Origin of the sequence: Actinokineospora pegani (assembly GCF_009745975.1) — a bacterium.
Classification (GTDB): Bacteria; Actinomycetota; Actinomycetes; order Mycobacteriales; family Pseudonocardiaceae; genus Actinokineospora; species Actinokineospora pegani.
The window spans coordinates 1-54,860 of sequence record NZ_WHOL01000065.1; the positions used below are offsets into that span (position 1 = coordinate 1).

Annotated in this window: 62 protein-coding genes and 1 tRNA gene; 37 read left to right on the forward strand and 26 right to left on the reverse strand. The window is 70.4% G+C overall.

What is annotated here, in order from left to right:
- Positions 1-730 precede the first annotated feature (730 nt).
- The gene (locus tag GCL84_RS09240) at positions 731-1,396 is read right to left on the reverse strand and encodes a hypothetical protein (protein ID WP_156754985.1); all 666 of its coding nucleotides are present in this window, start codon (positions 1,394-1,396) and stop codon (positions 731-733) included.
- Positions 1,397-1,496: 100 nt separating this feature from the next.
- On the reverse strand, positions 1,497-1,712 hold the full coding sequence (locus tag GCL84_RS09245; RefSeq protein WP_156754986.1) for a hypervirulence associated TUDOR domain-containing protein: 216 nt from the start codon (positions 1,710-1,712) through the stop codon (positions 1,497-1,499).
- A gap of 147 nt (positions 1,713-1,859) precedes the next feature.
- On the opposite strand from GCL84_RS09245, the gene GCL84_RS09250 reads away from it, so the two are divergent.
- The 3 genes from GCL84_RS09250 to darG all read left to right on the forward strand — a co-directional run bounded on the left by GCL84_RS09250 (position 1,860) and on the right by darG (position 6,328).
- Entirely contained in the window at positions 1,860-3,719 is a 1,860-nt protein-coding gene (locus GCL84_RS09250; RefSeq protein ID WP_156754987.1) for a S9 family peptidase, read from the forward strand.
- A gap of 832 nt (positions 3,720-4,551) precedes the next feature.
- Positions 4,552-5,199: a DUF4433 domain-containing protein gene (locus tag GCL84_RS30940; RefSeq protein WP_156754988.1), complete on the forward strand. Its 648-nt coding sequence runs from the start codon at positions 4,552-4,554 to the stop codon at positions 5,197-5,199.
- A complete protein-coding gene (darG, locus tag GCL84_RS09260) occupies positions 5,183-6,328 on the forward strand; it encodes a type II toxin-antitoxin system antitoxin DNA ADP-ribosyl glycohydrolase DarG (protein WP_197523124.1) in 1,146 nt (381 codons plus the stop codon). The genes GCL84_RS30940 and darG overlap by 17 nt, the downstream gene beginning before the upstream one ends.
- A 544-nt stretch (positions 6,329-6,872) precedes the next feature.
- Here the strand turns inward: darG and GCL84_RS09265 are convergent.
- Positions 6,873-7,718, reverse strand: coding sequence for a glycosyltransferase family 2 protein (locus GCL84_RS09265; RefSeq protein WP_235926110.1), 846 nt, complete (start codon positions 7,716-7,718; stop codon positions 6,873-6,875).
- Positions 7,706-8,530 carry a GntR family transcriptional regulator gene (locus tag GCL84_RS09270; protein ID WP_235926111.1) on the reverse strand — a complete coding sequence of 275 codons (825 nt, stop codon included), beginning with the start codon at positions 8,528-8,530 and terminating at the stop codon, positions 7,706-7,708. Before GCL84_RS09270 ends, GCL84_RS09265 begins: the two co-directional genes overlap by 13 nt.
- Positions 8,531-8,660: 130 nt before the next feature.
- Between GCL84_RS09270 and GCL84_RS09275 the strand changes: the two genes are divergently transcribed.
- From GCL84_RS09275 to GCL84_RS09360, 18 genes are all read left to right on the forward strand, one after another.
- A complete protein-coding gene (locus tag GCL84_RS09275; protein ID WP_197523125.1) occupies positions 8,661-9,020 on the forward strand; it encodes a hypothetical protein in 360 nt (119 codons plus the stop codon).
- Positions 9,021-9,238: 218 nt separating this feature from the next.
- Entirely contained in the window at positions 9,239-9,523 is a 285-nt protein-coding gene (locus GCL84_RS09280) for a hypothetical protein (protein ID WP_156754991.1), read from the forward strand.
- Positions 9,524-9,531: 8 nt separating this feature from the next.
- Positions 9,532-9,783: a hypothetical protein gene (locus tag GCL84_RS09285; protein ID WP_156754992.1), complete on the forward strand. Its 252-nt coding sequence runs from the start codon at positions 9,532-9,534 to the stop codon at positions 9,781-9,783.
- Positions 9,783-9,968 carry a hypothetical protein gene (locus tag GCL84_RS09290; protein ID WP_156754993.1) on the forward strand — a complete coding sequence of 62 codons (186 nt, stop codon included), beginning with the start codon at positions 9,783-9,785 and terminating at the stop codon, positions 9,966-9,968. Before GCL84_RS09285 ends, GCL84_RS09290 begins: the two co-directional genes overlap by 1 nt.
- A 126-nt stretch (positions 9,969-10,094) precedes the next feature.
- A complete protein-coding gene (locus GCL84_RS09295) occupies positions 10,095-11,489 on the forward strand; it encodes an FtsK/SpoIIIE domain-containing protein (RefSeq protein WP_156754994.1) in 1,395 nt (464 codons plus the stop codon).
- A complete protein-coding gene (locus GCL84_RS09300) occupies positions 11,489-11,662 on the forward strand; it encodes a hypothetical protein (protein WP_156754995.1) in 174 nt (57 codons plus the stop codon). The genes GCL84_RS09295 and GCL84_RS09300 overlap by 1 nt, the downstream gene beginning before the upstream one ends.
- Complete coding sequence (locus GCL84_RS09305; protein ID WP_456236894.1) at positions 11,662-12,477, forward strand: deazapurine DNA modification protein DpdA family protein; 816 nt, start codon at positions 11,662-11,664, stop codon at positions 12,475-12,477. Before GCL84_RS09300 ends, GCL84_RS09305 begins: the two co-directional genes overlap by 1 nt.
- The gene (locus GCL84_RS09310) at positions 12,474-12,713 is read left to right on the forward strand and encodes a hypothetical protein (protein ID WP_156754996.1); all 240 of its coding nucleotides are present in this window, start codon (positions 12,474-12,476) and stop codon (positions 12,711-12,713) included. The genes GCL84_RS09305 and GCL84_RS09310 overlap by 4 nt, the downstream gene beginning before the upstream one ends.
- A complete protein-coding gene (locus tag GCL84_RS09315; protein WP_156754997.1) occupies positions 12,713-13,039 on the forward strand; it encodes a hypothetical protein in 327 nt (108 codons plus the stop codon). Before GCL84_RS09310 ends, GCL84_RS09315 begins: the two co-directional genes overlap by 1 nt.
- Positions 13,040-13,105: 66 nt before the next feature.
- On the forward strand, positions 13,106-13,339 hold the full coding sequence (locus tag GCL84_RS09320; protein WP_156754998.1) for a hypothetical protein: 234 nt from the start codon (positions 13,106-13,108) through the stop codon (positions 13,337-13,339).
- Positions 13,336-13,686: a hypothetical protein gene (locus GCL84_RS09325; RefSeq protein ID WP_156754999.1), complete on the forward strand. Its 351-nt coding sequence runs from the start codon at positions 13,336-13,338 to the stop codon at positions 13,684-13,686. Before GCL84_RS09320 ends, GCL84_RS09325 begins: the two co-directional genes overlap by 4 nt.
- An 11-nt stretch (positions 13,687-13,697) precedes the next feature.
- Positions 13,698-13,985, forward strand: coding sequence for a hypothetical protein (locus GCL84_RS09330; RefSeq protein ID WP_156755000.1), 288 nt, complete (start codon positions 13,698-13,700; stop codon positions 13,983-13,985).
- Between the two features lie 33 nt (positions 13,986-14,018).
- A complete protein-coding gene (locus GCL84_RS09335) occupies positions 14,019-14,429 on the forward strand; it encodes a hypothetical protein (RefSeq protein ID WP_156755001.1) in 411 nt (136 codons plus the stop codon).
- Between the two features lie 17 nt (positions 14,430-14,446).
- A complete protein-coding gene (locus tag GCL84_RS09340; protein ID WP_156755002.1) occupies positions 14,447-15,283 on the forward strand; it encodes a hypothetical protein in 837 nt (278 codons plus the stop codon).
- An 87-nt stretch (positions 15,284-15,370) separates the two neighbouring features.
- On the forward strand, positions 15,371-16,699 hold the full coding sequence (locus GCL84_RS09345) for a replication initiator (RefSeq protein ID WP_156755003.1): 1,329 nt from the start codon (positions 15,371-15,373) through the stop codon (positions 16,697-16,699).
- A complete protein-coding gene (locus GCL84_RS09350; protein WP_156755004.1) occupies positions 16,696-16,971 on the forward strand; it encodes a hypothetical protein in 276 nt (91 codons plus the stop codon). The genes GCL84_RS09345 and GCL84_RS09350 overlap by 4 nt, the downstream gene beginning before the upstream one ends.
- A gap of 2 nt (positions 16,972-16,973) precedes the next feature.
- Positions 16,974-17,159 carry a helix-turn-helix domain-containing protein gene (locus GCL84_RS09355; protein ID WP_156755005.1) on the forward strand — a complete coding sequence of 62 codons (186 nt, stop codon included), beginning with the start codon at positions 16,974-16,976 and terminating at the stop codon, positions 17,157-17,159.
- Complete coding sequence (locus GCL84_RS09360) at positions 17,159-18,397, forward strand: tyrosine-type recombinase/integrase (RefSeq protein WP_156755006.1); 1,239 nt, start codon at positions 17,159-17,161, stop codon at positions 18,395-18,397. Before GCL84_RS09355 ends, GCL84_RS09360 begins: the two co-directional genes overlap by 1 nt.
- A 75-nt stretch (positions 18,398-18,472) precedes the next feature.
- Here GCL84_RS09360 and GCL84_RS09365 read toward each other — a convergent pair.
- Together GCL84_RS09365 and GCL84_RS09370 are read right to left on the reverse strand one after the other, a co-directional pair.
- Positions 18,473-18,546: transfer RNA gene (locus GCL84_RS09365), tRNA-Pro, on the reverse strand.
- Between the two features lie 16 nt (positions 18,547-18,562).
- Positions 18,563-19,540 (reverse strand): metallophosphoesterase, encoded by a 978-nt coding sequence (locus tag GCL84_RS09370; RefSeq protein ID WP_235926112.1) that lies wholly within the window; start codon positions 19,538-19,540, stop codon positions 18,563-18,565.
- 71 nt (positions 19,541-19,611) lie between these two features.
- Between GCL84_RS09370 and GCL84_RS09375 the strand changes: the two genes are divergently transcribed.
- Positions 19,612-20,082 (forward strand): GatB/YqeY domain-containing protein, encoded by a 471-nt coding sequence (locus tag GCL84_RS09375; protein WP_156755007.1) that lies wholly within the window; start codon positions 19,612-19,614, stop codon positions 20,080-20,082.
- A 146-nt stretch (positions 20,083-20,228) separates the two neighbouring features.
- On the opposite strand, the gene GCL84_RS09380 is transcribed toward GCL84_RS09375, so the two are convergent.
- Positions 20,229-22,736, reverse strand: coding sequence for a transglycosylase domain-containing protein (locus GCL84_RS09380; protein ID WP_156755008.1), 2,508 nt, complete (start codon positions 22,734-22,736; stop codon positions 20,229-20,231).
- Between the two features lie 232 nt (positions 22,737-22,968).
- Between GCL84_RS09380 and GCL84_RS09385 the strand changes: the two genes are divergently transcribed.
- The gene (locus GCL84_RS09385; RefSeq protein WP_156755009.1) at positions 22,969-23,280 is read left to right on the forward strand and encodes a WhiB family transcriptional regulator; all 312 of its coding nucleotides are present in this window, start codon (positions 22,969-22,971) and stop codon (positions 23,278-23,280) included.
- Positions 23,281-23,320: 40 nt separating this feature from the next.
- Here GCL84_RS09385 and GCL84_RS09390 read toward each other — a convergent pair whose 3' ends face one another.
- From GCL84_RS09390 to GCL84_RS09400, 3 genes are read right to left on the reverse strand one after another with little or no spacing between them, the layout of a single operon-like run.
- Entirely contained in the window at positions 23,321-24,448 is a 1,128-nt protein-coding gene (locus tag GCL84_RS09390) for an ArsA family ATPase (protein WP_156755010.1), read from the reverse strand.
- The gene (locus GCL84_RS09395; protein ID WP_156755011.1) at positions 24,445-25,449 is read right to left on the reverse strand and encodes an ArsA family ATPase; all 1,005 of its coding nucleotides are present in this window, start codon (positions 25,447-25,449) and stop codon (positions 24,445-24,447) included. The genes GCL84_RS09390 and GCL84_RS09395 overlap by 4 nt, the downstream gene beginning before the upstream one ends.
- Positions 25,450-25,486: 37 nt before the next feature.
- Entirely contained in the window at positions 25,487-25,735 is a 249-nt protein-coding gene (locus GCL84_RS09400; RefSeq protein WP_156755012.1) for a hypothetical protein, read from the reverse strand.
- 50 nt (positions 25,736-25,785) lie between these two features.
- Here GCL84_RS09400 and GCL84_RS09405 point away from each other — a divergent pair, with 50 nt between their 5' ends.
- From GCL84_RS09405 to GCL84_RS09420, 4 genes are read left to right on the forward strand one after another with little or no spacing between them, the layout of a single operon-like run.
- Positions 25,786-25,944: a DUF4177 domain-containing protein gene (locus tag GCL84_RS09405; RefSeq protein ID WP_156755013.1), complete on the forward strand. Its 159-nt coding sequence runs from the start codon at positions 25,786-25,788 to the stop codon at positions 25,942-25,944.
- Positions 25,944-26,399: a RidA family protein gene (locus tag GCL84_RS09410; RefSeq protein ID WP_156755014.1), complete on the forward strand. Its 456-nt coding sequence runs from the start codon at positions 25,944-25,946 to the stop codon at positions 26,397-26,399. Before GCL84_RS09405 ends, GCL84_RS09410 begins: the two co-directional genes overlap by 1 nt.
- Positions 26,396-27,013, forward strand: a complete 618-nt coding sequence (locus GCL84_RS09415; protein WP_156755015.1) for a hypothetical protein — start codon at positions 26,396-26,398, stop codon at positions 27,011-27,013. The genes GCL84_RS09410 and GCL84_RS09415 overlap by 4 nt, the downstream gene beginning before the upstream one ends.
- 27 nt (positions 27,014-27,040) lie before the next feature.
- Positions 27,041-28,081: a hypothetical protein gene (locus GCL84_RS09420; RefSeq protein ID WP_156755016.1), complete on the forward strand. Its 1,041-nt coding sequence runs from the start codon at positions 27,041-27,043 to the stop codon at positions 28,079-28,081.
- 54 nt (positions 28,082-28,135) lie between these two features.
- Here GCL84_RS09420 and GCL84_RS09425 read toward each other — a convergent pair whose 3' ends face one another.
- The gene (locus tag GCL84_RS09425; RefSeq protein WP_235926113.1) at positions 28,136-29,041 is read right to left on the reverse strand and encodes a Gfo/Idh/MocA family protein; all 906 of its coding nucleotides are present in this window, start codon (positions 29,039-29,041) and stop codon (positions 28,136-28,138) included.
- A gap of 126 nt (positions 29,042-29,167) precedes the next feature.
- On the opposite strand from GCL84_RS09425, the gene GCL84_RS09430 reads away from it, so the two are divergent.
- On the forward strand, positions 29,168-29,986 hold the full coding sequence (locus tag GCL84_RS09430; protein ID WP_156755018.1) for an NUDIX hydrolase: 819 nt from the start codon (positions 29,168-29,170) through the stop codon (positions 29,984-29,986).
- Positions 29,986-30,768 (forward strand): MBL fold metallo-hydrolase, encoded by a 783-nt coding sequence (locus GCL84_RS09435; protein WP_156755019.1) that lies wholly within the window; start codon positions 29,986-29,988, stop codon positions 30,766-30,768. The genes GCL84_RS09430 and GCL84_RS09435 overlap by 1 nt, the downstream gene beginning before the upstream one ends.
- Positions 30,769-30,805: 37 nt before the next feature.
- Here the strand turns inward: GCL84_RS09435 and GCL84_RS09440 are convergent, their stop codons facing one another.
- From GCL84_RS09440 to GCL84_RS09475, 8 genes are all read right to left on the reverse strand, one after another.
- Positions 30,806-31,654, reverse strand: coding sequence for an SAM-dependent methyltransferase (locus GCL84_RS09440; RefSeq protein ID WP_235926114.1), 849 nt, complete (start codon positions 31,652-31,654; stop codon positions 30,806-30,808).
- Entirely contained in the window at positions 31,630-32,259 is a 630-nt protein-coding gene (locus tag GCL84_RS09445; protein ID WP_156755020.1) for a cysteine hydrolase family protein, read from the reverse strand. Before GCL84_RS09445 ends, GCL84_RS09440 begins: the two co-directional genes overlap by 25 nt.
- Entirely contained in the window at positions 32,256-33,350 is a 1,095-nt protein-coding gene (locus GCL84_RS09450) for an isocitrate/isopropylmalate family dehydrogenase (protein ID WP_156755021.1), read from the reverse strand. The genes GCL84_RS09445 and GCL84_RS09450 overlap by 4 nt, the downstream gene beginning before the upstream one ends.
- A complete protein-coding gene (locus GCL84_RS09455) occupies positions 33,347-33,883 on the reverse strand; it encodes an EF-hand domain-containing protein (protein ID WP_156755022.1) in 537 nt (178 codons plus the stop codon). Before GCL84_RS09455 ends, GCL84_RS09450 begins: the two co-directional genes overlap by 4 nt.
- Positions 33,884-34,146: 263 nt before the next feature.
- Positions 34,147-35,250: a DNA polymerase III subunit beta gene (dnaN, locus tag GCL84_RS09460; RefSeq protein ID WP_156755023.1), complete on the reverse strand. Its 1,104-nt coding sequence runs from the start codon at positions 35,248-35,250 to the stop codon at positions 34,147-34,149.
- A 68-nt stretch (positions 35,251-35,318) separates the two neighbouring features.
- Entirely contained in the window at positions 35,319-36,554 is a 1,236-nt protein-coding gene (locus tag GCL84_RS09465) for an MFS transporter (protein ID WP_156755024.1), read from the reverse strand.
- 399 nt (positions 36,555-36,953) lie between these two features.
- A complete protein-coding gene (locus GCL84_RS09470) occupies positions 36,954-37,628 on the reverse strand; it encodes a Crp/Fnr family transcriptional regulator (protein ID WP_156755025.1) in 675 nt (224 codons plus the stop codon).
- A 155-nt stretch (positions 37,629-37,783) separates the two neighbouring features.
- A complete protein-coding gene (locus GCL84_RS09475; protein ID WP_156755026.1) occupies positions 37,784-38,041 on the reverse strand; it encodes a hypothetical protein in 258 nt (85 codons plus the stop codon).
- A 112-nt stretch (positions 38,042-38,153) separates the two neighbouring features.
- Between GCL84_RS09475 and nth the strand changes: the two genes are divergently transcribed.
- The 4 genes from nth to GCL84_RS09495 are packed head-to-tail and all read left to right on the forward strand — an operon-like array spanning position 38,154 to position 41,415.
- Complete coding sequence (nth, locus tag GCL84_RS09480) at positions 38,154-38,945, forward strand: endonuclease III (RefSeq protein WP_235926115.1); 792 nt, start codon at positions 38,154-38,156, stop codon at positions 38,943-38,945.
- Positions 38,942-39,541, forward strand: coding sequence for a TlpA family protein disulfide reductase (locus GCL84_RS09485; RefSeq protein WP_156755027.1), 600 nt, complete (start codon positions 38,942-38,944; stop codon positions 39,539-39,541). Before nth ends, GCL84_RS09485 begins: the two co-directional genes overlap by 4 nt.
- Positions 39,538-40,230 (forward strand): NUDIX hydrolase, encoded by a 693-nt coding sequence (locus tag GCL84_RS09490; protein ID WP_456236895.1) that lies wholly within the window; start codon positions 39,538-39,540, stop codon positions 40,228-40,230. The genes GCL84_RS09485 and GCL84_RS09490 overlap by 4 nt, the downstream gene beginning before the upstream one ends.
- On the forward strand, positions 40,231-41,415 hold the full coding sequence (locus GCL84_RS09495) for a MarP family serine protease (protein ID WP_156755029.1): 1,185 nt from the start codon (positions 40,231-40,233) through the stop codon (positions 41,413-41,415).
- An 18-nt stretch (positions 41,416-41,433) separates the two neighbouring features.
- Here GCL84_RS09495 and aspS read toward each other — a convergent pair whose 3' ends face one another.
- The 4 genes from aspS to nhaA form a co-directional block, all read right to left on the reverse strand.
- A complete protein-coding gene (gene aspS / locus GCL84_RS09500; RefSeq protein WP_197523127.1) occupies positions 41,434-42,681 on the reverse strand; it encodes an aspartate--tRNA(Asn) ligase in 1,248 nt (415 codons plus the stop codon).
- Between the two features lie 395 nt (positions 42,682-43,076).
- Complete coding sequence (locus GCL84_RS09505) at positions 43,077-43,997, reverse strand: alpha/beta fold hydrolase (RefSeq protein WP_235926116.1); 921 nt, start codon at positions 43,995-43,997, stop codon at positions 43,077-43,079.
- Between the two features lie 8 nt (positions 43,998-44,005).
- Positions 44,006-44,506: a phage holin family protein gene (locus GCL84_RS09510; RefSeq protein ID WP_156755031.1), complete on the reverse strand. Its 501-nt coding sequence runs from the start codon at positions 44,504-44,506 to the stop codon at positions 44,006-44,008.
- A 64-nt stretch (positions 44,507-44,570) separates the two neighbouring features.
- Entirely contained in the window at positions 44,571-45,719 is a 1,149-nt protein-coding gene (nhaA, locus tag GCL84_RS09515) for a Na+/H+ antiporter NhaA (protein WP_156755032.1), read from the reverse strand.
- Between the two features lie 109 nt (positions 45,720-45,828).
- Between nhaA and GCL84_RS09520 the strand changes: the two genes are divergently transcribed.
- On the forward strand, positions 45,829-46,569 hold the full coding sequence (locus GCL84_RS09520; RefSeq protein WP_235926117.1) for a lysophospholipid acyltransferase family protein: 741 nt from the start codon (positions 45,829-45,831) through the stop codon (positions 46,567-46,569).
- Between the two features lie 244 nt (positions 46,570-46,813).
- Here GCL84_RS09520 and acs read toward each other — a convergent pair whose 3' ends face one another.
- The gene (acs, locus tag GCL84_RS09525) at positions 46,814-48,793 is read right to left on the reverse strand and encodes an acetate--CoA ligase (RefSeq protein ID WP_156755034.1); all 1,980 of its coding nucleotides are present in this window, start codon (positions 48,791-48,793) and stop codon (positions 46,814-46,816) included.
- A 289-nt stretch (positions 48,794-49,082) separates the two neighbouring features.
- On the opposite strand from acs, the gene GCL84_RS09530 reads away from it, so the two are divergent.
- The 3 genes from GCL84_RS09530 to GCL84_RS09540 all read left to right on the forward strand — a co-directional run bounded on the left by GCL84_RS09530 (position 49,083) and on the right by GCL84_RS09540 (position 52,883).
- Positions 49,083-50,264 carry an MFS transporter gene (locus GCL84_RS09530; protein ID WP_197523128.1) on the forward strand — a complete coding sequence of 394 codons (1,182 nt, stop codon included), beginning with the start codon at positions 49,083-49,085 and terminating at the stop codon, positions 50,262-50,264.
- Between the two features lie 409 nt (positions 50,265-50,673).
- Positions 50,674-51,939 (forward strand): GGDEF domain-containing protein, encoded by a 1,266-nt coding sequence (locus GCL84_RS09535; RefSeq protein ID WP_197523129.1) that lies wholly within the window; start codon positions 50,674-50,676, stop codon positions 51,937-51,939.
- Between the two features lie 209 nt (positions 51,940-52,148).
- On the forward strand, positions 52,149-52,883 hold the full coding sequence (locus GCL84_RS09540) for a Fic family protein (protein WP_156755037.1): 735 nt from the start codon (positions 52,149-52,151) through the stop codon (positions 52,881-52,883).
- Here the strand turns inward: GCL84_RS09540 and GCL84_RS09545 are convergent.
- Both GCL84_RS09545 and GCL84_RS09550 read right to left on the reverse strand, forming a co-directional pair.
- Complete coding sequence (locus GCL84_RS09545; RefSeq protein ID WP_156755038.1) at positions 52,880-53,809, reverse strand: N-acetylmuramic acid 6-phosphate etherase; 930 nt, start codon at positions 53,807-53,809, stop codon at positions 52,880-52,882. The two genes, GCL84_RS09540 and GCL84_RS09545, sit on opposite strands and share 4 nt — an antisense overlap.
- 44 nt (positions 53,810-53,853) lie before the next feature.
- Positions 53,854-54,774 carry a MurR/RpiR family transcriptional regulator gene (locus GCL84_RS09550; protein WP_156755117.1) on the reverse strand — a complete coding sequence of 307 codons (921 nt, stop codon included), beginning with the start codon at positions 54,772-54,774 and terminating at the stop codon, positions 53,854-53,856.
- Between the last annotated feature and the right edge of the window lie 86 nt (positions 54,775-54,860).

Below are 54,860 nucleotides of genomic sequence, written 5' to 3' on the forward strand. Positions count from 1 at the left end.
CGGTGGTCTGGTGGTGGCAGCGGGCGTCGCCCTGTTGGCCCGCATCCCGTCGAGCAAGCGAACAACCTCTGACCCGGTGCCCTAAACCCTGACCATCCCCGCTCGTCGGGGCACACCGCTTGGCCGTCGCGCTGGCGGGGCGGTCCCACTGCGGGTTTCGCCGCTGCGGGTGCCGGTGGTCTGGTGGTGGCAGCGGGCGTCGCCCTGTTGGCCCGCATCCCGTCGAGCGAGCGAACGATCCCGGACCCGGGGCCTCAACCCTGACCACCCCGCTCGCCGGGGCACACCGCTCAGCCGCTGCGCCGGTGGTCTGCCAGCGCGAGTCCTCGCAAGCGGGCGGCCCCACCGCAGGTTTCGCCGCCGCGGGCGCCGGTGGCCTGGCGGTGGCAGCGGGCATCGCCCTGCTGGCCCGAACCCCGTCGTGCAGGCGAACGATCTCGGACCCGGTGCCTCAACCCTGACTACCCCGCTCGTCGGGCCACACCGCTCGGCCGCCGCGCTGGTGGTCTGCGTGCTCCCTGCCAGCGCGAGTTCGCGCAAGCGGGCAGTCCCACCGCGGGCGTCGCCCTGCTCGCCCGAACCCCGTCGTGCAGGCGAACGACCCCCGACCCGGGGCCCAACCCTGGCCACCCCCGCTCGCCGGGGCACACCGCTCAGCCGCCGCGCTGCTCCCTGCCAGCGCGAGTGCGCGCGAGCGGGGCGGCCCCGCGGAGCCGCCCCGCCCACCACGTCAGTCCGTGCGGCACCAGTGGGTCACGTAGGCCGAGGCCTGCGCCGCCAGCCAGGCGTCCAGCAGGTCCACGTTCACCGAGCGCGACAGCCGGTGCTGCTTCGCCCGCCGCACGTCCACCACCAACGGCACCGCGCCCGGCAGCAGGTCGAGCATGCACCGGTCGAGCACGCGCAAGGCGGCGTTCGCGGCGTCGCGGGCCAGCGGCGCCTCCTTGAGGTACAGCAGGACCGCGTGCTCCACCCCCGCCCGGTCGCGGAACCCCAGGTGCGGGCGCACCGCGACAGCGAGGCTGCCGAAACGCAGGACCGACTCGCCCACCGGGACCGGGGTCGCTCGTGCTGACTCCCACCAGCGGGAGAAGCCCGCTGCCACCTCGTCGAAGGCGCGGGCTTGGCCGTTCAACTCGGCCGACTCGGTCGCCGCGGCCAGCGGCGCGGCCGGGTCGGCCGCGGTGAGCGAGGCGGTGATGGCCTCGGTGATCGGGCGGTAGAACGCGTGCGCGTAGTGCTCGGCGTCGGCCTGGCGGGCGTGCTGGTCGACGACGATCCCATTGCGGCCGCGCCGGTCGGCGGCGGCGTACTCGGCGAACGACGGGGCGGGGACGGTGATCGTCCCCAGATCGGTGGCGTCCGGTTCTGCGCTGGCCAAGACAGTGCTGCCCATGCGGTCCTCCCTGGCTCGTCTTCCCAAGGTGAATTCTACCGCCGGGGTATGACACATGTGTTCGACTGAGCGGGTTGAAATCGCGATCAGGCCATATTTCTCAGCGCGCGGAGAGTTCGCTGTGCAATTTCAGGACGCGGTCGCCCCCGTCCTGTTCCAGCACGTACGCCGGGTTGTCCGGCGAACCCTTCCTGGTGATCTCCGTGCCCTTGATCTTCCTGGTCACGGGCTCCTCGTGCGACGAGACGACCTTGGCCTCGCCCTGGCCGGAGCCCCACTTCCAGGTCACCCACTGGCCCTTACGGTATTTGCTCATGGCAATTCCTCCCTGTCTTCGGGCCGCGAGTACCCCGAACAGCGCTGCGGCATTCCGCTGCTGGCGCGGACAGTCTTTGTGGGTGAGCCCCGCGACCACGACAGCGGCGGGCGACGGGGAGGCGCGCGGCCTGGCAGGATCGACGGTGTGACCAACGACAACCAGCCAGCAACCCACCCGGCCGCCGCGGTCCCGGACCGCCTTTTCGACGACGCCGCGGCCGAGGCCCGCTGGCGGGCGCGCTTCCACGCCGCCCGGGTCACCCTGCCCGACTGGGCCTGGCAGGCCCCCGACCGCACCGTGTACGCGTCCAACGCCAGCGGCGTCTGGGAGATCTACGCCTGGGACCGGTCCACCGACACCCACCGCCAGGTCACCGACCGCCCCAACGGCACCCTCAACGCCACCGTCGCCCCCGACGGCGACCACATCTGGTGGTTCAACGACACCGACGGCGACGAGTTCGGCACCTGGGTGCGCGAGCCCTTCGCGGGCCGCCCCGCCGACGAGCCGCCCGCCCCCGCCGTCCCCGGCGCCAAGGCCGGCTACCCCGCGGGCCTCGACATCGGCGACACCGTCGTCGCCGCGGGCGTGGCCGACGACGACGGCACCACGATCTACCTGTCCCGCGACGGCGCCGAGGCCGAGGTCGTCTACCGCAGCGAGCACGACGGCGGCGTCGCCGCGCTGTCGTTCGACGAGACCCTGCTGGCCATCTCCCACTCGGAGCACGGCGACAACCGCCACCCCGCCCTGCGCGTGCTCTCGGTCGCCGACGGCTCGGTCGTCGCGGAGAAGTGGGACGGCGAGGGCAAGGGCCTCGACGCCGTGGCCTTCAGCCCGGTCGAGGGCGACCAGCGCCTCCTGGTCGTGCACGAGCGCCGCGGCCGCGAGGAACTGCTCATCTGGGACGTCGCCGAGGACACCGAGACCGAGTTGACGTTCGACCTCCCCGGCGAGGTCTCCGCGGGCTGGTACACCAACGGCGCCGCCCTGCTGGTCGTGCACACCCACGAGGCCAGGAACACCCTGCACCGCTACGACATCGCGAGCGGTCAACTGTCAACTTTGGACACCCAGCCCGGCGTCATCGGCTCCGCCCACACCCGCCCGGACCACACCGTCGAGTACTCCTGGTCCAACGCCGCCTCCCCCGCCGCCGTCCGCGCACTGCACTCCGACGGCTCGGGCCGCGTCCTCCTCGAGGCCCCGGGGGAGAAGGCCCCGGAGTCGTCGCCACTGGTGGACGCCTTCGTCGAGTACGAGAACGGCCGCGTGCACGCCCTCGTCGCTCGTCCGGCGGATGCCCCTGACGGTCCACTCCCGACAGTCTTCGCCCTGCACGGCGGCCCGCACGCCGCGGACGAGGACCGCTTCTCGGCCTACCGCGCGCTCTGGCTCGACGCGGGATTCGCCGTGGTGCACGTGAACTACCGGGGCTCAACCGGCTACGGGTCGGCTTGGCGGGACGCGATCGAGGGCCGCCCCGGCCTGACCGAGCTGGAAGACGTCGCCGCGGTCCACGAGTGGGCGGTCTCCTCGGGCCTGGCCAACCCCGCGCAGTGCGTCGTCAACGGCGCTTCCTGGGGCGGATACCTGTCACTGCTGGCGTTGGGCACCCAGCCCGACCTGTGGGCGGCGGGCGTCGCCGGGGTGCCGGTAGCGGACTACTTCGCCGCCTACGAAGACGAGATGGAACCCCTGCGCGCCTTCGACCGCGCCCTGTTCGGCGGCAGCCCCGCAGAGGTGCCCGACCGGTACACCGCCTGCTCCCCCCTGACCTACGTGGACAAGGTCAAGGTCCCGGTCCTGGTACTGGCGGGCGAGAACGACCCCCGCTGCCCCATCCGCCAGATCGACAACTACCTGGACCGCCTGGCAGCCCAGGGAACCACCTACGAGATGTACCGCTACGACGCAGGCCACGGGTCGCTAGTGGTCGCCGAGACCATCAAGCAGTCAGTGATCGAAGTCCACTTCGCCCAGCGAGCGCTGGGCCTGCGCTGAGTCGTCCCTAAAGAAGGGCCTGCCCTTCGGAGCCGCGAATTGTTTAACTCCGGGGGAGTGGCGTCAAGGGCGCCGCGCGTCGGCTTCGCCGATGGCCTGCGGCCACCCTTGACCCCACTCCCCCAGAGCTAACTGCGGCCAGGACTGAGTCCAGGCCAAAAACTGACACCCCCACCCCCACCCCCACCCCCACCCCGCCCACAAGTCCTACGCACCAACTCCTGCGCTAGGCGAGTGCCGCTGGCGCCAGCCGTCCCGCCGCCCCAGCAAAGCCCGCAGGGCGAGCAACCAGCTCTCAACCCTGCTGGTATCCCCAAACCACTCGGCTCGCCAACGCAAGGAGCCAGCACCGTGGGGGTCCGGGGGGTCGCCCCCCGGGTACAACAAAAGGACGATCCCAGCTCGCGCTTTCCGCGAGCAGGGATCGCCCAATCGTTCGTCGGGGTGACAGGATTTGAACCTGCGACCTCTTCGTCCCGAACGCGGTTGCCTTGTAGTCAACCGTGCCACCTGGTCACTCTGAGCTGGCGGGTTTTCCGGTCTAGGACTACCTCTAGGTGATGTGTGCCAGACCGTTCGCTGACTTCATGCTGACGACGGACCCGCTCCGCGACTTGTCATGGATCGTGGTTGGCTTTGGTCTCTCAGCAAGACTAAGGCATGGGTCGACTTGGCTGCCCTGTGTCTCGCGCGGCAGCGGCTGCTACTCCGCGCGTGCTTGCGGACACCGCGCGCGGATGCGCTCAACTGGTCATAATTGTTATGGAGTTGTATCAATTAAGGGTTGACATCTGCTCATCTGGGTGGGAGGAGGGGCTTTCGGTCTCACCTCATGCAACACTGCGGCGGCACGGCTAACCATCACTCAAGAGGCGAGGCGCAGGTGGATCGGGGCGATGTTGAGGAGTTTCACTACATCACACCCGTGGAGAATCTGACATCCGTTCTCACCTACGGCTTGCAAAGTCATGAGCGAGCAAAGGCGTATCAACACGTCTCGGTAGCGAGCGAGTCGGTCCAGGGCTTGCGCGCACCCAAACACATCCCCGGCCAAGGAAGGACTATTCACGATTACGTGAACCTGTACTTTCATTGCCGGAATTCGATGATGTTCTTCCTGATGAGAAATGACAAGCGCAGGCTAGTTGTGGTTCGAGTTAGGCCATCCATTCTGGATCTTCCAGGCGCAATTATCGCTGATGGTAATGCAGCGTCACATGCAACAAGATTCATGCCAGTTGGAGCGGGTCTAAGGTCGCTCGACAAAGATCGTGTGTACGCGCGATCTTGGGATCATCCAGATTCTTTCGTTAAAACTGAACTGAAGCGACAAAGATCGGCAGAGTTGCTGGTCCCAGATCAGATTGCCGTGTCTTACATAACAGGTTATTATGTATACAAACAACAGCAAATCGACTACTGTTCCAATCTAGCGCCCAACTGGCCCTGCGAGGTGAATGCTGATGTCTTCTTCGAGTAATAAGCAGGCTAACGTTACCCTCGCAAAGGGTAATATTTTGAACTCGAAAGCTCATGCGATTGTGAACACAGTCAATTGCGTGGGTGTTATGGGCAAGGGGGTCGCGCTGCTCTTCAAGCGCAAGTACCCCGAGATGTTCAAAGATTACGTGAGAAAGTGCGACCGTAAAGAGGTTGCGCTAGGTGCTCCGTATCCTTACTTCGAGGAAGATCACGTTATTGTCAACTTTCCCACTAAGCAGCACTGGAGGTCAGTAAGTCGATTGCAGGATATTGAGGATGGATTAATCTATCTGCGAGATCATATCGCCTCGTGGGGCATTAAGTCCATAGCTCTTCCGCCTCTTGGGTGTGGGAATGGGCAGTTGGACTGGAATGTAGTTCGCCCAGTCCTCCTCAAGCACTTGGAATCCTTCCCCGTAAAGGTGGAACTCTACGTACCCCTTGACGTCGAGCTCGACGACGATCAGCTGAGTTTCGACAACCTTCCCAATGCTAATTCGACTGCAAAGACGTCGCCTAGAATTGCCCCATCAATGCTTGCGTTGGTCGAAATTCTGAACGTGGTGGAGCAAGATTCGTACCATTGGCCAGTGGGTCGCGTGATGTTTCAAAAATTGGCCTATTTTGCAACGGTGGCGGGTATACCGACTCATCTAACGTATAAAGCTGGAAGTTACGGCCCCTTCGCTGAAGAGCTCAATAAGTCTGTTGCTGTCTTGCAAAATAACGGATTGGTTCGCGAACAGCCGCGGGGAAAACGAATTGAAGTGTCAGTGGGGGACAGCTACAGGGCGTCGAGGGACGCATTGCTAGAGGATCTTGAGCCTGGCTGGCACGAAACGATATATCGCGTTGCTGACCTAGTTGCACGCTTCGATACGACTCAAGCCGAGGTTGCTGCAACAGTCCATTACTCGGCGAAGGCGCTCGCTAATCGGCACGCTCGAACCCCCTTTGCGCGAGAAGTAATTGATGCGGTTGAGAAATGGAAGATTCGCAGGCAGCCGCCACTACGTCGGGACGATATCGGCCGTTCAATTGTGAGCCTTGCGACACAGGGATGGATTTCCGTCGTGGCCGATGAGTCGGTCGAGCTTTACCTCGACGAGGTTAATGAGTTCTGCTAGGACATCCCACCGCAGAACTTGGTAGTGCCATTCTTCCCCTAGGAGGGGGCTTCCTGCCTCGCCGCCGTCTGGGCGTTTTCAATCAGTCTGGTTACCAGGGCGCAGCCCTCGACGGACACCGGCGGCCGACCGTGCCGGGCTCTGCGCCCTGGTAACCAGACTGATAGCCCGGGCTTAGACGGGGGCGAGGCAGGCAGCCACCGACGAACCGGCGGCCGAACGCCTGACCCTGCCTCGCTGCTGGCCTGCCCGCCTGGCGAAGGCAATCTTTTGTCGGTAGACCTGCCCGATCCGGTTCCCGCAGCTCCCCCCGCCCCGGTGCGGTGCTCGGCGGCTTGGTCCCTGTGACTTCCCCTCGTGCTGCTCTCCTGGTTGGCGGCCTGGTGCTCGTTGTGGCACGCCTCGCCGGTCGGTGCCCCCGCGGGGACCGGCCGCGTGCGGCCGCACGCCCCGCGGGGGATTGCGCCGACCGGGGAGAGCGCAGCGTGCCAGCGGGCCGCCGCAGGCGGGCCGCCTTGATGAAGAGAAGAAACTTTGAACACAACTATGGACGGCCCTTCCACCAGGCTGAACCTTCGGCGGAGTCCTTTGCGGCTGGCCCTACGGAGAGTGGGGGGACGTCAGCGCCACCGCCGGTGATGGACAGTCCTATTGCTCGGATTGCGCGGACGCGGTCCAGTGCGATCTGACGGCCATCTCGGCTGCGTTCTCGCCACTGCGCGCTTTTGTGGGTCTGTCGGTCATGGATTCGGTACAGCCAGGTGGTGGTTTTTTCGTTCATGCCTGCTGTGCATTCGGATAGCGCGCTGAACATGATTATGTCGTCATCGACAGGGCTTCCACCCCAGCCGCCGAATGCTCGAACCATTTGAGTGCGCATCAGAAGTCCCGCGCAATGAATTGGCCAGTTTCCGTCATGTTTAATGGCCCAGTCGTTCACGGCCCCGGGCTCTACTTTTCCAAATGGTAGGGCGCTTTCGTAGTTGCGACGTTCGCCGTTAGATAGGAGGTCGTCCGCTTGTCCGACCACCCAATGCGTATTCTCGTCTTCAAAATGGGGAAGCAGGGTCTCTAGCGCACCTGGGAGTAGGATGTCATCGTGATCGAGCATCTGGACCACGTCACCGGTTGCTCTGGTCAAGGCCAGGTTTCGCGTAGCAGCAATGCCGGTATGAGCTTTGTTGCTAGTGTACTTGGCAAAGGGGACATCTATGAGCATTCCCTCTACGCCTGGCTTTTCGCCGTCCTCTTGGACAAGCCATTCCACATCCCACCCCGATGGAAGTGTTTGCTGTTCGACACTCCTAATCGTTTCGTGGAAGTAGGCTGATAGAGGCGCGTATGCGGCAGTTATGATGGACAGTTTGCGGCGGATCATCAGCGTTCCCATCGTTCGAGTTGAGAATGGAACGTTAGCATAGTTCTGTCTGCGGGATACTGGGCATCAGATACTTCGACTACGCGATCTGTTGTGTCAATTGAAACTCGTCGCACCCAGATGATGGGGGTTCCGTCCGACAGGTTCCATGCTTGTGATTCAACTGTTGTCGGCATGGCGGCGGTCACATGGTCGATTACCCTGTCGACTTCCACCCCCACTGTGTATAGCTGATGCATCGTGCCGCCTGCCCAAGCTTTTTTTCGCGGGTCAGGATCGGCTATGTCGGGGTTTTGCTTGGTGAATTCTGCCAATAGCCAAGATGTCGACCATGCAGCGAGTGTGCCATTTTTCTTGTCTTTATGTGTAAATTCCCTCCTAAAAAGCTCGGAACCTTCCGGTATGCCGAAAGCGTCTGCTAGGCCAAGGTCTGCTGGAACAAATGAGTAAGACGCCTCGAAGTGCAGCTTATCCAACGAAGAATTGAGATCATCCTCGGCAAGTCCTCGGCTTCTACGCACTTCTTCGCTCGCAAGTACAAGATCCTTCTCGAACTGGTGACGGTCGTTGCTTCGCTCTACCCGTGCAGGAGCGGCGCGAACGAGGGGGGCTTTGCCTCGTCCGCCCGTTACGAGTCCTTGTGTCTTGAGCAACGCCACAGCGGACCGAGCTGTCGTGCTGGAGCAGTGGTAGGTGGTCATCAGCTCAACCATGGTCGGTATGGAGTCGCCTTCTCGCAGGTCACCAGACTCGATGCGGATGCGGATGTCGTCTGCGATCCGTAGCGCTACGGGTTGGCGGGCCTCGGTCCTCTGGGGGTTCATACCCCCATCGTAGTGCATGTTTGCGGGTTTGCGCGCAAACCACTTGCGTGGTGCCCAGCACCCGTGTAGCTTCGATCAGGACAGCAAGTTTGCGCGCAAACACGCAAACGCACTAACTTGGAGGATGGCCATGTTGCGGAACCTGCCGGTCCTGTTGGACGGGTACAAGCTGATGGTGACCGAGGACCCGATGCTGAAGGTGTACGAGAAGGACGGCAAGCAGGTGATGGCGACGGACAGCGAGGGTGCGTCGTTGTACACGGTCACGCTGTTCGTGAAGCCTCCGGCGGACTCTTCGGGTCGGATCGGCAAGGGCATGGAGGTCAAGGTGACCTTGGAGACCGACCCGGGCGAGGTGGCGGAGGGATCCCGTGTGGAGTTGGTGAACCCCCGGATCTCGCAGTGGGAGATCGAGGGTCGGGCCGGGGTTTCGTGGAGGGCGACCGGGGTCAAGCCCGCCAGCCCGCAGCGTGCCGTGTCGGCCGCGTAGCTGATCTTCCGGGGTGCTGGCACCCCGTTGTTTCACCGCCTTGGAGTCCCGGTTAACGAGAGTTCCGGTGTGATTCCTCGATAAGCATTGCTGTTTGAGAATTCCATAGTGAGCCGATCCATGTCTTTTTCCGGTCGCTGAGGCCGGACAGGTTCGGTTGCCCCTGGGTGCTTGACGGGGGCTTCCGTGCCTGGTCACGACAGTGAAAGGAGGTGGGTGTGGGTGTTCGTGTCTGCGAGGGGGTGATGTACGCGGATTCGGGGCAGACGGCGCGGGAGTCACCGGATGGGTGGTTGGTGTCGTTTCTGCCGGATCGCTACTTCTCGCGGAATGCGGCGGTGACGGCGTTGAACCTGGCCGAGCTGATCGCCTCGGGTGGGCACGGCGACCGAACCCGGTTGCGGCTGGCCGAGTCGTGGTTGGACGAGTTGGGACTTGGTTGGGAGGACGTGCGCTGCCTTCATCGGTGGCGTGGGTTCGTCGAGGACAACACTGAAAGGTAGGTGGGCTTGTGGCTGAGAAGAAGCCGGAGGCGCAGGAGAAGTACCTCGCGCTGGTGTCGGCGATGGACGCGGTTCAGGAGGGTCTGGACGGGTTGACCCGTCTGATCAAGAGCTACTCGCCGCCGCAGACGAACTGGCGGACGAAGTCCAAGCGGGAGTTGCAGGGGCTGCGCACCAACGCGCAGAACAAGTTGGATGACCTGCGGCAGATCGCGAAGAACTACGAGGCCGAGATGGTCGCGAAGGAGTGGAGGCTCTGATGTCGCACCAGGTGGAGAACACGCTGGCCGAGATGGACGCGGCGATGAACAAGCTCAAGGCCGCGTATGAGGACATCAAGATCCGACGGGAGTTCTTCGGCGTGCACCACAAGGTCCTGACGACGGCGGTGGCGCGGTTGACGGTCGAGGTGGCCGACAGCCAGGCGGGGTTCGAGTTCGGCTGATCGACCCTGGCGGGTCCGGGGACAACTGAACACGGTTAGACGGCATGGCGACCGGCCTCGTGCACCCCTTGGTGGTGTGTGGGGCCGGTCGCCGTTTCTCACCCCTTTCGGAAGGGAGGACGGCAGATGAGCAAGCAGAGCAAGCGTCACCCCGGGGCGGAGTTCCGGGCGGCGGCGTGGTTGGTGCGGCACCCGGGGTGGTCGGGGGTGCCGGTGGCGTTGTCGACGTCGGCGGCGACGTTGGGTGTGGACGGGACCGCAGGGGTCGGGGGCGCGGTGCTGGGCGCGGGTTTGGTGGCGTGCGGGGGTTGGTATCGGGGTCACCCGGACACGTGGGACCGGTTCGCGGCCCCGGTGTGGCGGGCGTGGCGGCGGCGCTGGTGGACCTATGTGGGGTGGCGGTGGCGGGACGCGGTCGAGGACTGCGGGTTGACCACCACCAACGCCCGGACCGGGCAGGTGCGACGTCCTCGGGTGATCCGGGTCCGCTCCTGGTCCCCGTCCACGGACGTGATCACGGTGCGGATGGTCCCCGGTCAGGCGCTCTCGACCTGGGAGCAGCGGTTGCCGGAGCTGACGGAGTCGCTGCGCGCGGTCCGGCTCGGGGTGTCGAAGGTCAAGCCGCGGGTCATCGCCCTGGTGGTGCAGCGCTCCGAGCCGTTCACCGACCTGATCCCGGCCCCGGCCATGGCCGCGATCGTCGGCGATGTCGACGTGTCGGCGGTCTACCTCGGCGAGACCGAGCACGGCCAAGACCTGACGGTGGACCTGTTGGGACAGCACGTGTTCATCGCGGGTGCCACCGGGGCGGGGAAGAACTCACTTGTCGCGTCGATGCTGCGGGTGATCGCCCCGTTGGTGCGGGACGGGTTGGTCCGGCTGTGGATTGCGGACCCCAAGAAAAGCGAGTTCGCCGCGCTGGAATCGATCGCGTACCGCTTCGCCACCGACACCGAGAAGGTCGACGAGGCCGGGGTGTACTCGATCGCGGACATGATCAAGCAGTTCCGGGCGGAGATGGAGGCCCGGCAGGCGGCGTTGGGAAAAGCCAAGAAGCGCAAGTTCACCATGTCGGCCGAGACCCCGTTGGACCTGCTGATCCTCGACGAGTTGGGCGCGATCACCGCCTACGGCGACATCGCCCGGGTGGTGCGCCGCGACCTGGCGGTGATCGCCACCCAGGGGCGTGCTTCGGGGCACCGCATGTGGGGGTTGGTGCAGGAGCCCTCCAAAGACGTTGTCCCGATCCGGGACCTGTTCACCTTCCGGGTCTGCCTGCGGGTCACCTCGGCCGCCCAGGTGGACATGGTCCTGGGGGAGAACGCCCGTGCCCGTGGGGCCCTGGCCGACGAGATCCCCAACATCGACGAGACCGCCGGGATCGGGTTCGTCATCGAGCCCCGTTCCCGCACCCCGGTTCGGGTCCGGGCCGCGTTCGTCTCCGACGCCGAGTTGACCGAGTTCGTCGAGTTCGTTTCCCACGGCCCCGACCTGGGGCCCTCACTGAGGGTGGTTGCCTGATGATCACGATTGTTCGCGTGGCTGTGGCCGCGCTGCTGCTGGTGCCGACCGCCGGGCAGATCGGCGGCGTGCCCGACGTGGGGGCGTGGGTGCTGTTCGCGGCCCTGGTGCTGACGGTCCTGTTCGGCACGACGCTGTTTCGCACCCGGACTGAGCGCGACGGCGGCGTGTGATGGCCGGGCTGGTGTTCTACACCGGGGTGCATCACCCGAATTGGTTGTGGGACTTGGAGTTTGACGCGTTCGTGTCCCACCGCCGCTTGGTGGGCCGGTCGTTGCGCGGTCTGCGCAAGGCCCGTCGCCGGTTCGCGATCGACTCGGGCGGGTTCACCGAGGTCAGCCAGTTCGGCGGGTGGCGCACCACCCCGGAGGACTACGTGACCTCGGTGCGTGCCTACACCGCCCGCCTGGGTCGCCCGGACTTCATCGCCCCGCAGGACTGGATGTGTGAGCCGTTCATCATCCGCCGCACCGGGCTGAGCGTGGCCGAGCACCAGCGCCGCACGGTGGCCAACTACCTGCGGTTGCGCGAGCTCGCACCGGACCTGCCGATCATCCCGGTCGTGCAGGGTTGGCAACTCGGCGACTACCTGCGCTGCGTGGACCTCTACGCCCGCGCCGGGGTCGACCTCGCTGACGCCCCCCTGGTGGGGTTGGGGTCGGTGTGCCGCCGCCAATCCACCGACGAGATAGCCCAGGTCGTCACCACCCTGGCCGCCGGGGGCCTGGGCCTGCACGGGTTCGGGGTCAAGACCGCCGGGCTCGCCCTCTACGGGGACCACCTGGTCTCGGCGGACTCCATGGCCTGGTCGTTCCGCGCCCGCCGCAGCCCCGCCCTACCCGGGTGCGTGACTCACCGCAACTGCGCCAACTGCCCGCGCTATGCCGCCCAGTGGCGCGACAACGTCCTGACCGGTCTGCGCCACCGCCAGACCCGCCCCTGGCAGATGTCCTTCCTGGACCTGCCCAACCAAGGAGTTGCCCGATGACCGCGATCCTGCCCGCCCCCGGGTCCCTGGGCTCCGCCCTGGACCTGGTCGACCTGCTCGACACCTGCGACACCTGCACCGGTACCGGCCTGGTGGCCGTCCCGCGCGGGGTCGAGGGCTGCACGGTGTGCCTCGGGGCTGGGCTGGCCCGTGTGTGCGGCGACTGCCTCGGCCCCGGCCACACCTGCGGCGGCTTGCCGTGCGACACCTGCGACGGTGCCGGGCAGGTGGCCTGATGCCGCAGGACAGCATCATCGTGGGCGGGCAGCGGGTGGCCGTCGAGTACGCGCACTCGCTGCTGTCCTACGCCGGGGCCGGGCGACTGTTCAGCGACCACCACACGGCCTGGGCCGAGACGGAGAGCGGGTTGCTGCGCCGCTACTTCGCGCACGCCTGCGAGGTGGCCCGACTGCTGCGCCAGACGGGGAACCTGGTTCTGGACCACTCCGGCCTGATGACCCGGCTGTCCGAGGACGGGGAGCGGGCACAGGTCGTGCCCGTCGCGCTGAGCCGGTCCGGGCGCGACCTGCTCGATGCCCTCGACGTCGACTCGCTGGGCTGACCGCCCCGGCACCAGCACTTCATCGCACATCCCTGATCAATTCTGACCATTGTGGAAGGTGACCTAATGTCGTTGTGGCGCATCGGTTTCAAGATCTGGTCAACCCTCAAGATCGCCAGGGTGGTGGTGTTCGGCGCGGTCGCCGCGCTGGTGGCCCTGCTGCTCACCGGCCCCGGCCCGGTGTTCTGGGTGGTGGTCGGCTCCACGGTCCTGGTCGGCGCGGGAGCCTGGTCGGTGCTCGCCGAGTTGGAACAGCGCGAGACCGGCGGCAAGCCCACCCCGGACAAGGCCCGCAAGTGAGCGTGTGGAGCCCGGTCGACACCGCCGAAAAGGACCTGGTGCTGAGGTTGCTCGACCTCGCCCATCACGACGGGGTGGTGCTGACCCATACCGACACCGTGTTCATGCGAGACGAACACCGGCGGTGCTGGCGGCGGGCCACCCCCGACGAGACCGACGCCGTGGTGGTCCTGCACGGCGGCCACGAGCTGTGGGCCGACGACAGCTACTTCCCGGTCAGCGACGAGGGCAGCGCCGAGTACCACCAGGCCACCCCGGTGTACCCGACTGTGTCGGGCCGCTACCTCGCCGAGCACCTGCGGGGATGCACCCCCGCCAACCAGACCGACCAGACCACGCTGTGGTGACAGGAGCCGACATGACCACCGAAACCGAGCTGATCCCGATCGGGGTCGGCATCACCCGCCGCGTGCTCGAATGCGCCGAGCGCGGTCGCCTCTACTGGGTAACCGCCGAAGCGTTGGAGGGCCCGGAGTTCGTCGACTACCCGCCGCTGCCCTCGGTCGAGCACTGGTGCGCGACCTACCTCGCCGAGACCGGCGAACTCGTCGCAGACGACCCCGGGTGGCTGTGCCCGGAAGGCGTCACCCCCTACCGGCTCTCCGAGACCGGCAAGACCCTGCTCGCCGACCTGCGCGGGCAGTAACCGCCCACCACCCCTCGTTGACGGGAGCACCCGATGCGACGGACCACCCCCACCAACATCCACCAGGTCGACCTGTTCGACCCCGACACCCCCGCACCACCCGCACCGGAGCCCACGCCCATCCCGCGCCGACGTCGACCACCCCGCACCCCGAACCCGAAGGCCGCGCAGGAAATCCTCGACTTCGCCACCACCGGCCGTCTGGGCGTCCTCGACGACAGCGACCGCATCGTGGCCATCAACCGCGACGACGACCGCGCCCGCGAAGTCCCCGACTCCGACACCGTCCACGCGCTGATCGCCTCCGGCTACCTCGAACCCGGCCCCAACCGCGACGTCGTCGACGCCCGATGGGGCATCACCCGAAAGCCCGTGACCCCGCTGCGGCTGACCAAGACCGGTCGGGCCCTGCTCGGCCGCTGGGCCGCGCTCAAACCCATTTGATCCCCCTGGGAGGAACCATGTCCACCAAGGACAGCAGGAAGGAGGGCAACACCGCTGCGGTGCGCCGCCTCGGTCACGACCTGGCCGAGGCCCGCCGCCTGGCACCGCTGATGGCTGACCCGCTGCTCAACGCCATCCGGGTCGAGCGGCTGCGCGCCAGCATCACCCGCTGGCTGTGGATGTTCCTGGTCTGCGGCCTCGGGTACACCACCCCCGGCGTCCAGGAGTTCCTCGCCGTGGGCCGGACCATGGCGGACCCGACCTGGTGGGCGGCGTGGCTGGTCGAACCGGCGTTCGGCGGCATCCTGGTCACCCTGCTGCGCTGGGAAGCCGAGATGCTCGCCCGGGGCGTGGAGATCACCGCCCGCGCCGCGACCATCCTCAAACGAACCCTGCTCACCGCCACGCTGTTCATGAACGTCTACCCCACCATCCATCGCCCCGAGGGCGAACCGTTCTCCCTCGGTTCGATGTTCGTGCACGCGGTGATCCCGCTGATCGTGTTCTTCCTGGCCGAGGTCATGCCCGTGGTCCAGCAGACCTGCGCCGCCGCCAAACACCCACCGGCAGCCCCGGCACCGGCCGTCGACCCCGTGGTCGAGGTGGGCATCGACGACACCCCCGCCGCCTCGACCGAGCCCCCGGCACCGGCACCACCGTTGATCGAGGCAGCCCCGCCCCCGTCGCCGACGACACCTGTTCCGAGGCTGCCTCCGGCTGTCCTGGCCACCATCCGCCAGCGCTTGGCCGCCGCCCGCGCCGAGGGCCGGGCACCCACCACAGCGGACGTGACCGGGGTGGTCGACCTCCCCGCCGACACCGCCGCCCGGCTCCTGGCCGACCTGGCCGCCTGAACCACCCACCGGGGTCGGCCACGCCCGCACACCGCGACGTGGCCGACCCCTGCCACACCCCGACCACTCCGAAGGGAGCTGACACCTGTGCTGACCCTGGAAGACCGCATCACCGACCGCATCCGCTCGGCGGGCTACCGCGACTGGCGGGCCAAGGTCGAGGCCATCGGCGGGTGCGCCAAGCCCGTGCACCTGACCGGGGGCTACCACCTGGTCGACACCACCACCAACCGCGTCATCCACCGCCACCGCGGCGATGTCCTCATGCCCTGCAACAACCGCCGCGAGTCGGTGTGCCCGACCTGCTCGTCCCGCTACGCCGCTGACGCCTTCCACCTCGTGCGCGCGGGCCTGTCCGGTGGCCACAAGGGCGTCCCCGCAGAAGTCACCACCCACCCGAGGGCGTTCGTCACCCTCACCGCCCCCAGCTTCGGACCGGTCCACAACCGGGTGCTGACCGCGTCGGGCAAGACCCGCCGCTGCCCGTGCGGAGAGACCCACCACGAAGCCGACACCCGACTCGGCGCACCGGTCGACCCCGAGGCATACGACTACACCGGGTCGGTGCTCTGGCAGGCCAACACCGGCAAGCTGTGGTCGGTCTTCACCCGCCGCCTGGTCCGCGCCGTGGCCGACCTGGCCGGGATCAGAGTCCGCGACTTCCGCGATCACGCCCGCGTCTCCTACGGCAAGGTCGCCGAGTACCAGCGTCGCGGCCTGGTTCACTTCCACGCCGTGGTCCGCATCGACGGCCCAGACGGCCCCGACAAGCGCCCACCCTCCTGGGCGACCCGCGACCTGCTCGACGCGGCCGTGCGCGTCGCCGCGTCCCTGACCGAGGTCAACACTGCCCGCCCTGACGGGGCCGTCCTGGTGCTGCGGTGGGGAAAGCAGGTCGACGTGCGCCCCGTCGTCGCCGAGGACGTCGAGGACACCGAAGGGCAGATCAGCGAGGCCAAGCTCGCCGGGTACGTGGCCAAGTACGCCACCAAGGGCACCGGCAAGTCCGAGGCCGCAGACCGCCCGATCCGCTCCCAACTCGACATCGACCTGCTACGGGTCACCCCGCACCACCGCCGCATCATCCAAACCGCCTGGGACCTGGGCGAGCTGGCCCAGTACGACGACCTCAAGCTGCGCCGCTGGGCACACATGCTCGCCTTCCGTGGCCACTTCCTCACCAAGTCCCGCGCCTACTCCACCACCTTCAAAGCCATCCGGGGCGACCGCCGCGAACACCGCCGCCGCGAGTCGCTGACCGCCGCAGACCTCGACCCCGACATCACCTTGCTGGTCGGGGACTGGACCTTCACCGGCACCGGCTACGCCAACGACGCCGAGAGCGAGCTCGCCGCAGGCATCGCCGAACGCACCCACCACGACCGCGCACGCAAGCACCGGAAGGACACACCATGACCGACACCCCCGTCGACCTCGACCGCGACGTGCCCCCGTGGGTCGACCTCACCGCCCTGGCCCAGATCCTCACCCACGCCTACAACGGGCTCCTTCTCTCCTCGGGCGGGGAGGGACCCAAGGCCCTCGACGGTGCCCACAAGACCGACCTGTCCCGAAGCCAGCAGGAGGCCCTCAACTTCGCCCGCGACAACGGCCACGTCCACGACGGCACCTACCACCGCCTCACCGGGACCGGCTACGCCCTGTTCAACGAGTTGAAGGAGTGGTGAGAATGTCCCAGATCGACACACGAGCGTTGACCTACACGGTCGACGAAGTGGCCGAGCTGTTGAAGATCTCCCGGGCGTCGGCATACGCGGCGGTCCGTAGTGGAGCGCTGCCGAGTGTTCGGCTGGGTCGGCGCTGGCTGGTGCCCCGGGCGCGGCTGGCGCAGTTCCTGAACGGGGAGGCGGCCTGATGGCGCACGTCTCCAAGACCCCGGCGGGCAAGTTCCGGGCCAACTGGCGCGACCCGTCCGGCACGCAGCGGGCGAAGACCTTCCCCACCAAGCGCGAGGCGATGGCGTTCCTGGTCCAAGTCGAGGCGTCCAAGGCGAAGGGCAACTACGTCTCGCCGGACGGTGGCCGGGTGCTGTTCTCCGACCATGCTGGGCTGTGGATGGCCGCGTGGAACACGGAAAAGACCACCGCCGCCCGCGACGGCTCCGTCATGCGGAACCACGTGCTGCCGCAGTGGGGGGCGTGGAAGCTTGGCGGGATTGACCAGATGCACGCGCAGCAGTGGATCACCGACATCAGCAGGGTTCGGAGCGCGGCGACGGTGTTCGAGTGCCACCGGCTGGCCTCGGCGGTCATGCGCTCGGCCATCGCGAATCGCCTTGTCGGCGTGAACCCGTTCGCGGGCCTGCGCTTGCCTCCGCGACGCAAGCGCGAGACCGAGCAGGTGATCAGCCGGGAGAGTCTCCGCCGGTACCTGCTGCCTGCGGTTCCCGACCGGTTTCGCGCCCTGGTGGCGGTCGCGGGCGGGGCAGGGCTGCGCTGGGGCGAGGCCATCGGGCTGTGCGAAGACGCGGTCAACCTCGACAAGGGGCAACTGTCGGTGGTCCGGACCGTGATCGAGGTCAGCGGCCACACCGAGTTCAAGCCCTACCCCAAGAGCGGGGCCGGGCGTCGCGTCGTCCCGCTGCCGGGCTGGGTGGTGGAACTGCTGCGCGAGCACATGGCCCAGCACGAGCGCGGCCCTGCCGGGCTCATCTTCACCAACGCCGCTGGTGGTGCGCTGCGCCGGACGCTGTTCCGGGCCCGGGTGTGGAAGCGGGCCCTCGTTCGTGCCGGGTTGCTCGGCGACCTGGTGCAGCTCGGCGAGATGGTGGAGGGGACTTGGGCCGACGAGACCGGCGGCGTGCACTCCGAGCTGTTCAAGCGCCGCGAACAGGCCATCGCCTACGTTGCCAAACACCAGGGCGGCGGGCTGCGCTTCCACGACCTGCGTCACTCCTACGCGACTTGGCTCGTAGACGACGGAGTGCCTGTCAACATGGTCCAGCGCGTCCTCGGACACGAGCGGCCGGAGACTACGCTGGCGCTCTACACCCGCCGCACCGACGACGCGGAGCGCATCCTCCGGGCGCTGACCGGCGGCGACCAGGACGACGACGAAGGCGACGACTCAGGGGCCGTGCTGACTCCCTGCTGACTGGGCGGCTTCGAAAGCGGTGAAGGCCAGGTCGATGACTCTCAAATGGAGTCGCTGACCTGGCCTTCTGCCGTGTCGGGGTGACAGGATTTGAACCTGCGACCTCTTCGTCCCGAACGAAGCGCGCTACCAAGCTGCGCCACACCCCGGTGGAACGAGGTAAGCCTACCTGACGCTGGCGCCGGGGTTGAAGCGGGTTCCCCTTGCGGCTTCGTTGGCGGGGTTTGTGCTGGTGGTCCGGGGTACGAGGGTCAGCAGGCTGGCTTCGGGGGGGCAGGCGAAGCGGACGGGGGCGTAGGGGCTGGTGCCCAGGCCCGCGGAGACGTGGAGCCAGGTGTGGGAGCCCCAGCGGGAGGTGCCCCGGGCTCGGGAGCGGTCCAGGTCGCAGTTGGTGACGATGGCGCCGTAGCCGGGGATGCGGAGTTGGCCGCCGTGGGTGTGGCCTGCCATGACCAGGTCGTAGCCGTCGTCGGCGAACTTGTCCAGGACTCGGGGTTCGGGGGAGTGGGTGACGCCGAGGCGGAGGGTGGCTTGGCGGTCGGGTTTGCCCTGGATCTCGTCGTAGCGGTCGCGCTTGAGGTGGGGGTCGTCCACGCCCGCGGCGGCGATGGTGCGGCCGTCGACGGTGAACAGGGTGCGGGTGTGGGTGAGGTCGTGCCAGCCGCGCTCGAGGAAGGCGGCGCGCAGGTCCCGCCAGGGCAGGGGGGTGCCGTGGATGCGCTTGTTCGAGGGGACCAGGTAGCGCGCCGGGTTCTTCGGCTTGGGGGCGAAGTAGTCGTTGCTGCCGAAGACGAACACGCCGGGGCGGTTGAGCAGGGGGCCCAGGGCGCGCACGACGGCGGGGACGGCCTGCTTGTGGGCGAGGTTGTCGCCGGTGTTGACCACCAGGTCGGGGTTGAGCTCGTCGAGGGCGGCGACCCAGCGCTGCTTGGACTGCTGCCCGGGGAGCATGTGCAGGTCGGAGATGTGCAGCACGCGCAGCGGGCGCGCGCCCTCGGCCAGCACCGGCAGGGTGGCCTGGCGCAGCGTCCAGCGCGTGCGCTCGTAGCCCGCCGCGTAGGCGAGGGTGGCGGCCCCGAGGGCGGCGGTGCCGACCGCGACCCGGCTGAGGTTCCTGACCGTGTTGCTCACGCTGTCACTCACACCCAAGAGGGTACGGGGCGCCCCCGTCGGCCCGGGCAAACCGTTTGGCCAGGACCGATAGGCTCGTGGCCATGGCTGAGCTGAAGAACCGGCTGCAGGCGGACCTCACCGCCGCGATGAAGGCCCGGGAGAAGACCAGGGTCGCGACCCTGCGCATGGCGCTGGCCGCGATCACCACCGCCGAGGTCGCGGGCACCGAGGCCGTGCAGCTCACCGACGACGAGGTGCTCAAGGTCCTGACCCGCGAGGTCAAGAAGCGCAAGGAGGCCTCGACGGCCTTCGCCGACGCGGGCCGCACCGAGCAGGCCCAGTTGGAGTTGGACGAGGCCGAGGTCCTGTCCGAGTACCTGCCTCAGCAACTCGACGAAGCCGTCCTGGCCGACCTGGTCGCCCAAGCCGTCGCCGAGGTGACCGAGCAGCTCGGCGAGGCCCCGGGGCCGCGCCAGATGGGCCAGGTCATGAAGGTCGCCAACACGAAGGTGGCGGGCCGTGCCGAGGGCGGCCGGGTGGCCGCCGCGGTGAAGGCCAAGCTGGCCGGATGACCTGCTCCGCGGACAGCGGCTCCCGGAACACGGCCTAGCGCTTCACGGCGGGGACAACCCCGGGCCCGTCCACCTTCATCCCGATGACATGGCGGTGGGGTGCCCCTTGCTCGCGAGGGGCACCCCACCGATCGTTCTCACGGGCCTTATGGTGCGGGCGGAGCGTTGCCCGGGTCGCCGGTGTTGCCGCCGCCACGGCCGCCTGGGCCTCGGCCGCCCTGGCCGGGGCCGGTTTGGCCGGGGGGCGGGGTGCCCTGGTCGTCCGCGGGCGGGGGCTGCTGGGGCTCGTCCGTCGACTGGTCGGAGGTCTGCGGTGGCGGGACGTAGCCGGTGCTGACCGAGATGGTGATGGTCTCGCTGGTCAGTGCGGCGCCGCGCGGGGTCTGGCTGATGACGGTGCCCTTCTTGACCGCGTTGTTGCGCTCCTTGACCACGACCTTGTAGCCGGCCTCCTGGAGGATCTGGGTGGCCTCCTCGCGGCTCTTGCCCATGACGTCGGGCACCCGGATCTCCTCGCCGCCGTCCATGTAGCGGGGGTCGGTCGGGGGCAGGGGGAGGGCGGGCTGGCCATCGAGCAGCGGGCTCATCGTCTTGAACCAGGTGCGGGCGGGCGTCTTGCCGCCGTAGATGCCGTTGCGGCCCACGTTGGCACACAGGCGGGGCGGGGTGCCGTCGCAGATGGGCTGGGTGCGGGGGCTGTCGTTGAAGGTCAGCACCGCCGCGGCGTACTGCGGGGTGGCGCCGAGGAAGCCCGCCGACTTGTACCCCTGGGTGGTGCCGGTCTTGCCCATCATCGGTCGGGCCCAGTTCGCGGCCGCGGCCGCGGCGCGCGCGGTGCCGGTGATGTCGTCCTTGGACAGGGCGGTGACCAGCGTGTTGGCCAGCGGCTCGGCGACGGCCTGCTCGCACGGGGCCTCGTTGAGATCGATCTTCTTGCCGTTGCGGTCGGTGACCTCGAGCAGCGGGGTCGGCGGGCACCAGACGCCGCCGCTCATCAGGGTGGCCCCGACGTTGGCCAGTTCCAGGGTGCTCACCGGGCCGGGGCCCAGGGTGAACGACGCCTTGCCCGGACTGTTGGCCGAGGGCTTGTAGTAGTCGCTCTGGCTGATCCGGTACAGGTCGTCCTTGGATTCGGGCTCGGGGTCGGTGCCCCCGGAGTTGGCGGCCATGGTGGTGCGCAGGCCGAGGCGGGAGGCCATGTCGACGACCGGGCCCATGCCGACCCGCTCCTCCAGGATGATGAAGGCGGTGTTCGGGGAGGTGGCGAGCGCGTCCTGCAGCGTCATCTTCGACGGGTAGTCGGCCGCGTTCTCCACGCAGTACTTCTTGACGCCGTTCGCGCCCGTCGGGCAGGAGGCGCCGCCGCCGCCGAACACGTTGGAGGTGTACTTCTCCGGCACGTCGATCTGGTTCATGATGCCGCCCCCCTTCTCCAGGTAGGCGGCAGAGGTGAACAGCTTGAAGATCGAGCCCGCGCCGAACTTGTTCGCGACCCGGCTGGGCAGGCCGTAGGTGGTCTGGCCCGCGCCCGCGTCGAGGCCGTAGTCGCGGTTGGCGACCAGGGCCACGACCTGGTGGCGCTCCTTGCCCGGCTGGACGATGGCCATCGTGTTCGCGATGCCCGGCTGGGTCTTGGGCACCTCGTCCATCGCCGCCTGCTTGGCCAACTGGGTGGCGCGGGCGTCGAAGCTGGTCTTGATCGTGTAGCCGCCGGTCTTGATCTGGTCCTCGGAGAAGCCGAGCCGCTCGAGGTACTCGAAGACGTACTGGCAGTAGAAGCCGTACTCCGGTCCGGCGCCGACGCAGTTGGCCGCGGGCTTGTTCGGGGTGGGCAGGATGCCCAGCGGCTCGGCCTTCGCGGCCTCGGCGGCCTCCAGGCTGACCTTCTGGTTCTCCACCATCTTGTCGATCACGACGTTGCGGCGTTCCAGGGTCTGCGCGGGCTTGCGCCACGGGTTGTAGAGCACCGGGTTGTTGACCGCGCCCGCGAGCAGGGCGGCCTGCGCGACGGTGAGCTTGTCGGCGGTGGTCCCGAAGTAGGCGTTGGACGCCGCGCCGATCCCGTAGACCTCGTAGGCGAACTCGACGACGTTGAGGTAGCCGGAGAGGATGTCCTCCTTGGACATCTTCTGCTCGAGCTGGACGGCGATGCGCGCCTCGCGCAGCTTGCGCGCGATCGTCTGCTCCTGGGCCTTGGACTGCTCGGTCTTGTTGTCCCGGTTGACCACGTTGATCAAGTAGTTCTTGACGTACTGCTGGGTCAGCGTGGACGCGCCCTGGGTGTCGCCACCGCTCTGGTTGGAGATCGCGGCGCGGATGGTCCCCTTCCAGTCCACGCCGTGGTGCTCGTAGAAGCGGCGGTCCTCGATCGAGACCAGCGCCGCCTTCATGGTCGGCGAGATCTGTTCCGCCGAAACGGGGATGCGGTACTGGTCATAAAGCGACGCGATGGGATTCCCGGCGCTGTCGGTGATCGTGGTGATCAACGGCGGTGGGGTCGCGACCAGGTCCGCGGACACGCTGTCGACGGTGTCGCTGGCCTTGCTCGACGCCACCCCCACCGCTCCGACCAGCGGGAACAGCATGCCCGCGACGAGGACACCCGCCAACAAGCACAGACCGAGCATCTTCAGCAAGCTGTCTCCGGCACGCACGTCCACCAGGGTACGCGTCACCCGGTCGGCGCACCGGGCGCAGGACTGGCGCATTGACTTTCTGTAACGGCTGGGTCTCCAGAGCTTCTCGATGGAACCGCGGGCCACTAATGTCCGTCAACGTCTCACGACAGCGTCGATCAGCCCCGTCGCTCCCGCGGCGGGAGATCGGCAGCCGGTACCGGGGGGTACCGGTTTCAAGGTCGCTGACGACGACAGGGGTGGGGGATACATGTACCTCGAACAGCAACAGGTCGATTGGCGGGTTCGCGCGACGTGCCGTGACGAGGACCCGGACGGGCTCTTCGTCCGCGGCGCCGAGCAGCGCAAGGCCAAGCTGGTGTGCATCGCGTGCCCGGTGCGGACCGAGTGCCTCGCCGAAGCGCTGGACAACCGCATCGAGTTCGGTGTGTGGGGCGGTATGACGGAGCGGGAGCGCCGCGCGCTGCTGCGCAGGCGCCCCGACGTCGACAACTGGCGCGTGCTGCTCGACGACGCCCGTCGCAGGCACTCCTACGACGACGAGGACGCCCGCGTCGGTTAGGCCGCCATCGGCCGACCTCGGCCCGCCCCACGGCGGCGGGTCAGGTCGCCGACCCGGCCAACCGCTCGCCGATCGCGCGCAGGCCGTGGATGTCGTGCACGTCGGTCGCCATGGCGGGCACGTGCGCCAACGCCACTGACGGGTGCGCCTTGGTGAACCTGTTGACCAGCCTGCGCTCCCGCTGCGCGAGGGCCACCCGGTCCGCGTGCAGCCGGAGCACGGCCGAGGCCAGTGGCGCCTTGCCCGCCGCCTCCAGGTTCTCGGCCGCGGCCAGCGCCTTGGCCGAGGGCAGGTGCGCCAGCACGGGGTGGGTGCGGTTGACCACGAGACCGGCCAGCGGCATGGACTCCGCCTCCAGCCGCTCGACGAAGTAGCTGGCCTCGCGCAGCGCGTCCGGCTCCGGCGCGGCGACCACGATGAACGCGGTGCCGCTGGAGCGCAGCAGCTCGTAGGTCTTGCGCGCCCGCTCCCGGAAACCGCCGAACATCCCGTCGAACGCCTGCACGAACGCCGAGGCGTCGGCCAGCAACTGCCCGCCGACGATGGTCGACACCGCCTTGGCGAACAGCCCGAAGGCCCCGCTGACCACCTTGCGCAGGCCCCAGCCGCCCGCCTTCACCGGCCCGGTCAGCAGTTTGATCATCCGACCGTCCAGCGCGGTGGACAGCCGCTGCGGCGCGTCGAGGAAGTCCAGCGCCGAGCGCGACGGCGGGGTGTCCACGATGATCAGGTCCCAGGTCCCCTCTGCGGCGAGCTGGCCGAGCTTCTCCATCGCCATGTACTCCTGCGTCCCGGAGAACGACGAGGAGATGGTCTTGTAGAAGGGGTTCGACAGCACCTCGTCGGCCCGGACCTCGCCCGCGTGCGCGATCACCATGTCGTCGAAGGTGCGGCGCATGTCCAGCATCATCGCGCTCAGCCCACCGGTCGGGGTGAAGCCGTCGACCGCCACCTGCTTCGGGGTGTTGCCCAGCTCCTCCAGCCCGAGCGCCTGCGCCAGCCGCCGCGCCGGGTCGATGGTCAGCACGACCGTCTTGCGGCCCCGCTCGGCCGCGCGCACGGCGATCGACGCCGCCGTCGTGGTCTTGCCCACACCGCCGGACCCGCAGCACACGAGCACGTGCGTCCGCGGGTCGTCGATCAGCGCGTCGACGTCCAGGACGCTCATCGGACCCCCTGCTCGACCATGGCCTCGGCCAGTTCGTACAGCGCGGCCGGGTCGACGCCGTCGACCAGGTCGGCCAGCTCGACGGCGGGCAGGTCAACCTCGGCGAGCTGCTCACGCGCCCGCTGCTCGGCCTGCACCCGCACCGCGTGCTCCACGGTCTCGGCGACCAGCCCCTCGACCACGTCGTCGGCCAGCGCCAGCCCGGCGGCGACCAGCCCGTCGCGCACCCGGCCCGCGTCCACGCGCCCGTCGGCCGCGGCGGTCACCGAGCGGGTGGGCAGCCGGTGCGGGCGGACCCGGTTGAGGATGATCGCGCCCGGCCGCAGGTCGGCCCCGTCGAGCTCCCCGACGGCCTCGACCGTCTCGCGCACCGGCATCTCCTCGAGCAGGGTGACCAGGTGCACGGCGGTGTCCCCGGAGTGCAGCAGCCGGACCACGCCGTCGCTCTGGCCCTTGATCGGCCCGACCTTGGCCAGGTCGGCCATCGCCTTGGTCACGTCGAGGAACTTCACGATCCGCCCGGTCGGCGGCGCGTCGACCACGACGGCGTCGTAGACGTGGCGGCCGGTGTCGTCGGTGCGCGTCACGCACTCCTTGATCTTGCCGGTGAGCAGCACGTCGCGCAGGCCGGGCGCGAGCGTGGTGGCGAACTCGATGGCGCCCATCTTGCGCAGCGTGCGCCCGGCGAAGCCCAGGTTGTAGAACATCGCGAGGTACTCCATCAGCGCCGCCTCGACGTCGACGTGCAGCGCCCGCACCTCGCCCCCGCCCGGGGTGGTGGCGACCTTCTCCTCGGAGTACGGCAGCGGCTGGGTGTCGAAGAGCTGGGCGATGCCCTGCCTGCCCTCCACCTCGACCAGCAGCACGCGTCTGCCCCCGGTGGACAGCGCCAGCGCCAGCGCGCCCGCGACGGTGCTCTTGCCGGTACCGCCCTTGCCGCTCACCACGTGCAGCCGGGCACGGGCGATCTGCTCGGTCCAGCCGACGACGGGTGTGGTCACCGTTTCAGCGTAATTGCCCCGAGCGCCCCACCGCCGCTCAACCCACCAGCACGAGCACCGCCGCCGCCGTCCCGACCACCGCGACAGCACCCCAGGCGACCGGTTCCGGCAGCACCGTCATGGCCAGCAGGCACAGCAGCGCGAGCACGGTGAAGGCCACCGCGCCCGCCATCGCGGTGGGCCCCGGCCGCCCTGTTCGGTCCCGCACTTTGGCCATGACCACCAGCAACAACACCAGTCCGGCCACGACCAGCAGGGCGGTCGCGAACAAGCGCCAGGGCTCCATAACAGGCCACCGTACCGAGCCGTAACGCGCTCGTGATCTAGGCTGCGACCATGACGACTTGGGAGTACGCCACCGTGCCGCTGCTCACGCACGCGACCAAGCAGATCCTCGACCAGTGGGGCGCCGACGGCTGGGAGCTGGTCACCGTCATGCCGGGGCCGACGGGCGAGCAGCTCGTGGCCTACCTCAAGCGTCCCAAGGGCGCCTGATGACCTGGCGCGACCGGATGGCCGAACTGGGGGTCGAGCTGCCGCCGGTGGCCGCCCCGGCAGGCTCGTACGTGCCCGCCGTGCGCACCGGCTCACTGGTGTTCACCTCGGGCCAGGTGCCGATCGTGGACGGCACGGTCGCCGCGACCGGCAAGGTCGGCGGCGAGGTCAGCCCCGAGGAGGCCCAGCGCCTGGCCCGGGTGTGCGCGCTCAACGCCCTGGCCGCGGTCGACTCCCTGGTCGGCCTGGACGCGGTCGTGCGCGTGGTCAAGGTGGTCGGCTTCGTGGCCTCCGCCGAGGGCTTCACCGGCCAGCCCGCCGTCCTCAACGGGGCGTCCGACCTGCTCGCCGAGGTGTTCGGCGAGGCGGGCAGGCACGCCAGGTCAGCGGTCGGGGTCGCCGAGCTGCCGCTCGGGGTCCCGGTCGAGGTCGAGATCGTCGTGGAGGTCCGATGAGCGGCACCAGTGGTGCGGCGCAGATCGCCGAGGCGCACGAGCTGCTGCTGCGGCTCGCGGGCAGGCTGGACGACCGGCACCTGTGGCGCTACCGGGACTGGCTCGCCGCCGGGGCGGTGGACGCGGTGGCCAGGGTGCTGCCGCTGACCCTGCTCCGCGAGCGGGTGTCGATCACACCGGACGAGTCGCGCCTGGTCGGAGCGGTCCTGCTGCCCGCTGGCGCGGACGCCGAGCGGCTCAACGCCATCCCGTGGGTAGACGAAATCTCCGAAACGGACTACACATTTTCCGCGGAGTCCCCTGACCGGGTGAACCTGGGGGATTCCACCGCGGTGGTGCTCGGGGCGATCCTCCGGGGACGGCCCGAGGTGGTGGCGGCGCGCACGACCTGGCGCCGGGTCCGGGGAGCGGGTTCAGCCGCCCGGGTCGTGCTGGTCACCACCACCGGGGACGCCGCCCGGCTCACCGGAGAGCTGCAGCGCGTGCTGCGGGCCCTGGGAACGGCGGAGCCGGTGGTCGAGGTGCTGCCCGCGGGCTTCGAGTCCACGGAGTACCACCGCGCCGCGCTGGCCGCCGCCGAGCCGCTGGTCGAGGGACACCTGGTCGCGAGCTAGCCGCCAGGAACGAGGAGGGGTTCGATCGTGACGCAGATCGCCGCAGGCAAGGGTGCCGCGTGGCCCGGGGTGGCCTTGCCGGTCCGGGTGCACGACCTGCTGCTGGGACTCGCGGGCAGGCTGGACGACGACGCGCTGGCAGACGCGCGCGAGCTGCTGGCCTCGGCCGAGGTGGACCGCGCGCTCGACCTGGTCGCGGGCTGCCTGGCCGCGGGCCCGGTCCCGGTCAGCCGCGGTGAGCACGACGAGCTGACCGAGCTGTTCCTGGCCGCGCACGCCGACACCGCGGTCATCCAGCGGGTCGCCATCGCCGAGCCGGACCTGGTCACCCGGCACCGCTTCGCCTCCGGCCCGGTGGGCGGGACGCCCCCGGAGACCGGGGTCGCCGACGCCGCCAACCGAGTGCTGGACGTGCTGCCCGACATCCGCGCGGTCTGGGCCGTGTGGCGGCTGACCCCCGCGGGCCCGTCGACCGGTCCGGTGCCGCACCTGATGGTGCTCATCGGCGTGGGCCAGTCCGGGTCCGCCCCGGCCACGGCCTACCGGGTCGGGCACGCGCTGCGCCGCGCGGGCATCACCGCCTCGGTCGAGGTGCTGCGCGACGGCGCCGAGCCGACCGACTACCACCAGACGGCGATGCGCTACGCCACCGAGGTCACCGCGGCGCGCACCAACACCGCCTCCGCCGCCGAACCGGAGCCGGTGGCCCCGTCGAGGGCCGAGCGCCGCGAGCCGGAGCTGACCGCGCCGACCATCCCGTCGCCGCCCACGATCCCCTCGGCCACCGAGCCGGAGCCCCCGTCGTGGTCGTCCACCCCGAGCGCCCCGGCCGAGGAGGCCAAGGCCGAGCCCAAGGGCTCGCCCACAGACGAGTCGCTCAACGACCAGGAGCTCGACCTGCTGCGCCAGTTGCAGGAGGAGCTCGCCCGCCGGGAGCAGACCGAGCCCGGCCAGTCCAGCGCCTGGCAGGGCGACCTGGGCAGCAGCACCCCGTTCGACTGGTCGGAGGCCAACAGCTCCACCATGGTCAACGGGATGCCCCTGCAACCGCCGGACACCCGCGCCTAGCACGACGACCCGCACACGGCCCCCGCTCCCACCAGGACCGGGGGCCGTCGTGCGTCAGCGCTCCTCGACGGCGAGCAGGATCGCCTCGAGGGTGCGCTGGATGTGCAGGCCGTGCCACACGTCCAGCGGGTGGTGGGTGTGCCCGGTGTGGACCAGGGCCAGGAAGTCGTCGAGCAGGCGCGCGTAGCACTCGGGCGCCTGGGTCGTCCGACCGACCAGTTCCCGCTGCCCGGCCTGGCCGAAGACGGACACGCTGGTCACCGTGGGCCGCATCGGCAGCCGCATGGACAGGGTCACGGTGCTGCTCGCCCCGCCCTCGTGCCCGAGCACCAGTTGCCACAGGTCCGGCTCACCCCGGTGCGCGGACAGCACCCGCGTCACCGGCCCCAGCGCGGCGTCGAGCAGGTCGAGCACGTGCGGGCCCACGTCCCCCAGCGCCCCGCCCGCCTGCCGCCACGGGGAGGACGAGTAGTCCCCGCCCAGCAGCGCCCCGGAGAGCCACTGCGCGGTCCCACCCGCCCACCCGCCCTCGGCCCGCACGTCCGCCAACCACTGCTCGGTCTCCGGCGCGAACCGCCGGATGAACACGACCATCGACGCCACCCCCGCCGCCTCGACCGCCGCGACCACGTCCTCCGCCGCCGCGACCGAGTCGGCCACCGGCTTCTCGAGCAGCACGTGCCTGCCCGCTCGCACCGCGCGCACCGCCAGCGCGCCCTGCACCGACGGCGGCACCGCGAACGCCACCGCGTCCACCCGGCCGAGCAGCTCGTCGAAGTCGGCGACCGCCACCGCCCCCACCCCGGCGGCCACCTCGACGGCCGCCGCGGGCCTGCGCGCCCACACCCCGACCAGCTCGACCCCCGGGTGGGCGGCCAACCCCGGCGCGTGCACCGCGCGCGCCCACGGCCCAGCCCCGACAAGACCGATCCGCACCGCCGCGTTCGTCCCACTGGTCACGGCGGACATCTTCTGACAACCGGTTCTCACCCCCGCACGCGGCCCGCGCGGTGCGTCCGATGTGCACGTTGGTTGTCGCCGACAGCACGTGCCGCGGGGGGCCCGTTGGCGGTTAGGGTCGGATTCATGTCCGAGCTGCCCGACGAACTGCGCCTGCCCGCGGGCTTCGCCCCCACCGACCCGGCCGCCGCGCCCGCCGTCCCGCGTGACGCGGCCACGGTGATGCTGGTGCGCGACACCTCCGGGCCGCTCGAGGTGTTCCTGCTGCGCAGGGTCGTGGGCATGGCCTTCGCCGGGGGGATGACGGTGTTCCCCGGCGGCGGCGTGGACGAGCGCGACATGGACGCCTCCGTCGCCTGGCACGGCCCGGCCCCGCGGTGGTGGGCCGAGCGGTTCGGCTGCGACCCCGCGCTGGCCATGGCGCTGGTGTGCGCGGCGGTGCGGGAGACGTTCGAGGAGTCCGGTGTGCTGCTCGCCGGGCCGGACGCGGGGTCGATCGTCTCCGACACCACCCCGTACCACTCGGCGCGGGCCGCGCTGGTGGCCAAGGAGTACTCGTTCGCCGAGTTCCTGGCGGCCAACGGCCTGGTGCTGCGGGCCGACCTGCTGCGCCCGTGGTCGAACTGGATCACCCCGGCCCAGGAGCCGCGCCGCTACGACACCCGGTTCTTCCTCGCCGCCCTGCCCGAGGGCCAGCTCGCCGACGGGGCCACCACCGAGGCCGACGACGCGGGCTGGCAGCGCCCGGCCGAGGCCATCGCCGAGTGGCGCCGGGGCGAGCGCGCGCTGATGCCGCCCACCTGGCTCACCCTGGCCGACCTGGACCGCTGCGCGACGGTGGCCGACGCGATGGCCGTCGAGCGGGTGATCGACCCCATCCACCCCGACATCGTCAGCGACGGCGAGTCGTTCCGCGTCGTCCTGCCCACCGACCCGGAGTGCTGATGACCCACCCCGCCTACGGCCAGGTCCGCCAGGTCACCCCCTTCGCCGCCGTCGTGCTCGAGGACAACCCCGGCCCGATGACCCTCGACGGCACCAACACCTGGCTCCTGCGCGCCCCCGGCGCCGAGGGCAGCGTCGTCGTGGACCCCGGCTACGAGGACATCCCCCACCTGACCCGGGTGGTGGAGGCCGCGGGCCGGGTCGACGCCGTGCTCATCACCCACCACCACGCCGACCACGTCGAGGGCGCCGCCTGGCTGGCCGCCCGCACGGGCGCCCCGGTGCGCGCGTTCGACACCGCCCTGTGCGCGGGCGAGGGCCCGCTGGTCGACGGCGAGGTCGTGACAGCGGGTGGGCTGGAACTGGAGGTGCTGCACACGCCCGGCCACACGGCCGACTCGATCTGCCTCACGGTGGCCCACGACGGGGTGCTGGCCGTGCTGACCGGGGACACCGTGCTGGGCCGCGGGACGACGGTGATCATCCCGCCGGACGGCGAGCTGGGGCAGTACCTGGACTCCCTGCGGCGGTTGGAGCGGTTGTCGGGGGTCGTGCTGCCGGGGCACGGGCCCGACCTGCCCGATGTCTCCCTGGTGTCGCGGGAGTACCTGGCGCACCGGGAGCAGCGGTTGGCGCAGGTCCAGGCGGCGTTGGACGTGCTGGGCGCGGACGCCTCGGCCAGGGCGGTGGTCGAGGTCGTCTACGCGGACGTGGACCAGTCGCTGTGGGGCGCGGCTGAGCTGTCCGTCGTCGCCCAGGTGGAGTACCTGCGCGGGCGGTAGCCGCGCGGCGCCACGAAATCGGGAGACACGACGCGGGTCAGGTTTTCGTGGCGATGACCCAGCGGTTGGTCGCCAGTGCGTCGTGGGGTTCGGGGAGTGGTCCGCGTCCGTGGTGGTGGGTGAAGTCGAACGGGGTGTGGACCCGCGTGGTCCAGCCGCGGGCCGAGAGGGTGGCGGCCGAGTCGGGTCGGGGTTCGTCGCTGAACAGGGCGAGCAGGTCAATGCCGGTCTGGGCCTTGGTCGAGGTGTAGACGGGGTTGTCGCGCACCGCGGGGTGTTCCCGGACCAGTTTGACCTCGTAGGCCAGGGTGCTGCCGGGCGTGGACAAGCGGTCCACGGTGTCGATCAACCGGCGTTCGGCGTCGCCGGGCAGGTACAGCAGCAGGCCCTCGGCCAGCCAGGTCGTGGGTTCGCCGGGTCGGAATCCGGGCAGCAGTCGCGCCCACTCGTCGCGGAGGTCGGCGGCCACCGGGTGGCGGGTGACGTGCGGGTGTGCCCCGAGGCTGTCCAGGACCTGTTGCTTGAAGGCCAGCACCGCGGCCCGGTCGAGTTCGAACACGACGGAGTCGGGTGGCCAGTCGAGGCGGAAAGCCCTCGTGTCCAGGCCTGCGCCCAGCAGCACGACTTGGCGGTTGCCCGCGGCGAGCACGACGTCGTCCAGCACCCTGGTGCGCAGCCCGAAGTAGCGGGCGAGCCTGCCCCACAGGGGGTTCGCGTCGCCTGCCGGGACCTGCCGCGGGTGCACGGGCCAGTTCGCGGACGCCGGTGCGGCTCGCACGAAGTGCTCGGCGTAGTCGTCGCGGGCGAGGGAGTCCGGGCGGTGGGTCTCGATCGCGCGAGCCGCCGCGACCATGAGCGCGGTCAGTTCGACGCCGTCACCGAGCACCGGTCGTCCCCTCGGCCGAGGGGATCGCACCACGTGTCCGGGTGGTCGTGGGTGGTGGTGCGGGCCCCGTACAGCTCGGCCATGAACCGCACGGTGTCCTCGTCGCGTTGCAGCAGGCTGGTGGTGCAGTCGACCAGGAGCGTGATGTGCCAGCCCTTCTGGAAGGCGGTGCGGGCGGTTGAGTCCAGGCACACGTCCGCGTACACCCCGGCGAACACCAGGTGTTCGATGCCGCGCCGCAGCAGGTGTTCTTCGAAGCCCGCGGTCAGGAACGCGTCGAAGCACGCCTTCTTGGTGACCACGAACTCTCCCGGCGCGGGCGCGACCTTGTGGAACTGCGCGCCCCAGGTGCCCTCGCGGCACGTCGGCGCCCAGCCGTTGCGCTCGTTGCGGCGGCGCCAGCTCGGGCCTTGGTGCTCGACGTCGCCGACGAAGCGGACGAACACCACCTCGATGCCGCGGTCCCGCGCCAGGTCGACCGCGCGTGCGGCGTTGGTCGTCACCGCGTCCAGGCGTGCGGGGTCCTGGCGGTACCTGGCCGCGGCGACCGGTCCGGTGCAGAAGTCGTTCTGCGAGTCCACGACGATCAACGCCGTCGGGGTCACGAACTGGCCTCCAGCGTTACCGGCCGCCCGGCGTGCCGCTGGGGCAGCTCGGCGAGCAGTGCGTCGACCACGGCCGTGGTCGAGTGCTCCCCACCGAGGTCGGGGGTGCGCACGCCACGGGCAGTCACGGCGGCGAGCGCGCGTTCGGTCGACTCGATCGCGCCCGTGCCGCCGCAGTGCCGTTCGACGATGGCCGCCGCTGCCCGTACGGTGGCCACCGGGTTGACGGTGTCGCGGTCGGTCAGGTCGTCGGCGGAGCCGTGCACGGTCTGGTACTCCACGAGCCCGGCCAGGTCGGGGTGCAGGTAGACGTTCTCGGTGCAGCGGTTCTCCTGCTTGTCCACGCCGTAGCGGTCCAGCAGGACGACGTGCATGATGTCGCCCCACTCGTTGCCCGCGACGATGACGGTCCGCCTGGGCAGCCCGTGCTGGATCAGGTTCCTGTTCACGGTGTCGGGCTGGCTCAGTTCGATCCGCACGCCGTGGCGTTCGGCCGCGGCGTGCACCCAGCCGTCGAGGGCGCCGTCGAGCAGGTGGTGCTTGTAGGCCATGACGATCCGGTCGGCGCCGCCGTCCGGCCACTGCTGCCGCCCGCGTGCCAGGGCGTGGGCGATGACGTCGTCGGTGACGTCCTGGCTGAACCGCATCGTGCGGGTGAACACACCCGGCGTGTGCTGGTTCTCACCGGTGTAGAAGCCCTGGGCCTGGTCCCGGACGAGCAGCAGCGCCGCGTCGGGCGACGAACCGGGCGCCGAGATCACATCGACCTTCACCGCCCGCAGGCGCTGCCGCACCAGGTACAGCGACTGCGCGTTGATGGCCGTGCGGAACACCGCGGTGGCGCCCCGCCGGGCCAGCGTCCGGCAGAACCGCTCGTAGTGCTCGGCGTCGTCCTCGGTGAGCCTGCGCATGTCCTCGACGCCGTCGGTTTCGGCGCGCAGCGAGAAGTAGGAGTGGTAGACCTGGGGCGAGCGGGTGATGGCCGGCTCGACGCCGTGGAGCTCGGCGAGCCGGTCCACCACCCGTTCGAAGACGACCGCGAGTTCGGGGCCCGTGCCCCGTCCCACGGCGAGTCCGATGTCCGTCGTCATCCGGCGCTCGACACCAGGTGGTCGCCGGGGATGTCGGCCGCGTCCGGCCGGTAGAAGTCCTTGATGCTGACCACCCAGTTCGCCACGGAGATCCGGTCGTCCCGATCGGGCTCCAGGGCGTCGAAGAGCGTCTCGATGTTCTGCCGCTCGAACCCGATGGCGGACATCAGCGCGGTGAACACCTGCCGCTCGATCATGCCGTCACCGTCCGGGTCACCCAACCGGGCCAGCGATCGGGCGAACTCGTCGATCGTGGATTCGAACAGCTCGGGGGACAGCACGCTGTTCTCGTACTCGTTCCGGTCGATGCGGCCGTTGCGGTCGTCGTCCAACTCCGCGGCCAGGTTCTTCCAGTACCGGCGGAACGCCGCGGTCATGGCCTCCTTCGCGTCATCTTCGGACTGCGGCGCGGCCTCGACCACCCGGCGGGCCATGACCTCGAAGTCGTTCGCCTCGAGCGCGCCGGAGCCATCGGCGTCGAACAGGTCGAAGACGAGATCGACTCGGCTCAGTGCCGCCTGGGGGTGGTTCATGAATTTTCTCCCGTCGAGAGACGACGCGACTCCGGGTGGGATCACGCCGTTGTCCGCTGTCAGCGGTTCCCATGATGTCGAAGGTCGCGCCTGTCCGGTCGAAAGATCCACTTGTTCACTGGATAGTGTGAATTACTGGACTTCAAGTGGAATTATCCGCTAAGGCCAGCGTCGTCAATGAGAAATATCTGCGGAGAATTCCGGGGCGGTGTTGTCCACTGTGGAGTTGTCAAGCAGCGTCGTGTCGCGTGGCCGGTTGCCCGTCAGCTCTGCGGGCGGATGGGGACGAGGATGTAGGTGATCTTCACCTCCCCCGGTTCCGGTGTGGTCAGGATGGTGGCGCGCATCCCGGGCTGGATGGCGAGGGTGACCGGGCCGCCCGCGAAGGGGCGGAGGGCGTCGACGAGGTAGCGGGATTGGTAGGAGGGGCTGGTCCGGCCGCCGGTGGGGGTGGCTTTGAGGTGTTCTTCTGCTTCTCCCTCAGCGTCGGGGGTGGTGCGGACCTTGAGGTGGGTGTCGCCGACCTCGAGGGTGACGACGCCGCGGGGGTTGGTGTGCAGCGCTACCCGACGGGCGGCGGCGGAGAGCGCGTCCGCGTCGGTTTCGACGGTTGTGTCGACCTTGGACAGGACGATGTTGGCCTCGCTGACGAAGGTGCCGTCCAGGACCGCGGTGGTGGCTGTGGAATGCGGCCAGGTGGCGGTGAAGGAGTTGGCCGAGGTGCGCAGCTCGACGGCGGGTTCGGCGGCGACCTGCTTGCCGATCTCCTGCAGCAGCGCGGCGGGGACCAGGGCGTCGAGGTCGGTCTCGCCCGCCGGGGTCCACGGGATGGTGGCGATGGCCATCCGGTACCGGTCGGTGGCGCGCAGGACCAGCTCGCGGCCCTCTGCCCGGACCCGGACGCCGGTGAACAGCGGGAGGGCGTCGTCGCGGGAGGCGGTGCCCGCGACGGTGGCCAGGGCCTCGGCCAGGTGGGCGCCGGAGACGGTGCCGTGCGCGGTCTCCTGGTTGGCGGGGACGCCCGGGTGCAGGTCGATGTCCAGCAGGGGCAGGGCGAAGCGGGCGGTGTCGGTGCGGATGGCGAGCCGGGAGCCCTCGACGACCAGGCGGACGCGGTCGTCGCCGAGGGCGCGCAGGGTCTCGGCCAGGGGCTTGGCCGGGACGAGGACCCGGCCCTCGGTGTGCACGATGGCCGGGCTCTCGACGGACGCGGACCGTTCGCGGTCGGTCGCCGACAGCGTCAGGCCCGCGGGCGCGGCGGTCAGCACGACGCCCGCGAGCACCGGGTCGACCAGCTTGGCTGGCACGAGGCGCACCAGGTCGGCCGAGGCCGCGGCCAGGTGGGCGGTGGTGGCTGTCAGATCCATGTGGCGAAAGGTAGCGGCGAGCACCGACATCGTCGAACAGTTGTCCACAGGCCGGGGAAAACCCCAGGTCAGGCGGCCAGCGCGACCTCGTCGGCGGCCGGGCTCGGCTCCGGGATGGTCGACCGGCGCAGGTACACCAGCCCCGCGATCAGCACCCCGGCCACCGCGCCGACCAGGTACGCCGACCAGATGCTGACGTGCTCGACGAGCTGCCCGCTGACCGACTGGCCCAGCGCCAGCCCCAGCGTCACCGCCGTGATCACCCAGGCGAACGCCTCCGTGGCGCCGCTGGGCGGGGCGACCTGGTCGATGGCCGCCGAGTGCGCGGTGGCCTGCGGGGTCACCAGCGTGCCCGCGACGAACATCGCCACGCCCAGGCCGATGAGCGAGGTCGGGATGGCCAGCAGGGCCACCAGCAGCGCGAACCCGCCCAGCAGCACCGGCAGCCGCAGCGCCATCGGCCGCGGCCACGGGCGCACCCCGTAGAGCAGGCCGAACGCCACCGAGCTGATCGACCACAGGCCCAGCAGCAGCCCACCGACCGGGGCGTGCCCGGCCGCGGTCGCCGCCGCGGGGGCGGCCACCTCGATGAACCCGATGGTCACGCCGAAGCCGAAGGAGGCGAGGGCCACCGTCTGCACCCCGGGGCGGGCGATCATGCCCAGGAGCTTGCCCGCGGGCGCGCCCCGCTCCGGCCTGCGCGCCCGGATGGTCGGCGTCAGCGCGAACCCGACGGCGCCGGTGATCATGCAGACCGCGCCCGCGACCACGCCGGTCCCGCCCCACGGCGCGGCGACCAGCAGGCCGGACATCGCCGGGCCGAGGATGAAGAAGACCTCCATGCTGATCGCCTCGTAGGCGTAGGCGGCGTTGCGCACCGGGCCCGCGGGCACCAGGTAGGTCCACATGGCCCGGGAGGCCGAGCCGATCATGGGTTCGGTCAAGCCGACCCCGAACCCGACGGCGATCAGCACCGGCGCCGCCGCGGCGTTCTCCACGCACAGGACCGCGGTCACGATCATCGCGCTGAACAGCGCGGTGGTGATCAGCAGCGGCCACGTCGGCCCCACCCGGTCGATGATCCGGCCCTGCAGAACCGATCCGACCGCGACACCGACCAGGGCGGCGGCGGAGACCAGGCCGGCCGTGGCGAACGAGCCGGTCGCCCGCTGGACGTAGAACAGCATCGCCAGCCCGATCATCGCCACCGGCAGCCTGGCCAGCAGCGACGTCAGGACGGGGCCGCGGGCCCCCGGGGTGGTCAGGGCAGCGCGGTAGTCGGCGAGGCCAGCGGAGTGGGACATGCGTACCAGTATGTCAATGTGGTACTGCCGTACCAAATCGATTCCCAGCCTGCGGTGTTTGAATAGCGTTAAAGTGGGGTAAGTCTCAGTTGTGTAACAGCTGTCCGGATCTCTCTGGAACCGGGCAACGAAACGCAGCCTCGGCGAGTCTTGAGAGAAGAGGCTCGAGATCGAGGCGAGGGTTCTTGTGACCCTCGCACACCTAGAGGTTCCCTCCGGCGGAAGGTTCGGGGCCTGGTCGGAGGGGCGGGGAGCGTGGGCCGTCGGGGGATGTCCCACGCACGACGAGAGGTCGGTACGCCGCGTCGGGGGCGGCGACCGACCTCTCGTCATGTCTCGGGCACGTCTTGAGTTGTTCGAGCTGCGCCAGCCCGGAGTCGCACGCGAAAGAGTGAACGCCTACCGGGCGCGTCGCGCCAGCCGCTCCGGGTCCAGGATCAGCACGCTCTTGCCCTCGAGCCGCAGCCAGCCGCGGTGCGCGAAGTCGGCCAGCGCCTTGTTCACGGTCTCGCGGGAGGCCCCGACGTACTGGGCGATCTCCTCCTGCGTCAGGTCGTGGGTGACCCGCAGCAGGCCCGCCTCCTGGGAGCCGAAGCGCTGTGCGAGCTGCAGCAGCGCCTTGGCCACGCGGCCGGGCACGTCCGTGAAGATCAGATCGGCCAACATGCCGTTGGTCCGGCGCAGCCTGCGGGCGATGACCCGCAGCAACTGCTCGGCGATCTCCGGGCGGTTGCCGATCCACTGCCGCAGCGCGGGCCGGTCCATCGTGACCGCGCGGACCTCGGTGACCGTGGTCGCCGTTGACGTGCGCGGTCCTGGGTCGAAGATGGACAGCTCACCGAACATGTCCGACGGGCCGAAGATCCCCAGCAGGTTCTCCCTGCCGTCCGGCGACTTGCGGCCGAGCTTCACCTTGCCGGACTGGATGATGTACAGCCGGTCGCCGGGCTCGCCCTCCGCGAAGATCACGTGTCCTCGCGGGAACTCGACCGACTCCAATGTCTGAGCGAGCGCTTCGGCCGCGGCCGGCTCGACCCCTTGGAAGATGCCCGCACGGGCCAGGGTCTCATCCACCTCGGTCCTCCTGTTTCCACCCGGTGGCCAAGGTTGCGCCACCGATCACTACCGACAGTGTAGGGGTTCCCCGGGTCTGCACCCGAGGGCGCGCCGACTGACCGGTAACAAACTTCCGGCGCAGGTCACCGCCCCAACCGGTGAACCTTAGCGCTCTACCCCCGGCCCCGGCGACCGCGCAGTTTCGCGGCCCGCCCGCCCAGGCGGCGCAGGCGGAACAGTTCCAGGGCCCGGCCGATGCCGTGGCCGTACAGCGCCCGGACCTCGTCTGGCCTGGCCTGCTCCAGGAACTCCTCGACGTCGGTCTCCTGCACCGAGCTCGACGCGTGGCGCAGCCTGGCCTCGACGCGTTCCATGATCAGCGCGAAGAACATGATGACAATCGGTACCGCGAACACGAACCAGACAGCCATGGCGTCGTCGATCCTCGCTCGATCTCGCGACCGGGTCGACCGGTCGGGGTGGTCTCCTCGAGAGACGTCTGGTGCACATCTCGGGTTGTCGGTCGGCCCGTAGGCTATCGAGGTGCCTCCCACCACCCGACGCCCGGTCCCGTCGGACGGCGAGTCCGAGCTCTCCCTCACCCGCCGCGCCCGGCGCACCGTGCGCGCGCTGGCCGAGGGCTACCCGGACGCCCACTGCGAGCTGGATTTCACCACGCCGCTGGAACTCGCCGTCGCCACGATCCTGTCGGCGCAATGCACTGACAAGAAGGTCAACGAGACCACCCCCGCCCTCTTCGCGAAGTACAAGACCGCCGCTGACTACGCGGGCGCGGACCGCGTGGAGGTGGAGGAGCTGATCCGACCGACGGGGTTCTACCGGAACAAGACCAGCTCCCTGCTCAACCTCGGCGCCGCCCTGGTCGACAAGCACGCCGGTGTCCTGCCCGGCACCCTCGACGAGCTGGTGAAGCTGCCCGGCATCGGCCGCAAGACCGCCAACGTCATCCTCGGCAACGCCTTCGACATCCCCGGCATCACCGTCGACACGCACTTCGGCAGGCTGGTCCGCCGGTGGAAGTGGACCGACCTGGAGGACCCGGTCAAGGTCGAGCACGCCGTCGGCGCGCTGATCCCGCGCAAGGACTGGACGATGGCCTCGCACTGGATCATCTTCCACGGCAGGCGCGTCTGCCACGCCAAGAAGCCCGCCTGCGGCGCGTGCTTCATCGCCCCGGAGTGCCCGTCGTTCGGCGAGGGCCCGACCGAGCCGGACAAGGCGGCCAAGCTGGTAAAGGGTGACGAGGCCCCGCACCTGCTGCGGTTGGCCGAGAAGGTGCGCGGGGGCTACAAGCCGGGGAAGACCGGCGCGTGAGCCCTCGGCTGCGCTGGGCCCTGGTCGCGGTGATCCTGCTGGTCGCCGGGGCGGTGGCGGTGTGGCCCCCCGGCGAGGACGCGCCCGCGTCCCGGCCCGCGGTCCCCACCCCCGACCTCGACGCGGCGCGCGCCAAGGCCGCGCTGGAGCCGTGCGCCGACGCCGGGGGCGGACCCGCTGAGCTGGCCTCGATCCAGACGACCTGCCTGGGCACCGGGCGGCCCGTCGACGCTGCGGCGGCGCTGGGCGGCGGGCCGGTGCTGGTCAACGTCTGGGCGACGTGGTGCGTCCCGTGCCGCGAGGAGCTGCCGGTGCTGGCCGAGTACGCCGCGAGCGAGGGCGCGGTCCCGGTGGTCGCGCTGACGGTCCAGAGCCCCGAGGCCGACGCCCTGGACCTGCTGTCCGCGATCGACGTGCGGCTGCCCGCGCTCTACGACGACGACGGCCGCGTGGCCAAGGCGCTCAAGGTCCCCGACGCGCTGCCCGCCTCGTATGTGATCTCCGCCGGGGGTGTGGCCCGGTTCGTGACCCAGCCCCGGTTGTTGCGCACAGTGGAGGAAGTCCGCGCCGCGGTGGCGCGCTTCGGAGGGGAATGATGACGCACGGACCGCTGGTCGACCCGGCGACGCTGCCCGACTGGCTGGCCCCGTTGGTGGCCGCGACCGCTGAGCTGGACGCCGAGGTGTGGCGCCGCTTCTCCGAGCCGAGCGGGGAGCCGAGGGAGGCCGCCGTGCTGATCCTGCTCGGCGAGGACCCCGAGCACGGCCCTGACCTGCTGTTCCAGCTCCGCGCCGAGACCGGTGGCAGCCACTCCGGCCAGGTCGCCTTCCCCGGCGGTTCGGCCGACCCGGGGGATGGCGGACCGGTCGGCACGGCGCTGCGCGAGGCGGTGGAGGAGACCGGGCTCGACCCGGGCGGCGTCGTCCCGGTGGCCACGCTGCCGCCGCTGTTCGTCCCGGTGTCCGGCTTCCAGGTGACCCCGGTGCTGGGCTGGTGGCGCGAGCCGAGCCCGGTCCGCGCGGTCGACCAGGCGGAGTCGCAGGCGGTGGCCCGCGTCCCCGTGTCGCACCTCGTCGACCCGGCCAACCGCTTCCGGGTCAGCCACCCGTCGGGGTTCGTCGGGCCCGCGTTCGCCGCACCGGGCATGCTGGTGTGGGGCTTCACCGCCGGGCTGTTGACCATGGTCTTGTCCACCGCCGGGTGGGACCGCCCCTGGGACGCCTCCGACGTGCGCGACCTCGCCGCGGCGTGGCGCTCCGTCGGGTCCCGAGGCGCGGAGGTCTGAGTGAACTGGGTCGACGTCCTCGTCGTCGCGCTCGCGGTGCTGGCCGCGGTGTCCGGCGCGCGCCAGGGGGTGATCACCGCGCTGCCCGCTTTCCTGGGGGTGCTGCTCGGCGCGATCGCCGGGATCAAGGTCGCCCCGCTGGTGGTGGCGCAGATCGACTCGACGCCGACCAGGGTGGCCTTCGCGGTGGCGGTGTTCGTGCTGCTCGTGGCGCTGGGCGAGACGTTCGGGGTGTGGATCGGCCGCACCGTCCGGCAGAAGATCGACTCGCCGCGGCTGGCCGGGGTGGACAGCGCGCTGGGCGCGGTGGTGCAGGGCGCCGTCGTGTTCGTGGTCTCCTGGCTGATCGCGCTGCCGCTGACCTCGGTCGGCGGTCTGCCCGGCCTGGCCTCGGCGATCAACAACTCGACGATCCTCGGCGGGGTCAACGAGGTGATGCCGCAGGCCGCCCGCGGCCTGCCCAACGAGCTGCGCGAGCTGCTCGACGTCTCCGGCTTCCCGGCCGCGGTCGACCCGTTCAACCGCACGCCGAACAAGGAGGTCGACCCGCCGGACCCGGCGCTGCAGGCCAGCGACGTCGTGCAGCGGGTGCGCGGCAGCGTGCTCAAGATCAACGCCCGGGCCCCCTCCTGCGAGCGGGCGCTGGAGGGCAGCGGGTTCGTCATCGCCCCGCAGCGGGTGATGACCAACGCGCACGTGGTCGCGGGCACCGACGAGGTGGCCGTGGAGTCGCAGGGCCGGTCGCTGCGGGCCCGGGTCGTGCTCTACGACCCGGCGACCGATGTCGCGGTCCTGTCCGTGCCCGGCCTGTCCGCCGAGCCGCTGCCGTTCGCCCCCGGTGACGCCGTCAGCGGCCAGGACGGCATCGTCCTGGGCTACCCGCTCGACGGCCCCTACACCTCCTCGCCCGCCCGGGTGCGCGACCGCATCCCGCTGCGCGGACCGGACATCTACGACGCCGCCACGGTCAACCGCGACGTGTTCACGCTGCGCGCCAAGGTGCTCAGCGGCAACTCCGGTGGCCCGCTGGTCGACACGCAGGGCCGGGTGATCGGGGTGGTGTTCGGCGCCGCTGTGGACAACTCCGAGACCGGTTTCGCCCTCACCGCCGCCGAGGTGCGCGAGGAGGTCGGGCAGGCCCCGTCGCTGACCCAGCCGGTCGGCACCGGCCGCTGCGCGACCTGACGGGGCCCGCCCGCCCCATCAGGGGGCGAGGCGGTTGAGGTCGCGCGGGAACAGGGTCGTCTCCCTGACGTTGCGCAACCCCAGCAGCCGGGCCGTCCACCGCTCCAGCCCAATGGCGAAACCACCGTGCGGGGGCATCCCGTGCGCGAACGCCTCCAAGTAGGAGGCGTACGGCTCCGGGTCGTCCAGCACGGCCAGGTAGTCGGCGTGGCGGTGCAGCCGCTGTCCGCCTGTCACCAGCTCCACGCCCCGGAAGAGCAGGTCGAAGCTGTTGGAGCTGTCTGGCCGCTCGGGGTCGGGATGGGTGTAGAACGGCCTCTTGCTCATTGGGTAGCCGGTGACGAAGAGGAAGTCCGAGCCGTGTTCCCGGAGGGCCCACTCGGACAGCCACCGCTCATGCGCGGGGGCGAGGTCGGGCTCCCCACGCGGGTCTTCGTCTGTGTGCTCCGCCAGCAGCTCTTGGGCTTCCAGGAAATGCACGGCCGGGATCTCCGGCGGTGATATCGGCACCTCGGTCAGCTCAGACGCCGCTGCGAGCATCCCCGCGATCACCTGCGTCAGCAGGACCATGACGTCGCGGTGGTCGCGGATGAAGCCGAGTTCGGCGTCCAGGCTCGTGTACTGCGCGAGGTGCCGGGTCGTGTCGTGCGGTTCGGCGCGGAACACCGGACCGACCTCGTAGACCCGTTCGAACACGCCGACAAGCGTTTGCTTGTAGAGCTGCGGCGACTGGGCCAGGTGGGCGCGGCGACCGAAGAAGTCCACGTCGAAGACGTTGGCGCCGGACTCGGTGGCCGTGCCGACCAGCTTGGGCGTGTGCGTCTCGGTGAAGCCCAGCCCGTCCAGCACGGACCGGAACCCGGCCACGCTCGCCGCCGCCACCGCGAACCGGCGCCGCAGCTCCGGGTGCCGCAGGGCCACGGGGGCGTGGTCGAGCAGCACCGGCAGGCCGACCGGCAGCGTCGGCCGGTACAGGTCGAACGGCGGGGGCTGGGCCTCGGCGAGCACCTCGACGCGCGCCTCGGCCACCTCGACCCCACCAGGCGCCTGCGGGTTGGCCGTCGCGACGCCGAGGACTTCGACCACCGACTCCTCGCCCGGCGCGTCCGCCTCCGGGGGCAGGACCACCTGGGCCAGGCCGGACCGGTCGCGCACGACCAGGAATGTCACGGACTTCAACTGCCGCCTGCGCTGGACCCAGCCGGCGATGCGAACGGGCTCGCCGACGTGCGAAGGCAGGTCGACGGCAAGAGAACGTGAGATCATCACCACTGCTTCCTTCTCCCACCCGCCCCCTCGTCCCCACCCGGCACGGTTCCCGGCGTGGCAGGACGGCTGCCGGTTGGGCGGGGGAGCGGTTGAGAGATGTGGACGCTGATCCCTTGGGAGTGCGGGCGAGAAGGGTGCTCGCGGTGCCACCGCACTTTCACCGCCAGGGGCGGCCTCGTTCAGGCCCGTTACGCGGGCCAACCGGCAGGGCATGGGGCGGGCCACCGACTGCGACCGCCGTTCCTCCCCGCGCTCAGGAGTGTCTTCACCATGGGGCGCGAGGCCGCCTCCCAGCCGACGGCGGCTCTCTCCGGCTCGCGGGCTCCCCTGGCTACTTGTCTCCTTCTTCGCGTTGCGGAGAAGGGTAGCGAGACGGGCTGTCGGTCCGCGCGTCAGTTTCGGGCGAGGAACTCGGTGAGAAGGGTGTTGACGCTGTCCGGGGTCTCTTCGTGGGGGAAATGACCCGCACCGGGGATGTCGTGGCGCTGTCCACCGCGAGAGGCGTCGCGGGTGCGCTTGAGGATGAGCGGGTCGTCCGCGCCGTAGAGCTGTTGCAACGGGGTGGTGATGTCCTTGCTCATCGCCTCGGTGTAGCGGCGGCCCTCGTTGCGCAACTGGGAGCGGGCGGCCCAGCGGTAGTACTCCATCGAGCAGTGCGCGGCGCCGGGGACCAGCGCGGCGTCCCGGCAGCGGCTCACCGACTCGACGAAGTCCGCCGAGGTCTGCCAGCGCGGCCCCGACCAGGACCGGATCATGGTCTCGACGACCGCGCCGCGCTCGCGGACCAGCCACCGCTCCGGCAGCACCGGGACCTGCGCCCGGAACACGTGGCCCAGCGCGAAGGCCTGGTTGCGGGAGCGCCCGCGCAGCGCGGTGCGGCGGATCTGGTCGCGCAGCACGAGCGGGTGCGGGGCGCCGATGGCCGTGACGGACCGGGTGACCCTGGGGTGCAGCGCGGCCACCGACCAGCCCAGCAGACCACCCCACCCGTGCCCGACCAAGTGCGCGCGCGGCTCACCGAGGGAGCGGACCAGCCCGGCCACGTCGCCTGCCAGCGTCCAGGCGTCGTAACCGCGCGGGGGCTTGTCGGAGTCGCCGTAGCCGCGCAGGTCCACCGCCACCGCCCGGTACCCGGCGTCGGCCAGGGCGGGCAACTGGTGGCGCCACGTCCACCAGAACTGGGCGAACCCGTGCAGCAGCAGCACCAGCGGACCCGACCCGGCCTCGGCGACGTGCAGCCGGATGCCGTTGGCGTGCACGTCGCGGTGCGCCCACGGCCCGGCCACGCGGACCGACGACGGGTCGGGCGGCACGGCGGCCGTCAGTCGGAGTGCTCGTCGCCGCGGCGCGAGAACGCGGCGGCGGTGTCCTTGACCGAGTCGATGGTGCGCTGGGGGGCGCGGATGGCCTTGACCTTGCGCAGCCCGAGGAAGGCGAACAGGCCCGCGGTGACCAGCATCAGCCCGAAGACGATGCCGAACGCGCCGGAGCGGACGACGCCGAGGTCGGCGAGCAGCTCGGCCAGCGCGAAGAACAGGAAGAACGAGCTGTAGAGCACCACCACCAGGGCGACGATGAAGAAGATCGACCCCTTGAGGCCCTTCTTGACCTCCTTGGTGACCTCCGACTTCGCCAGCTCGACCTCGGCTCTGACCAAGGTCGACAGGTGCCCTGTCGCGTCCTTGACCAGGGTCCCGATGGACTGGTCGGCCAACCCCGCCCTGGCGTAGTCGTCGGAGAGGGGGATCGAGGGGACGGGCGGCAGTCCCGAGCCGTCGCGGTCCCCGCCTGCGTTTCCGTGCGCGCTGGTCACCTGCGTCATCGTGCCATGTCCGCGCCCGCGCTACCGGGCGGGCGGCCCCCGCGTGTTTCTTGTCGTCGACAGATCAATCCACCCGGTGCGCCTTGCCGCGCCGGATCAACAGCGCCGCGGCGACGAGCGCGGCCGTCCCGGAGGCCAGCAGCACCGCCGCCTTGGCCAGCTCCGCGTCCGGCCCGCTCAGCGCCAGATCGGCGATGAGCAGGCTGACGGTGAACCCGACGCCGCCGAGCACCCCGACCGCGGCCAGGTCGCGGCGGCCCAGGCCCGCGGGCAGCTCCGCCACCCGCAGCCGCACCGCCAGCAGCGTCGCCCCGGTGATGCCGAGGACCTTGCCGACCAGCAGCCCGGCGCCGATCGCGAGCGCCGCCCGGTCGGCGAACAGCGCGCTCAGGGCGTCGCCACCCACCGGGACCCCGGCGGCGAACAGCGCGAACAACGGCACGGCGAGCCCGGCCGACCACGGTTGCAGCCGGTGCTCGAGCCGCTCGCTCGGCGACTCCGCCTCACCCGGGTCGCGCCGCACCCTGGTCAGCAGCCCCAGCGCGACACCGGCGATGGTGGCGTGGACACCTGACTCGTGGACCGCGAACCACACCGCCCCCGCGAGCGGGACGTAGAGCAGCGGGGTGCGGACCCTGCGGTGCTGCAAGAGCCAGTACGCCGCCAGCAGCAGCAGCGCGGCACCGAACCACAGCAGGTCGAACGTCGCGGTGAACAGCACGGCGATGACCAAGATCGCGCCGAGGTCGTCCACCACGGCCAGGCTGAGCAGGAACACCCGCAGCCCGCTGGGCAGCCCAGAGCCGACGATCGCGAGGACTCCGAGCGCGAACGCGATGTCCGTGGCCATCGGGATCGCCCAGACGTCCCCCGCGCGTGGGTCGCCCCACGCCACCGACAGCGCTACCACCGCCGGGACGGCCATACCCCCGAAAGCGGCGATGACAGGCAGGATCGCCGCCTTGAACCGCGACAGCTCGCCCACGACCAGTTCGCGCTTGAGCTCCAGGCCGGCGACGAAGAAGAAGACAGCGAGCAGACCGTCCTTGGCCCAGTCGCCCACGGACAGGCCCACCAGCTCGTGGTCGCGGATTCCGGTGTAGCTGCCCGCCCAGGGGGAGTTCGCCCAGACCAGCGCGACCGCGGTGACGACCAGCAGGACGGCGCCGCCGACGGTCTCGGTGCGCAGGTACCGGGCGAAAGGGGTGGTCAAATCAGCTCCCAGGCATCGTCGACTACGACTGCCAGGCCCCTTTGCCCACCGCACAGCACTTTACCAGGGGGTTTACCGCTTTACGGCCGTCCGGGGAGAAGATGGGGGCGTGAGAGACGAACCGCCGATGAGCCTCTGGCGTGCGCTGACCACCATGTTCCGCGTGCCCCGGCGAGGCCGCGGGTTCTGGTACAGCTTCGCCATCGACGTGCTCTGGCCGCTGATGGCCCTCAGCGCCAGGCTCCGCTTCCGCGGCACGTTGCCGCCGGGCCCGCTGCTGCTCGCCTCGAACCACCTCTCCTACGCCGACCCGGTCACCGTGACGGCGTTCGCGCTGTCGCGCGGCCGCATCCCGCGCTACCTGGCCCGCGCGGACCTGTGGACCATCCCGGTGATCGGCAAGGTCGTCTCCGGCGGCGGGCACATCGCCGTCGAGCGCAACACCGCCCGCGCCCGCGACGCCTTCGCGGGCGCTGTCGACGCGGTCCGCCGCGGCGAGTGCGTCGCCTTCTTCCCCGAGGCGGGCTTCTCCGACAACCAGGACTTCTGGCCCTCGGAGAAGGTCAAGAACGGCATCGCCCGCGTCGCGCTGGAGACCGGGGCGCCGGTCGTGCCCGTCGTGAACTGGGGGACCCACCTCATGCTGCCGGAGGAGGCCCGCTTCCCCCGCCTGTTCCCCCGCGTCACGGTGGACATCGTCGCCGCCGAGCCCGTCGACCTCTCCGACCTCGTCCCCGCCGACCCGGAGCAGATCGACCGCGCCCTGCTCGACGAGGCCACCAAGCGGATCATGCACGCCATCACGACCCTCCTCGCCGACCTGCGCGACGAGCAGCCACCCCAACGCTGACCCACCGGCCCGCCCACCTCGATCCCGTTCGCGCCCACCCCGCGCGACACAAACCCCGCCACACCACTGGGGGCGTCCCGATGCCCATTCTACCGGCCGAGGCTCTGTGCCACCCCGAAGTGGATCTTGCCTGTGGATGATTCCGCGGCGGTTTCCTGGGCGTGTTCCCGGCCGTCAAATCAATCGCCCAGCGCACAGCGAGGCCCCGAGGACCCAAGTCCCCGGGGCCTCGCTGCGAACGGGTTCAGTCCTCGGACTTGGCGCTGTCCTTGAGGCCGGAGGAGATCAGCTCCATCACCGTGGAGTCGGCGAGCGTGCTGGTGTCGCCGACCTCGCGGTTCTCGGCGATGTCGCGCAGCAGGCGGCGCATGATCTTGCCCGAGCGGGTCTTGGGCAGCTCGTTGACCACCAGGACCTGGCGCGGCTTGGCGATCGGGCCGATCTCCACCGCCACGTGGTCGCGCAGGGTCTTGACCGTGGAGTCGTCCGAGGTGGCGCTGCCGCGCAGGATGACGAACGCGACGATGCCCTGGCCGGTCGTCTCGTCGGCCGCGCCGACCACGGCCGCCTCCGCCACGGTCGGGTGCGACACCAGGGCCGACTCGACCTCGGTGGTGGAGATGCGGTGCCCGGAGACGTTCATGACGTCGTCCACCCGGCCCAGCAGCCACACGTCGCCGTCGTTGTCGTACTTGGCGCCGTCGCCCGCGAAGTAGAAGCCCTGGTCGGCGTAGCGCGACCAGTAGGTGTCGCGGAAGCGGTCGGGGTCGCCCCAGATGCCGCGCAGCATCGACGGCCACGGCTTGTCCAGCACGAGGTAGCCGCCGGAGCCGTGCGCGACCTCGTTGCCCTCGTCGTCGACGACCTTGGCGCTGATGCCCGGCAGTGCCCGCTGCGCCGAGCCCGGCTTGGTCTTGGTCACCCCGGGCAGCGGGCTGATCATGATCGCGCCCGTCTCGGTCTGCCACCAGGTGTCGACGACCGGCGCGGAGCCCGCGCCGATGTTCTCCCGGTACCAGACCCACGCCTCGGGGTTGATCGGCTCGCCGACCGAGCCGAGCACGCGCAGCGACGACAGGTCGTACTTGGCCGGGATCTCCGCGCCCCACTTCATGAACGTGCGGATCAGCGTGGGCGCGGTGTAGTAGATGGTGACCTTGTGCCGCTGCACGATCTCCCAGTGCCGCCCCTCGTGCGGCGTGTTCGGGGTGCCCTCGTAGACGACCTGGGTCGCGCCGTTGGCCAGCGGGCCGTAGACGATGTAGGTGTGCCCGGTGATCCAGCCGATGTCGGCGGTGCACCAGTAGACGTCGGACTCGGGCTTGAGGTCGAACACCGCGTGGTGGGTGTACGCCGCCTGGGTCAGGTAGCCGCCCGAGGTGTGCTGGATGCCCTTGGGGTTCCCCGTGGTGCCCGAGGTGTAGAGGATGAACAGCGGGTGCTCGGCGTCGAACGCCTCCGGCTGGTGCTCGGCTGACTGCTCGTCGACCAGGTCGTCCCACCACAGGTCGCGCCCCTCGGTCCACTGCACGTCGATGCCCGTGCGGCGCACGACGACGACGTGCTCGATGGACGGGGTGTGCGCGGTGGCCTCGTCGGTGTTGTCCTTCATCGGCGCGGGCTTGCCCCGGCGGTACTGGCCGTCCGCGGTGATCAGCACCCTGGCCTGGGCGTCGTCGATGCGCGAGCGCAGCGCGGTCGAGGAGAACCCGCCGAACACGACCGAGTGCACCAGGCCCAGCCGGGCGCAGGCGAGCATGGCGAAGACGGCCTCGGGGACCATCGGCATCTGGATGGCCACCCGGTCGCCCGCGACGAGGCCGAGCGAGGCCAGCGCGTTGGCCGTCTTGGACACCTCGCGCTTGAGGTCGGCGTAGGTGATGGTCCGCTCGTCGCCCGGCTCGCCGACCCAGTGGATCGCGACCCGCTCGCCGTTGCCCGCCTCGACGTGCCGGTCGACGCAGTTCACCGAGACGTTGAGCTTGCCGCCGACGAACCACTTCGCGAACGGGGCCCCGGACCAGTCCAGCACCCGCGACCACTCGGTGTCCCAGGTGAGCCGCCGCGCCTGGGTGGCCCAGAACGCCTCGCGATCGGCCTCCGCCTCGGCGTACGCGCCCTCTTGGACGTTCGCCGCGTCGGTGAACCGCGACGAGGGCGGGAACACCCGGCTCTCCGTCGACAGGTTGTCCAGTGCGGCGCTCGGAGCGGACTGCTCGGTCATGGACTCGACCTCCTCGGTGGGTGTCCGGCGTTCGTGGCGGGCGCGGGCCGGTCACCACCGAATCTAGTCAGATCGCCGACGTGGCGACACCCCAGCGACCCGTTGGTCTATACCAATGCAGACGGCTGTCGTGGTTCGTCCGATCGGGGGCCCGCCTGCTCCGTTCGGCTGTGCTCATCACAACCACCGGAAAGTAGCCTGGTGGGGACCTACCGTGGCCGGGGTGGGCGCCCGGCCGGTGGCCGGGCCCGAGCGACGGGAGGCGAGGGGGCCGATGGGGGGTGAGCGCGTGGCTTCATCGCTCAAGGGGCCGGAGTTCCGGGCGCTGTGGATCGCCGAGGCGCAGTCGGTCGCGGGCGACCAGCTCGCCAGGGTCGCGATCTCCGTGCTGGTCTACCAGCGGACCGCGTCGGCGGCGCTGACCGCGCTGACCTACGCGCTGACCTTCCTGCCGGACATCGTCGCCGGGCCGCTGCTCTCCGGCCTGGCCGACCGCTTCCCGCGCCGCGAGGTCATGGTCGTGGCCACCGCGAGCCAGGCCGTCCTGGTGGCGGTGATGGCCATACCGGGGGCCCCGATCGCCCTGGTCGCCGCCTGCGTCGCGCTGGAGGCCGCCGCCCAGGCGCCGTTCAAGGCCGCGCAGATCGCGCAGGCGCGGGTCATCCTCGGCAACGACGAGCTCGCCGCCGGGCAGGCCCGGCTGACCACGCTGCGCGAGGTCGGCCAGCTCGCCGGGCTCGCGGGCGCCGCCGCCGTCGTGGGCCTGCTGGGCACCACGCCCGCCCTGGTCCTCGACGCGGTCACCTTCGTCGCCGCCGCTCTGCTGCTGCGCTTCGGCCTCAAGGCCCGCCCGCCCGCGCGCACCAAGACGCAGTCCGCGCGCGCGGCGCTGCCGCCGGACCGCCACCGCCGGGCGGTGGCGGTGCTGTCGCTGCTGGCCGCGCTGACCGTCATGCCGCACGGGTTGATCGTGCCGCTGGTCGACGAGCTGAACGCGCCGACGTGGACGATCGGGCTGATCCTCGCCGCCGACCCGCTGGGACTGGTGATCGGCGCCTACATCTTCTGCCGCTCCAGTCGGCCCAAGGCCTCCCGCAACGCCCTCATCGCGCCGCTGTCCATCGTCTGCCTGGGCGCGATGGTGTTCTTCGCCACCAAGCCCCACCCGGTCTTCGCCGCGCTGCTGCTCGCCGTCTCCGGCCTCGGCGCGGCCTACCAGATCCTCGCCAAGTCGGCCTACGTCGAACTGGTCCCGGACGCCGTCACCGGCCGGGCGACGGGCATGGTGCGGACCGGCCTGCGGGCGGGCCAGGGGCTGACCGTCCTGGTCGGGGGCGTCCTGGCCGAGGTCTTCGGGTCTGCCGCGCTGGCGATCGCGCTGGCGGGCGCGGTGGGCACCGTAGGCTGCGCCATAGCGGGCTTCGTGTGGCACCAGGGGAGGTCCGAGGCACCCAGGGAGGCGTTGGCATGACCGTCGACTCCACTACCGGGTGGCTGCGGGCGCGGGCAGCGCCCACACGGCGTCGGTCGGCCTCTTGTGAACCCGTCGCTCAGTACTCGCGGTTGCGCATGGCGGTGTCCTCCTTTTCGGGGGCTCTGCCTTTCGGATCGTCGACGAGAACACCCCGGTGGGGGGTGCGAATCAGTACTCGCGGTTCCGCATGGCGTTTCCTCCAACCAGGGGCCGGGCTTCCCGGCACGGGCATCATGTCCGCACGTCGCAACCAGTGTCCCGGCTGTTGCAAAGGGGGACAATGCCCAGTCTGACAAGGCCCTCGCGGGGACGCTTGTCCGGTGTCCCCCTATCGCAACGGGTCCGCGCTCTGGATCTGGTCGCGCACACAACGAGTCTCGGCCTTATTTGGATTGTTCTCACCGAGTTGGGAACTCTCACTTGGGCGGTGCTGGGCAGCGTCGCCGAGGGTGCCCCGGATTCGTTGTCGCTGCGGTTGTTCGCACTGCTGATCGGTTTCGCGATACTCCACATGGAGGCGACCCGTCCGGCCGAGGAGCGCCGCCGCGCGGCCCACCTCGGTGGCGAGCACATCGACCACACCGGCGTCTGGACGTGCGCGGGCGCGTTCGTCCTGCCCATCTCGCTGGTGGTGGCGCTCGTGGTCGCCATCCGGCTGCGCCGCTACTTCATCGCCCGCAAGCCGCCGGGCCGCTACCTGTTCACCACCTGCGCGATCCTGATGTCCGTGCTCGCGACCCAGGCCCTGGCCACCGCCACCCCGGTGCACGCCTGGATCAGGGGAGCCCCCGTCCCGCCCGACAAGGTCGTCGCCGCGGGCGCGGCTGTGCTGGCCGCGTTCGCCGCCTACTACGCGGGCCAGACCGTGGTGATCGGCGTCGCCCGCGGCCTGCGCGGCAACTGGGAGTGGGTGTCGATCCTGGGCGACCGCAAGGAGAACCTCGACCTGGTCATCACGCTCTGCATGGGCCTGATCGCCGCCTGGGCCTCCGGCGTGGCCTACGGCCTGCTGCTGTTCGCCCTCACCGCCGTCGTCATCGGCTACACCCGCCACACCCAGCGCATCGAGCAGCTGGAGCAGGAACGCGACCGCCTCGAGGTCGACGCCCTGCACGACCCCCTCACCGGCCTGGCCAACCAGCGCGGCTTCAACCCCGCCGCCGCCTTGGCCCTGGTCGCCGACCAGGCCCGCCGCCGCCCGACCGCGGTGATGATGTTCGACCTTGACCGCTTCAAGCAGGTCAACTCCCGCCTCGGCCACCTCGGCGCCAACGAGGTCCTCAAGGCCCTCGCCGTCATCCTCCGCACCAGCGTCCGCCGCGACGACCTGGTCTGCCGCTGGGGCGGCGAGGAGTTCACCGTCCTGCTCCCCAGCACCTCCCGCGTCGACGCCTGGGCCATCGCCGAACGCATCCGCGCCACCGTGGAGGAGATGAAGGTCGAACTGACCCGGGCAGCGGGCGGCCGCACCGAACTGGTGGGCGGCTTCACCATCTCCGGCGGGATCGCCCTGTCCCCCGACCACGGCACCGACCTGGCCAGCCTCCAGGAACAGGCCGACCAAGCCCTGGCCGAGGCCAAGGACAACGGTCGCAACCAGGTCCGCATCACCCCCGCCTTCCCCCTCCCCGGCCCCCGCACCTCCCGCGAACGCACCCTCGACCGCCCGTAGGAGGACAGCCGCCGTCAAGGGGTCGACGGGCCCTGGGGATGACTGGAACCCCCTGTGGACACCCCACCGCCAACGAGCCGTTCCTGTCCGCCCCCTTGGGTAACGTTGAAATCGGGGGTCCCCGGAGCAAGTTGATCTTTCCCTCGCACCCGGCCGCTGCGCGCGGGCTCACCTACTGGCGAGTCGGGTGCGGCGGTAGGGTCCGGGGCGTGACCGATCCACTGGCCCCGCTGCTGGACCTGCCCGGGATCGCCGATGCTGTGGCCTCGGCGCGTGATGCCGTGGCGCAAGTGCACCGGCACCCGACCAACCGGCGGGGGTGGCCCGCTACGGCGGCTGAGGCGTCGGTGCGGGCGGCTCGGGCGTCGGCTGTGGTCGAGGGGGGCAACCCGGAGATCCCCGACGAGGGCGGGGTCAGCGATCCCGTGACGGCGGGGGCGCTGCGGGTGGCTGAGGCGTTGGGGCCGTTGTTGGGGGCGTGGGAGCGGGCGCCGATGCAGGCGTTGGCCCGGTTGCACGTGCTCGCGGCGGCTGACCTGGTCGAGGACGACGAGGGGCTGGGGCGGCCGCGGCCCGGGGCGGGTGTGGCCGAACGCCTCGACATGCTGGCGGGTCTGGTCGTCGGCGGGACGAAGGTGCCGGGGCCCGTGCTGGTGGCCGTCGTGCACGGGGAGTTGCTGGCGCTGGCGCCGTTCGGGGTCGCCGATGGTGTGGTGGCCCGTGCGGCGGCGCGGCTGACGAGCATCCAGACCGGTTTGGACCCCAAGGGGCTCGCCGTGCCCGAGGTGTTCTTCATGCGGCAGGCGCCCCGCTACCGGGAGTCGGCGCAGGCCTTCGCGACCGGCACGCCAGAAGGCGTGGCGCAGTGGCTGACCTTCTGCTGCGAGGCCCTCGACGCCGGGGCCAAGGAGGCCACCAGCATCGCCGAGGCGGCAGCGACCTAGGCCGAGGCGGTCGCGTTCAGCATGCCCAGCGCCTGGCGCACGTGCCCGTTGGTGTCCGACAGCGCCTTGCTCGCTCGCTCGACGGGCGCCCCCGACAGCAGGTGGACCATGGCCACCTTGAGGTCGCCCTGGGCCAGCATCAGCGCCGCCGAGCACTCCTGGTGGTCGAGGCCGGTGGCCTCGCGCAGGATGCGCAGCGTGCGGCCGCGCAGCTTGGCGTTGCTGGCGCGCACGCTGACCATGAGGTTCGAGTAGGTGCGGCCCATCTTGATCATCACGGCGCTGGAGAACGCGGTCAGCACGATCTTCTGCGACGTGCCAGCCTTCATCCGGGTGGAGCCGGAGATCGCCTCGGGGCCGGTGTCGACGGTGACGTGGATGTCGACGCCCGGCGGGCGGACCGCGTCGGGGTTGTTCGACACCAGGGCGGTGTGCGCGCCCAGGTCGTGCGCCGTGGCCAGCGCGCCCAGCACGAACGGGGTGCGACCGGAGGCGGCGAGGCCGAGCACGAAGTCGCCGGGGCGCACGTCGCGCATCATCGCCGCCGCGCCCGCCCGGTCGTCGTCCTCGGCGCCCTCGGCGGCGTTGGCGATCGCGCCCGCGCCACCGGCGTGGTGCACCTGGAACCAGGTGTCCGGGATGTTGAAGGTCGGCTTGAGCTCGGCGGCGTCGAGGGTGGCCAGGCGCCCGGAGGTGCCCGCCCCCACGTAGTGCACGCGGTGCCCGTCGCGCAGCGCCTCGGTGGCGAGGTCGACCGCGCGGCTGAGCTGCGGCAGCGCGGCGGCGACGGCCCCGGGGACCTGGTGGTCCTCGGAGTTGATGGTGCGCAGGATGTCCAGCGTGGACATCCGGTCGATCTCGGCGGTGCGCGGGTTCCGCCGCTCGGTGGGGGACTCGACGTGGACCACCTGGCGCGGCACGGTCATGGACGCGTCCCCCTTCTTCGCGGCGTGAACCCGCGCACCCTCGATCATTTCCCGGTCTCCCTGGCCTTGCGGCGGCCGTCGTGGCGGGTCTCCAGACGGTGTGAACCGACAGCGTCGCGGGTGGAGTCCAGCGCCGCGATCGACTTGTCGAGGTGGTGCTGGGCGACGCCGATGAACAGGCAGTCGACGACGGTGAGCTGCGCGATGCGGCTGGCGGTCGCGCCCGAGCGGAAGGTGGTCTCCCGCGCGGCGGTGGTCAGCACCAGGTCCGACACCTCGGCGATCGGCGAGGTGGGGTAGTTGGTGAGCGCGATGGTGGTCGCCCCGTGCTCGCGGGCCACCCGCAGCGCCTCGACGGTGTCGGCGGTGGCCCCCGTGTGCGAGATGCCGATCGCCACGTCGCCCCCGCTGAGCACGGCGGCCGAGGTGAGCATGATGTGCGTGTCGTTCCAGGCGAAGCTGACCCGGCCGATGCGGTGCAGCTTCTGCTGCAGGTCGGCGGCGACGAAGGCGCTGGCGCCCACGCCGTAGACGTCGACCCGGCCCGCGACGGCCACGGCGTCGATGACCTTGGACAGGATGGCGACGTCGAGCTGGTCGGCGGTCTCCTCGACCGCGCGGGCGTCGGCGAAGGTCACCTTGCCGACGACGGTCTTGAGGTCGTCCTCCGGGGCGATCTCGCCGCCGAGGTCGCGGTCCACGCGGGCCTCGGAGCGGGCGGTGTCGGCCGCGAGCGCGATGCGCAGCTCGGGGTAGCCGCCAACGCCGATCGCCTTGCAGAAGCGGGTGACCGTGGTCTCACTGGTCCCCGCGGCTTCGGCGACCTCGGTGATGCTGCGTCGGGCCACGGTGTGGGGGCTGTCGAGCACGACCTTGGCGACCCGCTGCTCCGCTCGTGCCAGGCCGGGCAGGAGCGAGCGAATGCGGACCAACGGGCTGGACTCGCTGTGTTCTGTCGTCGTCATTTCACTCGCACTCACGTCGGAAACTTACTAACAGGTAGGTGATATATCAAGGCGGTGCGTGACATCCGCGGCAACGCTACTCGGAT

Excerpts from the sequence above, each read along its gene's own strand:
- GCL84_RS09450 (WP_156755021.1), bottom strand. The coding sequence starts at position 33,350 with ATGACGACGGACATCGGACTCGCCGTGGGACGGGGCACGGGCCCCGAA.
- GCL84_RS09265 (WP_235926110.1), bottom strand. The coding sequence starts at position 7,718 with ATGGGAACGCTGATGATCCGCCGCAAACTGTCCATCATAACTGCCGCA.
- darG (WP_197523124.1), top strand. The coding sequence starts at position 5,183 with ATGTCTTCTTCGAGTAATAAGCAGGCTAACGTTACCCTCGCAAAGGGT.
- GCL84_RS09410 (WP_156755014.1), top strand. The coding sequence starts at position 25,944 with ATGACCTGGCGCGACCGGATGGCCGAACTGGGGGTCGAGCTGCCGCCG.
- GCL84_RS09320 (WP_156754998.1), top strand. The coding sequence starts at position 13,106 with ATGTCGTTGTGGCGCATCGGTTTCAAGATCTGGTCAACCCTCAAGATC.
- GCL84_RS09305 (WP_456236894.1), top strand. The coding sequence starts at position 11,662 with ATGGCCGGGCTGGTGTTCTACACCGGGGTGCATCACCCGAATTGGTTG.
- GCL84_RS09430 (WP_156755018.1), top strand. The coding sequence starts at position 29,168 with ATGTCCGAGCTGCCCGACGAACTGCGCCTGCCCGCGGGCTTCGCCCCC.
- GCL84_RS09375 (WP_156755007.1), top strand. The coding sequence starts at position 19,612 with ATGGCTGAGCTGAAGAACCGGCTGCAGGCGGACCTCACCGCCGCGATG.
- GCL84_RS09240 (WP_156754985.1), bottom strand. The coding sequence starts at position 1,396 with ATGGGCAGCACTGTCTTGGCCAGCGCAGAACCGGACGCCACCGATCTG.
- GCL84_RS09355 (WP_156755005.1), top strand. The coding sequence starts at position 16,974 with ATGTCCCAGATCGACACACGAGCGTTGACCTACACGGTCGACGAAGTG.
- GCL84_RS09435 (WP_156755019.1), top strand. The coding sequence starts at position 29,986 with ATGACCCACCCCGCCTACGGCCAGGTCCGCCAGGTCACCCCCTTCGCC.
- GCL84_RS09350 (WP_156755004.1), top strand. The coding sequence starts at position 16,696 with ATGACCGACACCCCCGTCGACCTCGACCGCGACGTGCCCCCGTGGGTC.
- GCL84_RS30940 (WP_156754988.1), top strand. The coding sequence starts at position 4,552 with ATGCAACACTGCGGCGGCACGGCTAACCATCACTCAAGAGGCGAGGCG.
- aspS (WP_197523127.1), bottom strand. The coding sequence starts at position 42,681 with ATGATCTCACGTTCTCTTGCCGTCGACCTGCCTTCGCACGTCGGCGAG.
- GCL84_RS09310 (WP_156754996.1), top strand. The coding sequence starts at position 12,474 with ATGACCGCGATCCTGCCCGCCCCCGGGTCCCTGGGCTCCGCCCTGGAC.
- GCL84_RS09510 (WP_156755031.1), bottom strand. The coding sequence starts at position 44,506 with ATGACGCAGGTGACCAGCGCGCACGGAAACGCAGGCGGGGACCGCGAC.
- GCL84_RS09415 (WP_156755015.1), top strand. The coding sequence starts at position 26,396 with ATGAGCGGCACCAGTGGTGCGGCGCAGATCGCCGAGGCGCACGAGCTG.
- GCL84_RS09330 (WP_156755000.1), top strand. The coding sequence starts at position 13,698 with ATGACCACCGAAACCGAGCTGATCCCGATCGGGGTCGGCATCACCCGC.
- GCL84_RS09300 (WP_156754995.1), top strand. The coding sequence starts at position 11,489 with ATGATCACGATTGTTCGCGTGGCTGTGGCCGCGCTGCTGCTGGTGCCG.
- GCL84_RS09270 (WP_235926111.1), bottom strand. The coding sequence starts at position 8,530 with ATGAACCCCCAGAGGACCGAGGCCCGCCAACCCGTAGCGCTACGGATC.
- GCL84_RS09405 (WP_156755013.1), top strand. The coding sequence starts at position 25,786 with ATGACGACTTGGGAGTACGCCACCGTGCCGCTGCTCACGCACGCGACC.
- GCL84_RS09315 (WP_156754997.1), top strand. The coding sequence starts at position 12,713 with ATGCCGCAGGACAGCATCATCGTGGGCGGGCAGCGGGTGGCCGTCGAG.
- GCL84_RS09335 (WP_156755001.1), top strand. The coding sequence starts at position 14,019 with ATGCGACGGACCACCCCCACCAACATCCACCAGGTCGACCTGTTCGAC.
- GCL84_RS09545 (WP_156755038.1), bottom strand. The coding sequence starts at position 53,809 with ATGACCGTGCCGCGCCAGGTGGTCCACGTCGAGTCCCCCACCGAGCGG.
- GCL84_RS09465 (WP_156755024.1), bottom strand. The coding sequence starts at position 36,554 with ATGTCCCACTCCGCTGGCCTCGCCGACTACCGCGCTGCCCTGACCACC.
- GCL84_RS09360 (WP_156755006.1), top strand. The coding sequence starts at position 17,159 with ATGGCGCACGTCTCCAAGACCCCGGCGGGCAAGTTCCGGGCCAACTGG.
- GCL84_RS09340 (WP_156755002.1), top strand. The coding sequence starts at position 14,447 with ATGTCCACCAAGGACAGCAGGAAGGAGGGCAACACCGCTGCGGTGCGC.
- GCL84_RS09550 (WP_156755117.1), bottom strand. The coding sequence starts at position 54,774 with ATGACGACGACAGAACACAGCGAGTCCAGCCCGTTGGTCCGCATTCGC.
- GCL84_RS09455 (WP_156755022.1), bottom strand. The coding sequence starts at position 33,883 with ATGAACCACCCCCAGGCGGCACTGAGCCGAGTCGATCTCGTCTTCGAC.
- GCL84_RS09290 (WP_156754993.1), top strand. The coding sequence starts at position 9,783 with ATGTCGCACCAGGTGGAGAACACGCTGGCCGAGATGGACGCGGCGATG.
- GCL84_RS09245 (WP_156754986.1), bottom strand. The coding sequence starts at position 1,712 with ATGAGCAAATACCGTAAGGGCCAGTGGGTGACCTGGAAGTGGGGCTCC.
- GCL84_RS09490 (WP_456236895.1), top strand. The coding sequence starts at position 39,538 with ATGATGACGCACGGACCGCTGGTCGACCCGGCGACGCTGCCCGACTGG.
- GCL84_RS09390 (WP_156755010.1), bottom strand. The coding sequence starts at position 24,448 with ATGAGCGTCCTGGACGTCGACGCGCTGATCGACGACCCGCGGACGCAC.
- GCL84_RS09385 (WP_156755009.1), top strand. The coding sequence starts at position 22,969 with ATGTACCTCGAACAGCAACAGGTCGATTGGCGGGTTCGCGCGACGTGC.
- GCL84_RS09275 (WP_197523125.1), top strand. The coding sequence starts at position 8,661 with ATGTTGCGGAACCTGCCGGTCCTGTTGGACGGGTACAAGCTGATGGTG.
- dnaN (WP_156755023.1), bottom strand. The coding sequence starts at position 35,250 with ATGGATCTGACAGCCACCACCGCCCACCTGGCCGCGGCCTCGGCCGAC.
- acs (WP_156755034.1), bottom strand. The coding sequence starts at position 48,793 with ATGACCGAGCAGTCCGCTCCGAGCGCCGCACTGGACAACCTGTCGACG.
- GCL84_RS09400 (WP_156755012.1), bottom strand. The coding sequence starts at position 25,735 with ATGGAGCCCTGGCGCTTGTTCGCGACCGCCCTGCTGGTCGTGGCCGGA.
- GCL84_RS09295 (WP_156754994.1), top strand. The coding sequence starts at position 10,095 with ATGAGCAAGCAGAGCAAGCGTCACCCCGGGGCGGAGTTCCGGGCGGCG.
- GCL84_RS09475 (WP_156755026.1), bottom strand. The coding sequence starts at position 38,041 with ATGGCTGTCTGGTTCGTGTTCGCGGTACCGATTGTCATCATGTTCTTC.